The organism is Micromonospora sp. MH33, from assembly GCF_003013775.1.
Classification (GTDB): Bacteria; Actinomycetota; Actinomycetes; order Mycobacteriales; family Micromonosporaceae; genus Micromonospora; species Micromonospora fulviviridis.
Map to the genome: position 1 here is coordinate 1 of NZ_MUYZ01000020.1, position 46,162 is coordinate 46,162.

37 protein-coding genes and 2 pseudogenes are annotated in these 46,162 nt (G+C 70.4%); 32 read left to right on the forward strand and 7 right to left on the reverse strand.

Going from position 1 to position 46,162, the window contains the following annotated elements:
- The 3 genes from B0E53_RS05850 to B0E53_RS05860 all read right to left on the reverse strand — a co-directional run.
- On the reverse strand, positions 1-683 hold a 683-nt coding region (locus B0E53_RS05850), incomplete at its 3' end, for a hypothetical protein (RefSeq protein ID WP_146167598.1).
- 754 nt (positions 684-1,437) lie between these two features.
- Positions 1,438-1,917: a hypothetical protein gene (locus tag B0E53_RS05855; protein ID WP_210405946.1), complete on the reverse strand. Its 480-nt coding sequence runs from the start codon at positions 1,915-1,917 to the stop codon at positions 1,438-1,440.
- Between the two features lie 185 nt (positions 1,918-2,102).
- On the reverse strand, positions 2,103-2,333 hold the full coding sequence (locus B0E53_RS05860; protein ID WP_107075047.1) for a hypothetical protein: 231 nt from the start codon (positions 2,331-2,333) through the stop codon (positions 2,103-2,105).
- 368 nt (positions 2,334-2,701) lie between these two features.
- On the opposite strand from B0E53_RS05860, the gene B0E53_RS38540 reads away from it, so the two are divergent.
- On the forward strand, positions 2,702-3,058 hold the full coding sequence (locus B0E53_RS38540; RefSeq protein ID WP_210405947.1) for a hypothetical protein: 357 nt from the start codon (positions 2,702-2,704) through the stop codon (positions 3,056-3,058).
- A gap of 123 nt (positions 3,059-3,181) precedes the next feature.
- Here B0E53_RS38540 and B0E53_RS05870 read toward each other — a convergent pair whose 3' ends face one another.
- Positions 3,182-3,472 carry a tyrosine-type recombinase/integrase gene (locus B0E53_RS05870; protein WP_246835260.1) on the reverse strand — a complete coding sequence of 97 codons (291 nt, stop codon included), beginning with the start codon at positions 3,470-3,472 and terminating at the stop codon, positions 3,182-3,184.
- Positions 3,473-3,624: 152 nt separating this feature from the next.
- Between B0E53_RS05870 and B0E53_RS05875 the strand changes: the two genes are divergently transcribed.
- From B0E53_RS05875 to B0E53_RS05900, 7 genes are all read left to right on the forward strand, one after another.
- Positions 3,625-4,269: a hypothetical protein gene (locus B0E53_RS05875; protein WP_210405948.1), complete on the forward strand. Its 645-nt coding sequence runs from the start codon at positions 3,625-3,627 to the stop codon at positions 4,267-4,269.
- 52 nt (positions 4,270-4,321) lie between these two features.
- Positions 4,322-4,846 carry a PadR family transcriptional regulator gene (locus B0E53_RS05880; RefSeq protein ID WP_107075049.1) on the forward strand — a complete coding sequence of 175 codons (525 nt, stop codon included), beginning with the start codon at positions 4,322-4,324 and terminating at the stop codon, positions 4,844-4,846.
- A complete protein-coding gene (locus B0E53_RS05885; protein WP_107075050.1) occupies positions 4,843-5,514 on the forward strand; it encodes an ABC transporter ATP-binding protein in 672 nt (223 codons plus the stop codon). Before B0E53_RS05880 ends, B0E53_RS05885 begins: the two co-directional genes overlap by 4 nt.
- The gene (locus tag B0E53_RS05890) at positions 5,511-7,760 is read left to right on the forward strand and encodes an ABC transporter permease (RefSeq protein ID WP_107075051.1); all 2,250 of its coding nucleotides are present in this window, start codon (positions 5,511-5,513) and stop codon (positions 7,758-7,760) included. Before B0E53_RS05885 ends, B0E53_RS05890 begins: the two co-directional genes overlap by 4 nt.
- Positions 7,761-7,880: 120 nt before the next feature.
- On the forward strand, positions 7,881-10,868 hold the full coding sequence (locus B0E53_RS05895; RefSeq protein ID WP_246835261.1) for a LuxR family transcriptional regulator: 2,988 nt from the start codon (positions 7,881-7,883) through the stop codon (positions 10,866-10,868).
- A gap of 80 nt (positions 10,869-10,948) precedes the next feature.
- Positions 10,949-11,101 (forward strand): hypothetical protein, encoded by a 153-nt coding sequence (locus B0E53_RS37365; protein WP_168215237.1) that lies wholly within the window; start codon positions 10,949-10,951, stop codon positions 11,099-11,101.
- A 15-nt stretch (positions 11,102-11,116) separates the two neighbouring features.
- On the forward strand, positions 11,117-17,305 hold the full coding sequence (locus B0E53_RS05900; protein WP_107075053.1) for a S8 family serine peptidase: 6,189 nt from the start codon (positions 11,117-11,119) through the stop codon (positions 17,303-17,305).
- Positions 17,306-17,422: 117 nt separating this feature from the next.
- Here B0E53_RS05900 and B0E53_RS05905 read toward each other — a convergent pair whose 3' ends face one another.
- Entirely contained in the window at positions 17,423-17,776 is a 354-nt protein-coding gene (locus B0E53_RS05905) for a nitroreductase/quinone reductase family protein (RefSeq protein WP_107075054.1), read from the reverse strand.
- A 721-nt stretch (positions 17,777-18,497) separates the two neighbouring features.
- Here B0E53_RS05905 and B0E53_RS36910 point away from each other — a divergent pair.
- The 9 genes from B0E53_RS36910 (at position 18,498) to B0E53_RS05945 (ending at position 27,437) form a co-directional block, all read left to right on the forward strand.
- Complete coding sequence (locus B0E53_RS36910) at positions 18,498-18,761, forward strand: hypothetical protein (RefSeq protein WP_146167599.1); 264 nt, start codon at positions 18,498-18,500, stop codon at positions 18,759-18,761.
- A 172-nt stretch (positions 18,762-18,933) separates the two neighbouring features.
- Complete coding sequence (locus tag B0E53_RS37370) at positions 18,934-19,104, forward strand: hypothetical protein (RefSeq protein WP_168215238.1); 171 nt, start codon at positions 18,934-18,936, stop codon at positions 19,102-19,104.
- Complete coding sequence (locus tag B0E53_RS05915; protein WP_281492838.1) at positions 19,101-19,826, forward strand: L-histidine N(alpha)-methyltransferase; 726 nt, start codon at positions 19,101-19,103, stop codon at positions 19,824-19,826. The genes B0E53_RS37370 and B0E53_RS05915 overlap by 4 nt, the downstream gene beginning before the upstream one ends.
- Before the next feature lie 97 nt (positions 19,827-19,923).
- Complete coding sequence (gene tnpA / locus B0E53_RS05920; RefSeq protein WP_107075057.1) at positions 19,924-20,322, forward strand: IS200/IS605 family transposase; 399 nt, start codon at positions 19,924-19,926, stop codon at positions 20,320-20,322.
- Positions 20,323-21,540, forward strand: a complete 1,218-nt coding sequence (locus B0E53_RS05925) for an RNA-guided endonuclease TnpB family protein (protein WP_107075058.1) — start codon at positions 20,323-20,325, stop codon at positions 21,538-21,540.
- 87 nt (positions 21,541-21,627) lie between these two features.
- Entirely contained in the window at positions 21,628-21,888 is a 261-nt protein-coding gene (locus B0E53_RS05930; RefSeq protein ID WP_107075059.1) for a hypothetical protein, read from the forward strand.
- A 71-nt stretch (positions 21,889-21,959) separates the two neighbouring features.
- Positions 21,960-22,544: a hypothetical protein gene (locus tag B0E53_RS05935; RefSeq protein ID WP_107075060.1), complete on the forward strand. Its 585-nt coding sequence runs from the start codon at positions 21,960-21,962 to the stop codon at positions 22,542-22,544.
- 201 nt (positions 22,545-22,745) lie between these two features.
- The gene (locus tag B0E53_RS05940) at positions 22,746-24,848 is read left to right on the forward strand and encodes an MMPL family transporter (RefSeq protein ID WP_107075075.1); all 2,103 of its coding nucleotides are present in this window, start codon (positions 22,746-22,748) and stop codon (positions 24,846-24,848) included.
- 147 nt (positions 24,849-24,995) lie between these two features.
- Complete coding sequence (locus B0E53_RS05945) at positions 24,996-27,437, forward strand: M14 family zinc carboxypeptidase (protein WP_168215239.1); 2,442 nt, start codon at positions 24,996-24,998, stop codon at positions 27,435-27,437.
- 514 nt (positions 27,438-27,951) lie between these two features.
- Here B0E53_RS05945 and B0E53_RS05950 read toward each other — a convergent pair.
- Positions 27,952-28,953: a DUF2399 domain-containing protein gene (locus B0E53_RS05950; protein ID WP_246835262.1), complete on the reverse strand. Its 1,002-nt coding sequence runs from the start codon at positions 28,951-28,953 to the stop codon at positions 27,952-27,954.
- 151 nt (positions 28,954-29,104) lie between these two features.
- On the opposite strand from B0E53_RS05950, the pseudogene B0E53_RS05955 reads away from it, so the two are divergent.
- Positions 29,105-29,557, forward strand: a pseudogene (locus tag B0E53_RS05955) (transposase); the annotation flags it as partial.
- Positions 29,558-29,707: 150 nt separating this feature from the next.
- Here B0E53_RS05955 and B0E53_RS05960 read toward each other — a convergent pair.
- The gene (locus tag B0E53_RS05960) at positions 29,708-30,667 is read right to left on the reverse strand and encodes an AraC family transcriptional regulator (protein ID WP_107075062.1); all 960 of its coding nucleotides are present in this window, start codon (positions 30,665-30,667) and stop codon (positions 29,708-29,710) included.
- Between the two features lie 282 nt (positions 30,668-30,949).
- On the opposite strand from B0E53_RS05960, the gene B0E53_RS05965 reads away from it, so the two are divergent.
- The 14 genes and pseudogenes from B0E53_RS05965 (at position 30,950) to trpA (ending at position 45,981) form a co-directional block, all read left to right on the forward strand.
- A complete protein-coding gene (locus tag B0E53_RS05965) occupies positions 30,950-32,254 on the forward strand; it encodes an FAD-dependent monooxygenase (protein ID WP_107075063.1) in 1,305 nt (434 codons plus the stop codon).
- Between the two features lie 72 nt (positions 32,255-32,326).
- A complete protein-coding gene (locus B0E53_RS05970; RefSeq protein ID WP_107075064.1) occupies positions 32,327-33,802 on the forward strand; it encodes a 4-hydroxyphenylacetate 3-hydroxylase N-terminal domain-containing protein in 1,476 nt (491 codons plus the stop codon).
- A complete protein-coding gene (locus B0E53_RS05975; RefSeq protein WP_107075065.1) occupies positions 33,799-35,256 on the forward strand; it encodes an MFS transporter in 1,458 nt (485 codons plus the stop codon). The genes B0E53_RS05970 and B0E53_RS05975 overlap by 4 nt, the downstream gene beginning before the upstream one ends.
- Before the next feature lie 194 nt (positions 35,257-35,450).
- Positions 35,451-36,374, forward strand: a complete 924-nt coding sequence (locus tag B0E53_RS05980) for an NmrA family NAD(P)-binding protein (RefSeq protein WP_107075066.1) — start codon at positions 35,451-35,453, stop codon at positions 36,372-36,374.
- A 124-nt stretch (positions 36,375-36,498) separates the two neighbouring features.
- Positions 36,499-38,223 carry a polyketide synthase gene (locus tag B0E53_RS05985; protein WP_107075067.1) on the forward strand — a complete coding sequence of 575 codons (1,725 nt, stop codon included), beginning with the start codon at positions 36,499-36,501 and terminating at the stop codon, positions 38,221-38,223.
- A 124-nt stretch (positions 38,224-38,347) separates the two neighbouring features.
- The gene (locus B0E53_RS05990; RefSeq protein ID WP_107075068.1) at positions 38,348-39,517 is read left to right on the forward strand and encodes a monodechloroaminopyrrolnitrin synthase PrnB family protein; all 1,170 of its coding nucleotides are present in this window, start codon (positions 38,348-38,350) and stop codon (positions 39,515-39,517) included.
- A complete protein-coding gene (locus tag B0E53_RS05995; RefSeq protein WP_107075069.1) occupies positions 39,514-40,800 on the forward strand; it encodes a flavin-dependent oxidoreductase in 1,287 nt (428 codons plus the stop codon). Before B0E53_RS05990 ends, B0E53_RS05995 begins: the two co-directional genes overlap by 4 nt.
- Positions 40,797-41,426, forward strand: coding sequence for a DsbA family oxidoreductase (locus tag B0E53_RS06000; RefSeq protein ID WP_107075070.1), 630 nt, complete (start codon positions 40,797-40,799; stop codon positions 41,424-41,426). Before B0E53_RS05995 ends, B0E53_RS06000 begins: the two co-directional genes overlap by 4 nt.
- Positions 41,427-41,484: 58 nt before the next feature.
- A complete protein-coding gene (locus B0E53_RS38545) occupies positions 41,485-42,360 on the forward strand; it encodes an FAD-binding protein (RefSeq protein ID WP_210405950.1) in 876 nt (291 codons plus the stop codon).
- Entirely contained in the window at positions 42,333-42,677 is a 345-nt protein-coding gene (locus B0E53_RS38550; RefSeq protein WP_107075072.1) for a hypothetical protein, read from the forward strand. The genes B0E53_RS38545 and B0E53_RS38550 overlap by 28 nt, the downstream gene beginning before the upstream one ends.
- The gene (locus B0E53_RS38555; protein ID WP_107075073.1) at positions 42,671-43,057 is read left to right on the forward strand and encodes a BBE domain-containing protein; all 387 of its coding nucleotides are present in this window, start codon (positions 42,671-42,673) and stop codon (positions 43,055-43,057) included. Before B0E53_RS38550 ends, B0E53_RS38555 begins: the two co-directional genes overlap by 7 nt.
- 12 nt (positions 43,058-43,069) lie before the next feature.
- On the forward strand, positions 43,070-43,873 hold the full coding sequence (gene trpC, locus B0E53_RS06020; protein ID WP_107075074.1) for an indole-3-glycerol phosphate synthase TrpC: 804 nt from the start codon (positions 43,070-43,072) through the stop codon (positions 43,871-43,873).
- A 38-nt stretch (positions 43,874-43,911) separates the two neighbouring features.
- Positions 43,912-45,132 (forward strand): annotated as a pseudogene (gene trpB / locus B0E53_RS06025) (tryptophan synthase subunit beta); the annotation flags it as partial.
- 42 nt (positions 45,133-45,174) lie between these two features.
- Positions 45,175-45,981, forward strand: a complete 807-nt coding sequence (gene trpA / locus B0E53_RS39105) for a tryptophan synthase subunit alpha (RefSeq protein ID WP_246835263.1) — start codon at positions 45,175-45,177, stop codon at positions 45,979-45,981.
- Positions 45,982-46,162: the final 181 nt, after the last annotated feature.

Consider the following 46,162-nt stretch of genomic DNA (forward strand, 5'->3'; position numbering starts at 1 on the left):
GGCACTCGGCGATCTGGCGCACCGGGTCCACCGTGCTGATCAGGTGGTCCTTGAACTGGAGCACCGCCGGCACATTCTGGGCCAGGACATCCCCGTTGAACTCGATCCGTTGCCCGCTCATGACGCCGCCGGCCCGGTCCGCCGGTCGGCACCGCAGAACCCGGCATGAACAACATCTGCATAGCCGTGCCGCTCGCCGCCGACCGCACCAACGCCGAACGCAGGATCGCCTGAATGATCGTCCGCGTCTGGGCGATGTGCGCCGCCGCCCCCACCGGATTCCAGAACCACATCGCCGCGGCGACGGCGAACTCGGCAATCATGAAGTTGAACCTGGCCAACGCCGTACGCTTGCCGACCTCCGTCTCCAGGAAGAACTTCTTCTCCGCCTCGACCACGGCGAGCATCAGGTCGGCCGTCTCAGCCATCTTCCCCACGAACGGAGCCGTCTGCGCCACGAACCGGTCGAAGGCCTCACCCTCCCCCGCCTGCCGGACCGCCCTGATCGTCTGCTCCAGCAACGGACCCAGCACCGTACGCACCCGATACTCCAGCGTTTCCAGCGTGCCGATGTCATCCCGCAACAACGGCAGCTCCGCCCGGGAAACCCTCATCCCGGTGAACGCCTCCAAAGCCCGCAACCAGCTCTCACTGAGCTCAACGGTCGGACCGGCGGCGGCCAACGCGCAACGCTCCCTTCCCTGCCCCGGATCAGCCGCGCTGACCACCGCTCATATCCGGAACCACATCAGTGCCGGTCTCCTCCGTGGCGACCCCGACGGTGACGGAGGCCCTGCTCACCGCCCACAGGCCGACCGGCGAGATCGCCCACAAGGGCGTCAAAGCCCCGGTCCAGGCCACCCGGCGGTAGCACATCGAGCCCACGAACGCCCGACACGACGCCTTCAACCGGCTACAACACCGCTACGAACGCAAAGAAGACGTGGCCAGCGCTCACGTCAACCTCGCTGATGCCATCGTCACCATCCGCAGCCTCATCCGCCAGGCATGGTTCTTGTACCGGTGGGACACCCGCCCCACCCGCCGACCATGAAGGCAGCCCATCTGCGCGACCGCTCAGCCAGTTGACCGAAAACGCCGAACACGATGTTCCCCCAGCAACTCCACCCGCTGCGCCAGCCTCGTTGAAGGGCACCTTTTCACTCATGACGCCGCCCGCATCTCGGCCCGCAGTTCCTCGTCGCCCAACATGCTCAACCCGTTACCTCCTCTGCTATCTCACGGCCGGGCCGTAGCAGCGGGTTCACTCGGCGCAACAACGTTCAACGACCCCGGTACCGGCCGCGTTGGCAGCCGCGCCCCCTCGGTGGATGCGGGGATGAGGGCGCCGTCGCGGTTCTTCACCGCGACCATGTAGTAGTAACGGCCGAACGGATCCGGATCATCCGCCGCGGTCGGCTCGGCGCTGGTGTCGGTCTAGGTGGTGACCTGCGCATCCACCGGTGCGACCAGGTTGTCGGCCGACGGGGTGAAGTGCTGCTTCAGGCTGCGGTGCACCTGGTACTGGACGATGTCATCGTCCGGAGAGCCACTCGGGTCGATGTAGGCGCTCCAGCTCAGCTGCGCACCCGTGGAGTAGACCGTCGTCGGCGGGGCCAGGGTTACCCCGGGCCGACCACAGGTCAGCAGCAGCTTCGGGTGGTTGTCCTGCTGCCCCTTGGTCATGTACGCGTACTCGGCCGCCTCGTACCGCGGGCCGCCTCGCGCCAGCGGGGCCTCGTCGACGGCCTTGAGCATGAACCCGTGGTTGGTGGTCGGGTCGTTGAACCAGGACTGCACGGTGCCCTGCACACCGATGGTGTGGCACCTGCTGGAGACGTTCCGCAGCTTCGTGTCCACGGCGGTGCGGATCAGCCGTACCGAGTCGGCGACCACGGCCTTCGAGGAGTCCGACACGTCGCCCAGCACGATCTTCTGACCGGTGCCATGGTGATCTGACGGCTGGACAACGATGGGCGACGTGGGCTGTCGGCGATCAGCAACTCGCGGGTGATGATCCAGGTAAGACACCGCCAGCCTCCGATTGGCCTCGATAGCTCTGGCGAAGGCCCTCCCTTCGGAACGTCAGCAGGTGACAAGGTTCAGCAGTGCGATGTGGCGGCGCAGAGCCGGTGGGCGGCGCGGACGGTGAGGTCGCGCGCCCGCTGCGGATTGTCGTCGAGCTGCGTCAGCACGGCCACCAGGTCACCGACTCTCACGTACCCGCTCAGGTACGCGGAACGCTCCACCACCTCGCCGCTGCCGGCGCGGCGGAGGGTGAAAGCGTGCCGCACGATCATCGATCCCGACCCGGTGAAGTCGACGTCGAGCATGCTCCACTCGTGCGTCGCCTCGGCTTGACCACGGCCCCGTTCTCGGTGATCGGTCCGGCGGAGACGTATCTCGCGCAGGTGGTCACCACCAGGCGCACGTCGTCGAGGACCTGGGCGGCGGTCGCGTCGTCCGTGAGCCGGACGACCGACTCGTGCACCTCCGGGGCGACCTGTTCTGAGCGTCCGGCGGCGGTCGGTGGACGCTGCACGGTCTGCTCTCGGTAATACCGAGAGGGTCGTGGCGGCAGGTCAAGGCGCTGGTATGCGGGACACATCGCCTCGACCGGCAGGAACACCGACTTGGCCTGCATGGCGTTCGCGACGCTGCACGCACCGGCGCCGGGAAGGTCTGCCACGACAGCGGCTAGGTGTTCACCAACCGCCACGGTGCCGCCACTCTCGCCCACACCGCCGGCGCCGACCTCAAGACCATCCAACACCAGCTCGGCCACGCCACCATCCGGATCACCGCCGACACCTACACCACCAGCCTCCCCGCGACCGAGCACAAGGCCGCCGAAGCCACCGTCCGCCTCATTCTCAAGGCCGGCAAACCCGGGGCTGAGATGCGGCAGCCCGCCGGACGCCGCGACACCGCAGGGCGGCATCCGGCGACGGCCGAGACGAAGCCAGCCATCGACACCCGCGCCGCGCAAAGGCGGTCCAAGATGAAGAACCAGGCCGCTCCGAGGGGCAGAAGTTGGCGGGCACGCGAAAGCGAGTGACGATCTCGCCGCAGGCTGCCCGGAGAGACGGCGTGCCTCCCCGTCTCTCCGGGCAGCCCGACGGGTTCCGACGCCACCCAGCCGCACCTGCCCGCCCACCCCATGACTGCGCGGATGACCAGGTCAGGCCTGGGAGGCACCCTCCAGTGACATCCGGATCTTCACGTGCGACAGCAGCAGTTCGGCGCTCGCCCGCACTGCGGCCTTGGCCATCTTCTTGAACACGTAGATGTAGGTCTCCGCGGTGGTGACCGGGCTGGCGTGGCCCATGTCGTGCTGGATCATCTTCAGGTCCACCCCGGCCGCCGACGCCAGCCCCGCAGCCGCGTGCCGCAGATCGTGCAGCCGCACCGGCGGCAACCCCAACTGCTTGACCAGCTTCGCGAAACGGCGGGTCAACCAGTCCGGGCGCACCGAACGCCCATTCACGTGGACGAAGACCCGCCCTTCGGATCAACCCCGCCGCGCCGGCGCCGCTGCTTATGCCACAACTCCCACAACAGCTTCACCGTGGCCTCGTCGAGCGCCAACGTCCGCACCCCAGACACCGACTTCGGCGGCCCGAGGTGCTCCCGCCCGCGCCGCGCTGCTCGGCGCGGTGTCGGTGGTCGTCGGGGTGTGGGCGCTGGCCCGGCGGGCTCGTTCAGCTCGGCGGTGGGGTTCCCGCCGCACGAGCACTTCGCGCACGACGTCGGGCGTTCCAGCTCGGCATCGGGGCGACCCTGCTGCTGGCGCTCATCTGGGCCGACGCCCTGGCGGTCGCCCTGGCCGGCTACATCGTCGGCGCGGCGGCGCACACCGTGTCGCACGTGGTCGACGCCGACCTGGGCGGCAGCGCGGCCCAGATCTGGGCGGTGAGCGTCGCGGTGGCGGGGGAGCGGGCGTACGTGCGCAGCTTCGAGAAGGCGTGGAAGACCCGGCGGATCCGCAGCAACCCGCACGTGACGCTGGCCCCGTCGACGGCCCTCGGCAAGCCGACCGGGGAGGCGGTGGAGGCGGTGGCGCGGCGGTTGAGCGGGGCGGAGTACCGGGCGGCGAGCCGGGCGCTGGTCCGCAAGCATCCGCTGCTGCACGGGGTGCTGGTGCCGCTGACCCACCGGCTGGGCAGGACCAGGACCGGCCGCACGGGCCAGTTCGCGCTGAGCCCGTCGTCGGCGGCCGGACAGCCGGCGGCTGCCGGTGCCGGTGCCGACAGCGGGAGGGCGCGCTGACATACGCGCAAGATATGTATGCGAGGTATACCCTCGGGTTATAGTTTCGCCCATGAGCGTTCCCATGACCCTCCTTGGCCTGCTCGAACGGGAGCCCAGCCACGGCTACGACCTCAAGCGCGACTACGACGCCTTCTTCAACCGGGGAAAGCCGCTGCCCTTCGGCCAGGTCTACGCGACCCTGAGCCGGCTCGCCCGCGACGGCAAGATCGTGATCGGCGAGGTCGAGCCGGGCGTGGGCCCCGAGCGCAAGCGCTACGTCATCACCGAGCGGGGCGCGACGGAGGTCGAGTCGTGGCTGACCGAGCCGGTCCCGGCCGAGCCCAACCTGCAGACGGTCCTGTTCACCAAGGTCGTGCTGGCGCTGATGCTCGGCCGCCCCGCCGAGGACTACCTCGACCGCCAGCGCGCCGCCCACCTGGTGCGGATGAAGGAGCTCACCGACATCAAGCGCTCCGGCACCCTGGTCGACGCCATGCTCGCCGACCACGGCCTGTTCCACCTGGAGGCCGACCTGCACTGGATCGACACCACGGCCGCCCGGCTGGACGCCCTCGCGAAGGCGGTGCGGAAGTGAAGGCCATCGAGGCACGCGACGTCACGCTGTCCTTCGGCGAAACCCCGGCGCTGCGCGGCGCCAGCGTCCTGGTGGAACCGGGCGAGATCGTCGCCATCATGGGCCCGAGCGGCTCCGGGAAGACCACCCTGCTGCACTGCCTGGCCGGGATCCTGGTGCCCGACGCCGGCGAGATCCACTTCGACGGCCGCCGGATCGACACCCTCAGCGAGACCCAGCGCAGCGTCCTGCGCCGCGACCAGTTCGGGTTCGTGTTCCAGTTCGGGCAGCTCGTGCCGGAGCTGACCGCGGAGGAGAACGTGGCGCTGCCGCTGCTGCTCCGCGGCGTCAAGCGGGCCGCCGCGCTCAAGGAGGCGCGGCCCTGGTTCGAACGGCTCGGCCTGGACGGGCTCGAACGGCGCCGGTCCGGTGAACTCTCCGGCGGGCAGGCGCAGCGCGTCGCGCTGGCCCGCGGCCTGGTCGCCCGGCCCGGTGCGCTGTTCGCCGACGAGCCGACCGGCGCGCTCGACACGCTGACCGGCGAACAGGTCATGGACCTGCTGGTCTCCTCGGCCCGCGAACAGGGCACCACCGTCGTGCTCGTCACCCACGAGGCCCGCGTCGCCGCGTACGCCGACCGGCAGGTCATCGTGCGCGACGGCAAGGTGAACGCGCTGGTGTCCGCATGATCCGGTTCGCGGTCCGACTGTCCCTGGCCGGCGGGCGCGAGGCCGCCACCCGGCTCGCCGTCATCGCCACCGCCGTGGCGCTCGGTGTCGGCATGCTGCTCGCCACGCTCGCCGGCATGAACGCGGTCAACGCGCAGAACCAACGCTATGCCTGGCTGAACACCGCCGTGGCGCCGGCCGCCGCCGATTCATCGATCGACCCGCTGTGGTGGCTGATCCGGGAGGACTATTACCACGGCGACTCGATCGGCCGGGTCGAGGTCGCGGCGACCGGTCCGGACGCGCCCGTCCCCCCGGGCATCCCGCGCCTGCCCGGCCCCGGTGAGTACTACGTCTCGCCCGCCCTCGGCGAGCTGCTGCGGACCACCCCGGCCGCGCAACTCGGCGACCGGTTCCCCGGTCATCAGGTCGGCACCATCGGACGGGTGGCGCTGCCGTCCCCCGACTCGCTGCTCATCGTCATCGGCCGGACGCCCACCGACCTGGAGCACCTGGGGGCGGGCAAGGTCACGCAGATCATGGACACCTCGCCGAGCGGCTGCTCCAGGGGCTGCTACGTCGGCATCAACCACGACGGCATGGCCCTCGTGCTGTCCATCGTCGCGGTCGCGCTGCTCTTCCCGGTGCTCATCTTCATCGGCACCGCCACCCGGCTGGCCGCGACCCGCCGGGAGCAGCGCTTCGCCGCGATGCGGCTGATCGGCGCCACGCCCCGGCAGATCTCCGTCATCTCCGCCGTCGAGTCGGTGCTCGCGGCCGCGGTGGGCACGGCCGTGGGGTTCGGCCTGTTCCTCGCGCTCCGCCCGGGGCTCGCCGCGATACCGTTCACCGGCGAGCGCTTCTTCACCGCCGACCTGTCACTCGCCGTCGGCGACGTCCTGGCGGTCGCGCTCGGCATCCCGCTCGGCGCCGTCGTGGCCTCCTGGCTGGCCCTGCGCCGGGTGCAGATCTCCCCGCTGGGCGTCGCGCGCCGGGTCACCCCGAAACCGCCGCGCGCCTGGCGGCTGATCCCGCTGGTCGCCGGGCTCGCCGAGCTGACGTACTTCATCGGCCGGCGTCCCCCCACCACCAACGGCCAGCTCACCGCGTACCTCTCGGGGTTTCTCCTGATCCTGACCGGGCTGCTGCTGGCCGGGCCGTGGCTGACCATGCTCGGCGCCCGCCTGCTGGCCGGACGGGCCAGCCGGCCGGCCACCCTCATCGCCGGGCGACGCCTCGCGGACAATCCCAAGGCGGCCTTCCGGTCGGTCAGCGGGCTGATCGTGGCGCTCTTCGTGACCAGCGTCGCCACCGGCATCATCACCACCTACGTGGCCAACCGGGGCGAGCCGCGCACCGACTCGGTGGCCGCCACGTCCCTGTCGAAGTCGTTCGAGCCCGAGGAGGGCGGCCCCGCACCGACCGCGGACCAGATCCCGGCCGGGCTCGCGACGATCCCGGGGGTACGCAGCGTCACCCTGGTCCGGGCCAATCCCGTCGACACACCACCCCCGCTCGAGGTGAACGGGACGGAACCCCCGGCCTATCGATGGTGGTGGCCGGGCATCATCACCTGCGCTGAGCTGGACCGGCTGGCGGTGTTCGGCACCTGCCCCGCCGGCGCGCGGGCCGCGGCCGTGGCCGACGACCTGATCGGCGAGCGCGCGTGGGACCTCACCAATGACAGCTACGTCTGGCCCGCCGCCGACATGGACCCGGCGCAGGTCGACCGGCTGCCGATCCGGTCGGTGGTCGTCGACACCACCAGCCGGGCCGCCTTCGAGCAGGCCCGGACCATGCTGATCAACGCGTTCCCGACGGGGCGGGCCCCGCTCAGCACCGCCGAGTGGGAGTCGAACAGCGCCCGGCAGATGGTGCGGTTCCAGCAGTTGGCCAACGTGGTCATGCTGGCCAGCCTGCCGATCGCCGGGTGCAGCCTGTCGGTGAGCGTGGCCGGCGGGCTGAGCGACCGGAAGCGGCCGTTCAGCATGCTGCGGCTCAGCGGGGTGCAGCTACGGACGCTGCGGCGGGTGGTGGCGCTGGAGACGGTGGTGCCGCTGCTGGTCGTCGCGGCGGTGGCGACCGGGATGGGGTTCCTGGCGGCGCACCTGTTCCTGCGGGCGCAGCTCGGCTACACGCTGCTGGCTCCGGACGGGTCGTTCTACCTAATGGTTGCCGGTGGGCTGGCGGTGTCGCTGGGGATCGTCGCCTTGACGCTGCCGCTGCTGCGCCGGATCACCGGCCCGGAGACCGCCCGCAACGAGTGAGTGCGGTCGGGGAGGGCCGGGCGAGGCAGCCCGGCCCTCCGCTTCCGGCAGTACCTGGATCGCGCCACTATCGGTACTCCGGCAGAGGTTCCCGCAACGCGGGTCGCCGCGATGGTACTTGTGGCCGAGCAGCAAAAAGAGAGATCATCACGCATGCTCGACCCCTCGCCCGAGGACGACCGGACGTCACCGATGGTTTCCACGCCGCATTTCGTGGGTCGTGATCGGGAGCTGACGGCGCTTCGGGGCGCCTTGGCCCGGCCACCGGCGATCGTGCTGGTGGAGGGCGAGGCGGGGATCGGGAAGAGCCGACTGCTGCGGGAGTGGTTGGCCGCGCCGGACCAGCACACCGCCCTGGTCTCGGTGTGCCCACCGCTTCGCGAGTCGCTGACGTTGGGGCCGATCGTCGACGCGTTCCGTGGGATCGACCGCCCGGTGTCGCGATTGCGGCTCAGCGAGCTTGCGGGTGCGTTACGGCCCCTGTTCCCTGAATGGTCCTCGGACCTGCCGCCCGCACTGCCGCCCCTGGACGATGCGAAGGCGGCACGGCATCGCCTGTTCCGCGCCCTGGACGAGCTGCTGCGGGCTCTGCGTGTCGACGTTCTCGTGCTCGAGGACGCTCACTGGGCCGACGAGGTGACCTTGGAGTTCCTGCTGTTCGTCACCTCCCGACAGCAATCGGACGGGCCAAGCCTCGTGATCTCCTATCGGCCGGAGGAGGTGGACGTCGGGTCGCTGTTGCTGCGGCTGACGTCCCGGTTGCCCGCTGGCGTGACCCAGCTGAGGATCGCCCTGGCGCCGATGCGACCCGACGACACGGCGGCGCTGGTGTCCTCGATGCTGGACGGTAACCCGATATCGCAGGAGTTCGCGACGTTCATGCACGAGCGGACCGGCGGCGTTCCGCTGGCGCTGGAGGAGTCGGTTCGCCTCATGTGCGACCGTGCCGACCTCGTCTTCCGCGACGGGCAGTGGGTCCGGCTGAAGCTGCGTGAGCTGCAGGTGCCGCCAACGGTGCGCGACTCCACCCGGGAGCGGGTGGGCAGGCTGTCGCCGACGGCGCAGCAGGTGCTGCGAGCCGCGGCGACGTTGGCTGAATGGTCGTCGCTGGCCACGATCGCGATGACCGCCGGTCTGTCACCAACTGCGTGTCGAGGCGCTGTCGCGGAGGCTGCCGGCGCCGGCGTCCTGGACGGAGACGACCGCGGCCGGTGGCGGTTCCGGCACGTGCTGGCCGCCACGGCTGTCTACGAAGCGATCCCGTTGACCGACCGCAGGCACTTCCACCTGCTGGCCGGCCGGGCCTTGGAGGACGTCCATCCGCCGCCTGTCGCACGCCTTGCCCACCACTTCCGTGAGGCGGGTGAGACGCGGTCCTGGGCGGGGTACGCCGAGCAGGTTGCCGAGTTGGCCATGGCCTCGGGTGACCACACCAAGGCAGTCGACGTGCTGGTCGATCTGTTGTCGTGGGCGGTGTTGCCGCCGGGGGATCGGGCACGAGTCGCGCGCACCGCTGGCGTTGCCGCACTGGGCCGTCGCGAACCGGTCGACGAGGTCTACCACCGCGTGATCCGTACCTTGCGCTCGGTGCTGGAGACCCCTGGTCTGTCCGCCCGCCAGCAGGCCGAGATCCGTAATCCCCTGGGTCGGCTCCTGATCACCGGGGGTGAGGCGCAGGCCGCACTCGGCGAGCTTGAGCAGGCGGTGGCCAACCTCGACCATGATCCGGTCGAGGCGGCTCGGGCGATGACCTATCTGGGATGGGCCTATGCGGGGCCGTGGCCCGCGTCGACCCATCGGCGTTGGCTGGATCGCGCCGCCGAGCTCGCCGCCGAATTCGATTCGCCCGCGGAGCGGCTGAACCTGGCCGGCAACCGAGCCGCGGCGTTGCTCATGCTCGGCGAAGAGGAGGCCTGGGACGTCGTCGCCGGCCTGCCCGTCGACGGCGCGACCTCGGCGGAGCGTCTCGACGTGGCCCGCATCCACGCGAATGTCGGAACCGGCGCGCTGATCTGGGGTCGGTACGCCGACGCGGAACATCACCTCGCCGTGGCCATGGGCCTTGCCGAGGCCGAGCAGGCGTCCCGGTTGCAGCACAACGTCCGACTCGAAGAGGCCAACCTGGCGTGGTTCACCGGCCGGTGGGAGGGTCTCGCGGAGCGGAGCGCGGCACTCGCCGATGCCGACCGGGACCGGCCAGCGCACTACCTCGGCAGCATTCGCCTCGCGGCCCGGCTGGCAGCCGCGGCCGGACGGCGGCGCGCTGCGGAGGAGCAGTTCCGGCTCGTCCTCGAGGAGTCTGCCCGTCTCGGCGCAGCCGACGACACGATGGAGGCCGCCGCTGCGCTGGCCAGACTGTGGCTGGCGGACGGAAACAACGCCCGGGCGCTGCAGGTCACGAACGAGCCGATGGACACGGTCCGGAGAAAGGGCATCTGGGTCTGGGCGACGGACCTCGTCCCCGCCCGGATCGAGGCGTATCTCGCCGCGGGCGACCTGAAGGCCGCGACACGCCTGGGCGACCAGTTCGCCAGAGGACTGCGTGGCCGTACGGCGCCTGCGCCTCGCGCCGCGCTCACCGTATGCCGTGCGCTGCTGCTCGCGGCGGCCGGAGACCACGCCCGCGCGGCGACAGCCTACGGTCGGGCGGCGCGCGCCTGGGGCGCGTTGCCGCGTCCCTACGACGCCATGCTCGCCCGCGAGCGCCAAGCCGAGGCGCTCCTCGCGCACGGCCAGATCGAGCAAGGCCGAGAGCTGCTGGCCGCGCAGTACGAGCAACTGTTCAGGCTCGGAGCCCGCGGCGATGCGGACCGTGTCGCACAGCGGCTTCGCGAACACGGTGCCGAGGTTCCGCGACTGTGGCGCGGCGGCCGACGAGGGTACGGGGACCAGCTCTCACCTCGCGAGCTCGACGTGGTCCAACTGGTTGTCGCCGGCAAGACGAACCGGGAGATCAGCCGGATCCTGACCAAGTCGCCGGCCACGGTGGATCAACAGCTACGTGCGGCGATGCGCAAGCTGAAGGTGACCTCCCGGACCGCGCTCGCGGTCAAGGCTGTGGAGGCCGGAGTGTTCGCAGAAGAGGACTCCCTCGGCGACGCGTCGTGAAAATTGACGTATCCGCTGGATAGCGAGCGGTCACTCGTCCGCCGAGCATGACTGCATGATCCATAGCCGTAGGCCAATGCATGGCTGAGCGACCTGTCGCGCGTGACGACTCCGCCAGCGAGCACCCGCCACCTCTCGATCTGTCGCGCGAGCCGCGCGTCAGCGCCTCCGACGCCCGCGACGCCCACGACGCCGACGAGCACGAGAGCCACGACCCCTACCAACCCCTGTAGGCAGAAGGATCCCGCATGAGACTCACAGCCCTCGCGGCTTCGCTGGCCGCAGCGGTCGGCCTGAGCATGATCCAGCCATTACCGGCGTCGGCCGCCGAGCCGGATCCCGGCGCGGCCGCCGACAAGATCGCGTCGAACCTGAAGGATCGCTTCCGCACGCAGCCGGCCTCCGACTTCTGGATCACGTTCGACACCAGGGCCGATCTCGCCCCCGCCAAGAAGATCGCGAACTGGACCGAACGCGGTCAGTTCGTCTACGACGCGCTGCAAGCAGCAGCGAAGAGCTCCGCGGCGTCCGTCGCCGCCGAGCTCGACGCGGCGGGCGTGAAGTACACGTCCTACCCGCTCGTCAACGCCGTGCTCGTGAGGGGCGGCACGCAGAAGCTCGCGCTCGACGTCGCCTCGGTCGGGCAGGTCGCCGAGATCCACGCGACGCCGCAGGTCGCGCTGGTCGAGCCCGTCGAGGAGAAGGTCCCCGCCGACCAGGCTGCCCGCCCCGCCGCCCCGAAGGCCGCCGCCGGGGCAGGCACCACCACGTGGGGTCTGGACGCCATCCACGCCCCCCAGGCGTGGGCCATGGGCGCCACCGGTGCGGGCATCACCGTGTCCAACCTCGACTCGGGCGTCCAGTTCGACCACCCCGCCCTGATGCACCAGTACCGCGGCACGAAGCCGGACGGCACCGTCGACCACAACTACAACTGGATGGCCGCCCGGGGCACGTGCACGGGCGCGCCGTGCGACGACAACGGACACGGCACGCACACGATGGGCACCATGGTCGGCGACGACGGCACCGAGCACGTCGGCGTCGCCCCGGACGCGCAGTGGATCGCGACGAACGGCTGCTGCGACAGCAGCGGCGTCGAGTCGCTGCTCAAGTCCGGCTGGTGGCTGCTCGCCCCGACCGACGTCAACGGGAACAACCCTGACCCGTCCAAGCGCCCCCACGTCATCAACAACTCGTGGGGTCAAACCGTCGAGCACAACTTCGACGACTTCTTCCAGGCCATCGACGAGGCCTGGAGCGCCGCGGGCATCTTCAGCGTCTGGTCATCGGGCAACACCACGCCGTACGCGGCCTGCGACACCGTCTCCTCGCCCGGCTCCGCCGAGAGTGCCTACTCCGTAGGCGCGTACGACTCGGACGGCACGCTCGCGTCGTTCTCCCGCAAGGGTGAGGGTGAGGGTGGCCGGATCAAGCCCGAGATCTCCGCTCCGGGCGTCGCGGTCCGTTCGTCCTACCCGAACAACAGTTACGTCGAGATGGCCGGTACGTCGATGGCGGCTCCCCACGTCGCCGGCGCCGTCGCCGACCTGTGGAGCTACGACCCGACCCTCATCGGGCAGGTCGAGCAGACCCGCCGCCTGCTCGCCGACTCGGCCGTCGACGTCGACGACACCGAGTGCGGCGGCACCGCCGACGTCAACAACAAGTACGGCGAAGGCCGGCTCGACCTCGTCCGCCTGCTCGAGCTCGCGCCCCGGCAGGGCGGCACCCTCACCGGTGTCATCACCGCCAACGGCGCCCCGGTCCCCGCCGCCGACGTGACGATCAGCGGACCGTTCAGCCGGTCCGTCGGCACCGACAAGGAGGGCCGATTCACGATCAACCTTCCGGTCGGTGACTACCAGATCAGCACCAAGGTCTTCGGCTACCTGACCGCGACCGCCAACGTCACGATCTCCCTCGGCCAGGACACCTCCGTCACGCTGCCGCTCACGGCCGCCGCGCGCCACGACATCAGTGGCAAGGTCGTCGACGACAAGAAGCAGCCGGTACCGAACGCCGACGTCTCCGTCAAGGACACCCCGCTGAAGCCGGTACGTACGGACGCCAACGGCGCGTTCAGGATCGCCGGTGTGCCGGAGGGCCAGTACGGGCTCGCCGTCACGCCCAACGCCTGCCTCTCGCCGACGTCCCTCCCGCTGACCGTCGGCACCGAGAACACGTCGCTGGAGATCCCGGTCGGGCTCGTCGTCGACAAGGGCGGCTACAGATGCGCCGTCTCCGAAGGCGAGTACCTGCGCGGCACCGACCCGGTCGCGTTCACCAGCGGCGTGTGGGCGACGGTGAAACTGCCGTTCCCGATCGCGCTCTACAACGGCAGCCACGACACCCTCGGTATCAGCCTGCGCGGCGTCATCTCCCCGGACACCAGCACCGGACCCGGCAGCGGCGGTGCGGGCGTCTTCCCGTTCTGGGTCCAGACCCCCGTCGAGTTCGCCCCCGGCGGGGGCGTCTTCACGTCGGCCACCAAGGTCGACGGCGAGGACGCGTTCGTCGTCGAGTTCCGCAACGCCAAGATCTGGGCCTACCCGATCCGGTCGGAGTACACGGAGCCGGTCAGCTACTCGGCCACGCTCACCCGCTCGGGCAAGGTGATCTTCGGGTACGGCGACGGCATCGGCACCGACGACCCGGTGACCGGCGGCGCCAAGACCATCACCGGCATCCAGGGCTGGGCCGGCGTCGACGGCATCCGGTTCTCCGACAACGCCCCGGTGCTGCACGACGGGATGATCGTCACCTACGACCTTCCCGACTGGGGCTACCTCGACGCGACCGTCGTCGACAAGAACGACGGGCTGCCGGTGGCCGGGGCCAAGGTCTCCTTCACGAACAAGAACGGCCTCGTCGAAACGGTCACGACCAACGGGACGGGCATCGTGCACCGCCAGCTCCCGGTCGGCGACTACACCATGACGGTCGACGCGCCGAACTACACGACCGCGGCGTACCCCTTCTCCCTCGACAAGCTCTACGCGAATGCCAAGATCGACGCGCGTCTGACGACGGGTGTCGCCGGCCTGAAGGCCGACGGCCTCGAGGCGCTGTTGGGTACCGACCAGAGCGGCGTGGGCTCGCTGACGCTGACCAACAACGGCTCCGCGCCACTGACGTACGACCTGGGCGAGGCCGCGCGCCACCCCGAGCTTGACGCCGCCGGCGCCACCGCGCGCACCGGGACGGGTGCGGCCAGCACGATCGACCTCACCGCGTGGAAGACCGGTGCGAGCGGCATGAAGCCGTCGAACGTCGACGGCAAGGCGACGACGTCCAGCGCCGCGGAAGCGCAGGCGGCTGCCAAGGTCGGCCCGACCTCCGGCGGCGACGTCATCACCCGGATCCCCATCCCGGGCACGATCCAGGAGAAGGAGCCCTCCGGCATCGGGTACGACGGCGACGTCTGGGTCCACGACTACATCGCGCGGACCAACACCGCCTACACGGTGACGGGCAAGCGGACCGGAAAGGTCTTCGACGCGTCGTGGAACCCCGCCTACCGGGCGTTCGACATGGCGCTCGACACCAAGACCGGTGACATGTGCCAGATGGAGGACAGCCCGGCCAGCTACATCCACTGCTTCGACCGGGAGACCGGGAAGGAGACCCGGCAGATCAAGGGTGACTGGTCCACGCTGCAGCTGACCGGCCTCGCCTACAACCCGACGGAGGACGTGTTCTACGTCGGCGGCCGGGCGAACGGCATGATCGGCACCGTCGCCGGGACGTCGCACGACAACGCGGGCGCGCTGCTGTCCTTCTGCGCCCCGCCGCTGCCCGAGGTGATGGGCCTGGCCTACAACCAGGCGTCCGACACCATCTGGTACACCGACCTCACCTCGAACAGGCCCACCCGCCTGCTGCAGGTCGACCCCGACGACTGCTCGCTGGTCAACGCGTGGTGGTTCCCGGGCCGGAAGGCGGGCCAGGGCGGCGGCCTCGAGACCGACTCGACCGGGGCGCTGTGGGCGGCCGACCAGATCGCCGACGACGTCGTGCTGGTCGACGTCGAGGACGACCTGCTCACCGACCTGCCGTGGCTGTCGCTGTCCTCGACCGGCGGCACCCTCGCCCCGGGTCAGTCGACGACCGTCAAGGTCTCGATCTCCTCGAAGGACGCCAAGCCAGGGGTCCTCGGCGCGAACATCGTGGTGCGGTCCGACTCCGGACGCCAGTCCAAGACCTACGTCCCGGTGACGCTCACGACCACGAAGTACCAGGTCGGCGTCAACGCCGGCGGCGCGAAGTTCACCGACGGCTCCGGCTACACCTGGTCCGGGGACCAGGCCGCCAGCAAGGGGGCGTGGGGCTACGAGGGGAAGACAAAGGTCGCCTCCACGCAGTCAGGGATCGAACGTACGACGGACGACGCCCTGTTCCAGTCGCAGCGCACCACGGCGGACAAGCAGTTGTTCTACCGCTTCCCCGACGCGCCCAAGGGCACCTACGCGATCGACCTCGGGTTCGCCGAGATCGAGAAGGTGGCCAAGGGCAAGCGGGTGTTCGACGTCCTCGTGGACGGAACGCTGACGGACTACGCGTACGACGCGGCCGCGGCCGTGGGGCCGAACGCCGCCGACTGGCGCACCGCCGTCGTGAAGCACGAGGGCGGTCCGCTGACCGTGGAGCTCCGGGGCTCGAAGGGCCTGAAGGCCCCGACCATCGCCGCGCTGCGTGTGACGCTCGACCCGCGCGCGGACGCGGCGGAGCCGGAGCCCCAGCCCGAGCAGCCGGAGCCAGGCCCCGTGCCGGTGGCCCCCGCCGGTCGCTCGTACTCGATGAAGGTGACCGACGGGCTCTACCGCCAGGGTACGGAGGAGTCCGGGTGGCACGGCGATGACGTCTGCGGCGTGCTGTGGTTCGACTCCAGCTTCCTGTTCCCGTTCTACGACACGGCCTGGGACGGCGTGTGCGTGACGACGAACGGCACGCTGACCTTCGACCGCGCCAGCACGTCGGGGAGCAACACGGCACTGCCGTCCCCCTACCCGATCGACGCGATCTATCCGCTCTGGGACGACCTCGTCGTCGACGACGAGGCGGGCATCTACTTCGGCAGGACCGAGGTGGACGGCCTGGCCGCTGAGGTCATCGAGTGGCGCAATGCAGCCTTCTACAACGACCGGACGGCTCGCGTGAGCTTCTCGGTCACCCTGATCGCCGACGGACGGATCCAGATCGGGTACGGCGACGGCGTCGGCGGTGACAACCCCCTCACCCGGGGGTCGTCGGCGACGGTCGGTGTGGAGAGTCTGACGCGCAATCCCGCGGGCCAGTACTCCGTGAACCAGCCCGTCCTGAAGGCCGGCCTAGGGCTGGAGTACACCCTCCCGGCCGCGGGCACGATCGAGGGCACGGTCACCGACAAGAACGACGGCAAGCCGATCGAGGGTGCGATCGTCACCCTCAAGGGGCCGGCCGGTGAGCGGGTCATCACGGCCGACGCGAAGGGCCGGTGGAAGGCTCAGGCGCTGGTCGGCGAGAACACCGTGCAGGTGTCGGCGCCGAACTACGTCACCGCCAGCCACCCGGTGACCATCGCCAGGAAGGACCAGGCCGAGGTGCTCGACACGGCGTTGACCACGGGCATCGCCACCGTCACCGGAGGCGACTTCGACTGGCTGCTCGACAAGGGCCAGAAGGCGACGGCCGACGTGACCGTGACCAACACCGGCTCCGCCCCGCTCGAGGTGCGGCTCAGCGAGCAGAAGCGCACCAGCGGCGGCGGGCACGAGGCCGCCGACCTTCCGTGGCTGGCCCTCGCGGGCCCGGCCGCAACCGGCACGGTCAAGCTCGCGGCCGGGGAGTCCACCACGGTCACGGCGACGGCCGACAACGCCGGCGTCGAGCCCGGTGTGCTCGTCGGGGACGTGCTCGTGGCGTCGAACGCCGGCAAGGGCGAGGACCAGCTCAAGCCGGTCCGCCTGGCGACCTCGGCCTACTGGCAGGGCGTCGACGTGGGCGGATCCGGGTACGTCGGTGCCGACGGCTTCGTCTGGTCGCCGGACCAGGAGCTCGGCTCGCGGCCGTGGGGCCACGTCGGCGGCAAGGTGCGTGCCACCAAGGCCGACATCGCCGGCACGGACGACGACGCGCTGTTCCGCACCCAGCGGACCGGCGAGACGTTCAGCTACGTGTTCAAGAACGCCCCCGCCGGGACGTACCGGATCGGCCTCGACTTCGCGGAGATCGAGAAGGTCAAGGCCGGCAGGCGTGCCTTCGATGTTCTCGTCGACGGCAAGGTCGTGCTCTACGACCACGACGTGCAGGCGAAGGTGGGTGCGCTGACCGCGGACATGAACACGGTCACCGTCGAGCACGCCGGTGGCGATCTGAAGATCGAGCTCCGCGGCGAGACCGGCGAGAGCGACCCGATCCTCAACGCCCTGAAGGTCCAGGAGGACCCGCGCCTGTGAGATAGCCGAACCGGTCCGCCAGCAGTGGTCAGAGCCTCCTCGGAAAGGATCGCCGAGGAGGCTCTGCCGCGCCTACCGCGTTGGCAGCTTTGGCCCGTACTCGCGCACTTGGCTCGCCTATCCCAGCGGGACCTGGACCGCCACGTCGTGCCTCGGGTAGTAGCTCTCCACCGTGTCGGCGCCGTACTTGGCCTTGAACAGCCCCACCACGTGCTCGACCCGGCCGGCCTCGGTGATCGGGGTGGCGCTCGAACTCAACGCGGTGCCGTTCGCCGACACCTCGATCATCGGGGTCTGCCGGACGTTCTTGTACCACTGGCTGTCCGAGCCGGTCACCGGCACCAGGAACACGCTGTCCTCGTCCAGCACGAACCAGACGGGGTGGGTGATCTGCCGGCCGGTCTTCCGGCCGGTCACGGTGATCTCCACCTCGCGGACGCCATCCAGCGCGTCCCAGACCGCGTTCGCCACGATGCCCCCCTTACGCCTCCCCGTCAGGCTAGGCACTCGCGCGCCGGGCCGCCGCCGATTCCGCGAGCTTGTCACCGGTACGGGCGCGTGCAAGACCGCCTTCCTGGGTACGCGAGGAGTGAGCGATGCAGGTCCGAAGAGGAGGATGTGGACGATGTCCGGGGCTGGGCGACGGGATTACACCCCGCGCCATGCCGCCTCGACACCGCGGGAGGCCGCTCCCGTGACGGTCGCCGACCGGCGGCCGCGGCCCCCGGCTCCGGCGATCGCCACGCCGGCACCGCGCCGCCTCGCGATACTGGCGGCCGCCGCCGCGCTCACCGCCCTGTCCGCGTACGCCATGACTGCCGACCGGGCGGGACCCGAGGGCACCTTCGGTGGCGGCGCACCGGTCACCCCGGGTCCCCTGCCCGATGCGACAGGGCCGAGCGCCGCTCCTTCGGGCCCCGGGCCGACCGCTTCCCGCACCGCGGACCCCGATGTCCCTGGCGAGGGCGCGGCTCCCTCGGCGCCCGGCACGACTGGTTCCCGCACGAGGGCCCCCGACGCCGCAGGCGAACCTTCGGGTCCCCTGGCTCCCCGCCCGACCGCTGCCCGGCGGGCGGCTCCCGATGCCGGCAGCGGCGGACCGACTCGCGGTCCGGTCGGCTCCGGTGCTCCTCAGTCCGCCCCGACGCCGGGACCCGTCGACCCGGCACCCGGCCCCAGCGGCTCTCCCGGCGTGCCGCCGCCGGCAGCCCCCGAGCGGTGTGGGGCGCCGGAGATCCCCTACGGCTACAACTACTGCGGCGGCGTGCTGGTCCACGAGCCGGCTCCCGATGTCTGCCGCTGGTTCGTCTGCGTGCCCGGGTTCTGGGCGGGCCGGGGTTACCTGACCGTCTGCCCGGACGGCAGGGTCGGCATGGTCGGCGGCCCGGGCGGCAGATGTCCGGAGCGCGCCGGCAGGAAAGCGCCCGTGTACGCCTATCGGCCGGCCGCAGGCTGACTGCGTACTCCTCGTGTGGTCGGCTTCTGCATAGCCGCAATTGCCGCTAAAGGGTCCGGTGTCGCCGGCCCTGGGTCACATCGAAGTGGGTACCTTCGACGACTTTGCCGCTGTTAAGGTTGGCGAGCGGAACATGGGACGGTCGGCCCTCACCCCCGGGGGATGGCACAACATGGAGCAGCAGGCCAGGGAGCAGTTGAAGCTGCTGCGCCGACTCGAGAAAGTCATTTCGGAAACCGAGTTCTCCTGGTCGCTGTGCCTCGTGGAGGAGGACCAGTCCCGAAAGCTCAACGAGCTGGCCGCCGAGCTGCAGCGGCCCTTCTCGTCCACAGGTGACAGGTGACGAGAAGCGGATCGTCTCCGGCTATTCGTATTGGGGAATTTGAACCGGCGGTCAACTGGCAGCGGGCCTGCACCGACCCCAACTATCCCGTCATGAGAGACGGGATCGAGACCTTCAGCCGGCGCTGGCGAAGCCTGCACTCCCGGCACAACGGCCGGCCCTACCACTACATCAGCCTTGGTCCGGACACCGGGGAGAAGGACGCCGCGGTTCTGGCCGATCTCCAGCCGATCAACCCGGAAATGTATTACGTGCCCGTCGACATGAGCGCGGAGTTGCTGCGGCTCGGGCTCAAGCCGATACAGTCCCTGCCCTTCTTCCGGCAGTTCCGGAATCAGCTGCTCCCGGTGCAACTCGACTTCTCGGTCGAAGAGAACGTGGCCGAGCTGAACGAACTGCGTGACCGGCTGATGGGGGACGAGCCCGTGCTGTTTTCGCTGCTCGGCAACACGATGGCCAACTTCGACGAGGACGTCGACCTGGTCGAGCGGCTGAGCAAGCAACTGCTACGCCCCCAGGACCGGCTCCTGGTGGAGGTCGCCACGGCGTCCCACCTCGACGAGAGGATGGCGCAGCAGGCGGCCCGGGAGTACGAGACCAGCTGGGTGTTCCGCGAGTTCGTCATCAGCGCCCTGCGCCAGAACACCGACCTCTCGGTGAACATGAACTACGTCCGCTTGAAGGAGTGGTCGAGGAGGGTCGGTCGCTGGTCATCAAGGTGATCGAAGTGCGTAGCGCGCAGACCCCCGGCTTTAGCCGTGGGCCGTGCGTGTCAATTTCGGACGGACAGTAGATAGCACGAGACTGTATATTGCACGGGTGTCCGTTGCCCTTCGGTCGAACAGCGACGTCGTGTTCCAGTGCGCGTTCCACGTCGTGTGGTGCCCGAAGTATCGGCGTCGGGTGCTGTCCGGCGGGATCGAGGAGCGGTTGGAGCACCTCATTGGTGAGGTGGTAGAGGAGAAGGGGGCGTGGCTGGTGGCGTTGGAGGTCATGCCTGACTATGTTCATCTGCTGGTAGAGGTGGACCCGCAGTTCGGTGTCCACAAGCTCGTCAAGGCGATTAAGGCACGGACGTCTCGGGTGCTGCGTGAGGAGTTCCCGTCGCTGCGGTCCCGGCTGCCGACTTTATGGACGAACTCGTATTTCGTGGCGACCACCGGCGGTGCCCCACTGGCCGCGGTCAAGGAGTATGTCGAGCAGCAGAAGGGCCGCTGAATGTTGACCGGCCGCCGCTATCTGCTCGCCTTGACCGACGAGCAGGCCGGCTACGCCGAACAGGTCGGTGCGGTGTGTCGGGCGGTGTGGAACACGGCGTTGGAGCAGCGCCGTGAGTACCGCCGTCGCGGCGGGTTCATCGGCTACAACGAGCAGGCCGGGCAGATGGCCGAGGCGAAGAAGGACCCGGACTGCGCGTGGCTGGCCGACGCGCCGTCGCACACGTTGCAGCAGACCCTGCGGGACCTGGACCGGGCGTGCAAGAGGCATGGCACGTGGAAGGTGCGCTGGCGGTCCAAGGCCCGTACGGCCCCGTCGTTCCGGTTTCCCGACCCCAAGCACATCGCGGTGCGGCGGCTGAACCGCAGGTGGGGTGAGGTGCGGCTGCCGAAGTTCGGGCCGGTCAGGTTTCGGTGGACCAGGGCGTTGGGTGGCGCCATCCGCAACGCCACCGTCTCGCGTGACGGCGGACGCTGGTACATCTCGTTCTGCGTCGAGGACGGCGTGACCGAGGTTGCCCCGAACGGTAAGCCGCCGGTCGGTGTGGACCGGGGTGTGGCCGTGGCTGTGGCCGCCTCTGACGGGGGGCTGGACGAGCGGGAGTTCGTCACCGCGGGTGAGGCGGCCCGGCTCAAGCGGTTGCAGCAGCGCCTATCGCGGTCGCTGCGGGTCCATGGCCGCAACCGCGGATCGAAACGTCGCGACGCTACCCGCGCGCAACTCGGCCGGCTCAACGCCCGTATCCGGGCCCGCAGAGCTGACTTCGCCGCGCAGACCGCCGTGCGCCTGGTCCGCGAGCACGGCATGGTCGCTGTCGAGGGCCTGCGGATCAAGAACATGACGGCCAGCGCGAAGGGCACCGTTGAGCAGCCCGGCCGTAACGTCCGCCAGAAGGCTGCCCTGAACCGGGCCATCCTCGCCAAAGGGTGGGGCGGATTCCTGCTCAAGCTGGAACACGCCGCCCGCTACCACGGGGCAAAGATCGAGAAGGTCAACCCGGCGTACACGTCGCAGACCTGCAACGCCTGCAAGCATGTCGCCTCGGAGTCCCGCGAGAGCCAAGCGGTCTTCCAGTGCGTCGCCTGCGGGCATCAGGACCACGCCGACGTGAACGCGGCCAAGAACATCCTCGCCGCCGGGCTGGCGGTAACAGGGCGTGGAGACCTAGCCGCAGGGCTGTCTGTGAAACGCCAACCACCCGAACGGCTCGCGGCGTGAACGCGCCTCAGCCACGGGAATCCCCCGCCCTTCAGGCACGGGGAGGAAGTCAACTACTGCAACCGCTCGGCCGAGGACCTGAAGATCGTGCTGCCGAACCGCAGCGAGGTCCACTTCCCGAGCGGCGACACCATCCGCCTCCTCATCACCCGCAAATACCAGCTCAAGGCCCTGGCCGCCGCGCTGGCCAAGGCCGGCCTCTTCGTGGAGAGCGAGGCCTTCACGCAGTTCCAGGCGTACGAGCGGGTCCGCCGGTTCGGCATGGACCTCATGCTGCTGTCCAGCAGCGACGCCGGCGCCGGTCCCGACACGGCCGCCCGGGACGTCTTCCGCCGCCCCGGCACATGACGAACAGACCTGGGCGGTGGCCACGCCCGGCGCCCCTGCCGTCGTGGGTGACGGCACCCCGTACCTGGATCATGCTGGTCACCGCCGGCAGCCTGGCGGTGGCCTTCGTCGTCAGTGCCGTCTGGTGGACCCGGTCATCCGGCCTGTCGAGCTTCGAGCCGACGGTGCAGGTCCTCGGCCTGCTCGGCGGCATCACCGGCATCGTCGCCGAACGCTGGGCGGCAGGCCGCGAGAGGCGCGCGGAGGCACTCCAGGCCATCGGCGAGGAATTGCGGGACAACCGAAGGATCCTGGCCGCTCCGCCGTTCGCCGTGGACACCACGCAGCCGGCTCGCCGGCAGGTCTACCCCCGCTTGAGCCTGTCGGCCGTGAACGCCGCGCTGTCCTCGGCCGTGCTGTCCCCCCGGCGCGACGAAGCGCTCGTCGGCATGCTGCATGACTGGCGGAACGAGGCGGAGATCTTCAACCACCAGCTGTCCCTGGCCGAGATATTGGCCTTCACCAACGGATCCGACGAGGTGCTCCGCGACCTTCACCAGGGACTGCACAGCGCGGACGGGCCACTGGAACGCATGCAGGAACAACTCGCCGCCCTGCTGGCCGCGCCCCCGCTCGCCAGGCCGGGCGACGCCAGGACAGTGGGCCGCGCCCGATAGCCGCCTGCTTGCCTGCCGCTCCGCGCCGCGAGCCGTCCGAAAAGGATTGGCGGTTGCCGGTAGCATCCACAGACGGTAGTGGAGGCTGCCGCCAGAGTGACGGACAGGCGCTCGGGCGGTCCGGTCCAGACATCGGTTGTGCCGAACACACGGGGGAAACATGTTCGAGCGGCTGGGCAGATTCGTCGTCACCAGGGCGTGGTGGGTGATCGGCTCGCGGCCGCCGCCATTATCCTCACCACGCCGTCGCTGAGCGACATCACCTCCGCCGACCAGGAGAGCTTCCTGCCTCACTCGTACGAGTCGGTGCAGGCCACCGAACTCGGGCAGAAGGCGTTCCCCCAGCAGGCCACGGCCACGGCGACCATCGTGGTCAAGCGCGCCGACGGGAAGCCGCTCACCCCGGCGGACGAGGCGAGGGTGGGCCAGTTCGCCCAGTCGCTCAAGGCCAGGAACATCCCGAGCACGTCCGGCTACCAGACCGGCCCGCCGGCCGTGGCGCCGGACAAGTCGGTGCAGGTGGTCAACGTCGGGCTCGACGCCACCACCCCGGACGACCCGGCGCTGCTCAACTCCGTACGCGATCTGCGGTCGGCCATCGGCCCGGACCTGGCCGGCAGCGGGCTCACCGCCGGCGTGGCCGGCGACGTGGCGAGCTTCGTCGACAACGAGGACACCTTCAACAAGGCCTTCGCCGTGGTCGGCGTCGCGACGATCATCCTGATCATCGGACTGATCCTGATCATCTTCCGCAGCCCCATCGCCGCGCTGCTGCCCGTCGTGGTCGTCAGCGCCGTCCTGACCATCACGACCGGACTCGTCGCCGCAGCGGGTAAGGCGTTCGACCTGAACGTTAGCCAGGACCTGCAGACGATCCTGCTGATCGTGCTGTTCGGCATCGGCACCGACTACATCCTGTTCCTGCTCTTCCGCTACCGCGAACGGCTGCGCGCCGGCGACGACAAGCGCACCGCGATGATCGTCTCCGTTCAGCGGGTCGGCGAGGTCATCACCTCGGCCGCCGGAGCCGTCATCGTCGCGTTCCTCGTGCTGCTCCTCGCCTCGCTGGGCTTCTTCGGCTCGCTCGGCCCCGCGCTCGCCATCGCCGTCGCCGCCATGCTGGTCACCTCGCTCACCCTCATCCCGGCGGTCGTCTCGCTGCTCGGCCGGTACGTCTTCTGGCCGTCGAAGGCGTGGCAGCGTACGCCCAAGGCGACCCTGTCGCGGCGCCTCGGCACGGCCGTCGGCCGCCGGCCGGCCCTCGTGGCGGCGGCATCCGGCGCCCTGCTGGTCGCGCTCGCCGCGGGCGTGCTCAGCTACAAGGCGGACTACGACTTCAGCGCCGGCTTCCCCCAGGACACCGAGTCGGCGAAGGCCGCCAAGGACCTCCAGCGCGGGTTCGCCGCCGGTGCCCTGGCCCCCACCGAGGTCTACCTCACCACCGGCAACGGGACGCCGCTGACCGAGCAGCAGGTCACCGACTTCGCGGCGGCCGCCGCGAAGGCCCCGGGAGTGGGCCGGGTGCAGCCGCCGGAGCGGAGCAGCGACCCGAGCGTGGCCCGGGTCAACCTGTTGCTGAACGAGAACCCGGTCTCCAACGAGGCCATCACACTCGTCCGGGACGACCTGCGCGACGCCGTGCACGCGGCGGCGCCGCCCGGCACGAAGGCGCTGGTCGGCGGGACCACGGCGATCTTCGCGGACATCAACTCGGCGAACAACCGGGACCTGTCGGTGATCCTGCCGGTGGCGGCGGGGCTGATCGCGCTCATCCTCGCGCTGCTGCTGCGCAGCCTCGTCGCGCCCATCTACCTGGTGATCGCGGTGCTGCTCAACTTCGCCGCGACGCTGGGTGCGACGGTCTACCTCTTCCAGGGGCTCCAGGGCAAGCCGGGGGTGACCTTTCAGCTGCCGATCATCCTCTATCTCTTCGTGGTGGCGATCGGGACGGACTACAACATCCTGATGATCGCTCGGCTGCGGGAGGAGGCTCGGGAGGGGAACGAGCCGCATGAGGCGGCGGCCATCGGCGTGGAGCATGCCGGGCCCACGGTCGCCGCTGCCGGGCTGATCCTGGCCGGGACGTTCGGGGTGCTGATGCTGGCGCCGATCTCGTTCCTGCAGCAGATGGGGTTCGCGGTGGCGATCGGGATCGTGTTGTCGGCGTTTGTCATGTCGATGTTCCTGGTGCCGGCGTTGACGGCGCTGATCGGGCACAAGGCGTGGTGGCCGGGGCATGGGGACCAGCGGCCGGCCAGGGGGCGGCACGCGTCCCCCGAGCCGGCAAGCGTGGTGGAGGCGTAGCGGGCGGTGCATCGCCCGCCCCGGCCCCATCGATCTTGACTGATGGTGAGGCGGGCGTCACACTTTGCGCAGCTGCGGCAGCCGGGGGGACCTACCCCGACGCCTCGACTGCGCGGCCTTCTGGATCGCCTCGCCGGAAGGACTCTCATGAGGAGTACGCAAAGATCCAACGGACCGCGCCGATTCCTGGCCCTGATCGCCCTACCGCTGGCGCTCGCCGTCAGCGCACCCGGCCTCGCCAGTCCGACGACGGACAACGCCGCGGCCCCCGACCGGTCGTCGACGGGCGAACAGAACGGCGTCGGCCTGATGCGCATCGTCGTCGCCGACAAGTCGGGCATCGACCGCCTCAACCAACTCGGCGTCGACCTCGCCGAGTACGTCAAGCCGGTCGACAACGGCATCGAGGTGCACGCGATCCTCAGCCCGGAGGAGAGCCAGGCGCTGCGGGACAAGGGCTTCGACGTCCAGGACGCCATCTCCGACCAGAGCGACTACGCGCAGAACATGGCCGAACGGTCCGCCGCCATCCGCGCCGCGACGGTGGCGACCGCCAGCACCGACACCCTGACCGTGCTGCGAGCCGAATGGTTCACCAGCCTCGACCACCAGCTCTTCCTCAACGTCGAGGTGAAGTCGAGCGCCGGCACCGACTCGACGACCGTGCTGACCGCGAGCTGGGACAGCGGACCCGGCACGGAGATCGGCTCCGGCGGCACCGCCACCATGTCCCGGTTCACCGACGCCGGCCAGTACATGTACCACCGGTTCAGCAACCCGGTCCCCATCACCGCCGCACCGGCCAGGGCCACCATCACCAGCAACAAGGGCGGCTCGGCCACGGTCGACGTCTCGAAGTGGCTGGGCAGCCCGCGCAAGGACCCCGGCAAGCACCCGTACGTGTCGGACTTCGTCGACCACTACATGGACCCGACGGAGGTCACCGCGCGGTTCACCGGCCTGGCCGCAGAGTTCCCGAGGCTGACCGAGCTGATCGACCTGCCGTACAAGACGAACGGCTACCGGCGCAACGCGCAGGCGCAGTTCGGCACCGCCGCCGCGAGCACCGTCTACGTCACCTCCAAGGCGTACGGCTCCGAGGGCGGCAACGACATCACCATGGCGCTGGTCGACCCGAGCACGGCCAACGCCCCGCTGACGGTGAGCGTGTCCGGCAAGGCCGTCACCGTACGCCTGGCCACCAACGGCTCCGGCGCGATCACCAGCACGGCGGCGCAGGTCGTCGCCGCGGTCAACGGCAACGCCGACGCGGCCAAGCTGCTCACGGCCAGCACGTACCGGGGCAACGCCGGCACCGGCGTGATGGCCGCCGCTCCGGTGACCCCGCTGACCGACAATCTGAAGGCGCCGGCGAGCGTGTCCCGCGAGCCGTTCCAGATGAAGGTGCTGCGCATCGGCAAGCACCGCGACGGCTCGAAGGTCGGCGTCTTCCTCTACTGCCAGGAACACGCCCGCGAGTGGGTGACCCCGCTGGTCTGCGTGGAGTCCGCCGAGCGGCTGCTGCGCAACTACGCCAGGGACCCGAACACCCGCAAGATCGTCGACGACCTGGACATCTTCATCCTGCCGGTCGTCAACCCCGACGGCGCGCACTACAGCATGTACGACTACAACATGCAGCGGCGGAACATGACCAACTACTGCCCGGCGTCCAACGCGGACCCCGGCCGCCGCAACGCCTGGGGCGTCGACATCAACCGGAACTTCTCGGTCGGCTCCGTCTTCGACGGCTACGTCGGCGCATCGGCGACCAACTGCGTCAGCGACACGTTCGCCGGGCCGAGCGAGCTGTCCGAGCCGGAGGCGCACAACGAGGTCTGGCTGGTCGACCACTTCCCGAACATCAAGCTCTCGATGAACACCCACTCCTACGGCGGGTACTTCATGTGGCCGCCGGGGGCGTACAAGGCCGAGGGACGGGAGGTGCTGCCGCGGGTGGACCAGGGCACCGAGGCGTACTTCTGGACCTCCTCGGACTACATCCTCTCCCGGGTCCAGGAATATCGAGGTACCGCGATCTGGCCGGGCCGCACCGGACCCGTGACGGACGTGCTCTACTCGGCGGCCGGCAACAGCGCTGACGAGCACTGGTACAACCGGGGCATCATCGGCTGGGACTTCGAGGTCGGCGCGGACATCTACAACCCGACGACCGGGCGGTTCAGCGCGGTCGGCTTCCAGCCGCCGTTCGCCGAGGGGCACGAGGAGGCGATGGAGTTCGCCAACGGCAACATCGCCATCCTTGAGGTGGCCCGGGCCTACGCGACGGACAAGATCCAGCCGAAGACTGCGCTGAAGATCGTCAAGCAGGAGGCGGGGGCTACGGCGTTCACGTTCAGCACGAGTGAACCGGCGAACGTGTACTACACGCTCGATGGGAGTCGGCCGACGTACAACTCGCCCAAGCTGGCCCTGGCCGGGATGCGCGAGGGGGTCCAGAGCATCACGGTGAACAGCGATACGACCGTGAATTGGTTCTCGATCGACATCGCCGGGAACGTGGAGAGCAATTACAAGCCGGACGGTGAGGGCAACAACTACAACAAGCAGTCGGTAGCCGTCCATTAGCGAATTGACCACTTGCACACTGTTGGCCGTCGACTACGGGTCGGCGGCCACCAGCCTGTGGAAGGCCGGCCGGTACTGAGTGGCTCGGCGTATCACCAGAACGAGACCGGCACAGGACACCAGATTCGGATCGTCGAACGTCGCCCGCACCACCGGCGCGTCATGGCGTAATCTCACCTGCGAGGTGCCCTCTCAAACCGGCGGAATAGAAGCGTCGCAACTCCTATCCTTCCAGTTCAGAGGGCATCTTCTATCTTCGGGGCCCCGCCGATCCGACAGTCATCGATGGATCGAGGCTTAGAAACAACGCGCGTGTCGGCCAGGGTGGCGTCGACCTGCGCGGCGGCGCGGCGTGGAATCAGGTGCGGTGTGGGCACATGCCGTGATAACCGGCGCGGTTTCGATCTGCGCGGAGGACCGCATTCGATCTGCGGCGCAACCATGTTCGGTATACGGACCCGTGACGTACGATTTGCGGCGTCGAGTGGATCGACGACGAACGCCGGTGGGACCATCATTTGGCTCCGGCCGTGCGCAGGTCGGCGATGAGCCGGTCGAGCAGGCGTTCCTCCATCACCGCTCGGCCGGTCCGCCGCATCGACTCGCCCAGCGACTCGTCCCACGGGGTCTCAGCTGGTGTACCGAGCAGGGCCGTGCCGGTGTCCGCCGCCGGCAGGTAGTCGGCAGTTGCCATCCGCCACGCGACCGCATTCGGGTATCGCTGGAGAGCCGCCGCCGTCAGTCGTACGCCGGTCCAGTCGAAGTCGTTGCGCCACCGGATCACTGCCCCGCGAGCGGCGCGCATCAGCGTGTGAACGGCGACCGACGATACTCCTTCGGTGCAGATCAGCGGCGGAGCCTGAGCCCCGAGTATGGCGGTGGCCGCGCGGAGCACGGCGGGGTTCTCGCAGACGTAGAACTCGTCGCAGGTCATGCTCAGCGGTGCCAAACGTAGTTGGTGCAGGGTGACCCGCATCGGCACGCCTGCCTGGGCGGCCTCGGTCAGCCACCGCCCGACCAGGCCGCCGGTGGCCGGCATGTTGAGTACCAGTACCTGGCTGGCGAGGTCGTCCGGGACCAGCCCGACCGATTCCCACAACGCCCGTTCCTGCTCGCCGTCGACCGGTAGCGCCGTCTGGTGCCACGCGGCGACGGCACGGAGGACGAGCCCGCGCAGCGGCCCTTTGGTAAGGGCCTTCGCGTCGTCCAGCACCCGGTCGGCGAAGACCGGCATCGGTTCGTCGGCCGCGGGCAGCGCATCCAGTACGCGGACCACGTCGTCGAACGGCAGTCCGTTTCGGACGATACGGGTCACTGTGCCGTCGCGGCGCAGGCTGTCGAGCCATTCGGCGTACCAGGCGGCGCTAGCGTGCCGACCGCCGTGGGCCACGGCGAGGACGGCGTCGCGGGCGATCGCCTCGCGTTTCAGGTCGGCCGGCCGGTTGCGCAGCGGGGCCACCGCGGTGAGCACGTCGGACAAGCCGACTCCGTGTGCCGCCCGCAGGTGCTCGTCCACCTCGGTGAGTCGGACGCTGAGTCGGGACGCTGAGTCGGGACGCTGCGGCGGAGCGGTGGGTGCCGGTAATGCCGATGATCACGAGACGTTCGTCGTCGGTGGGGGCGGCCAGCGTTATGGTGGCGTCGAGCCGGCCGCCGGCGCCGCCTGAACCGAATTCGGCAGCAGAGTCATCGTGGGACGCAAACGCAGCGTAGTCACCGACACCCTGGGACTTCTCTTGGCGGTCATCGTCATAGCCGCGTCCGTGACGGAGAACCGCGCCGGAATCCAAGTACTGGACCAGGCCAAAGCCGCCTCTCCGACCATCACCCAAACCTGGGTGGACGCCGGCTTCAAGAACCAGTTCGTCGAACACGCCGCCACGTTGGGTATCGACGCCGAGGTCGTACCGCGCAACACCGAGACCCGAGGCTTCCACGTGGTCAAACGGCGCTGGGTCGTGGAGCGGACCCGGGGCTGGCTGATGCTGCATCGCAGACTCGCCCGCGACTACGAAACCCTGCCTACCAGTTCCGAGGCCATGATCCACATCGCGATGATCGACAACGTCAGCCGACGCATAACGGACGAAGTCACACCCACCTGGCGAGGCACATACTAGTAGATCAAGAACAAATCGAACGCCCTTTGACATCGATGCGCCCTCAATCGCCTCTCTGGCCTCCACGTGCCCGACGCATCCGGCAGACTCCCTTGGTCAGATCCGCCTCTCGGACTATGCGATCGTCCAAGGAGGGGTCGGCCCGTGGCCTCATGATTCGTCGGTGCACGGTTGACAGCCCGTCAATCCATGATTCGCCCGGTATCGGCCCGGCGTATCATTCAGGATTTTACGAAATGCGAGATGGAATCCTACCGAGCTTTTGTATCCCACCATCTCGGGTATCGAACTGAGCGGAGTCTTGGTGTATTTCAGCAGTTCGACCGCCTCCCGAACCCGGCGTCGGGTGAGATGCAGCGCCGGCCCTTCCCCGACGAGTTCCCGAAACGTTTTGGCGAAACTCGACCGGGACATGCCGGCCCGCTGTGCCAGCAGGTCCAGTGTCCACGGCTGCTGGAACTCCCCGTAAATAGCCGATAGAGCACGGCTGACGCCGGGATGACTCAGCGCCCGCAGGGCCGGTGAGTCGACCGTCAGCTTCCGCAGTGCCACGCGAAGAGCGAGAACGAAAACCATTTCGAACGCCCGCAGCGTGACCAGCGGGCTGCCCGGCTCGCGCCGCTCGGTCTCTGGGACCAGGGACTCCAGCGTCCGGAGCAGGAGCGGCTCGTTCGCGAGCTCGGGCTTGCCCAGCACGAAGACCGGCGGGAGCGACCGGTACAGCGGGGGTTCGCCGCCCGGGTCGTAGTTGAGGCTGGCGCACATCAGCTCGGTGAGAGCGCCTTTGTCGCCAATCCGCACAATTGCGGACTCGCCGAGCCGGCGCTCGGGGAGCACACTGCGCAACGGCCGGGCGGGGCCAGCTGATCCGTCTCCTAATGTGTGGGGCGTGCCGTAGGGGAAGATCGCCAAGTCGCCGGGCCGCAGCAGAATGGGCGGTTGACCGGAAATCTTGACGTAACAACTGTTACCTAGGGTGTAGTGAAGTACCGCACAGTGATCCGCGTCACCCTGGACGATCCATGGTCCGCGCACGATCCAGCGGCTGTGGAAAACGCTGACTAGGCGTATCGTTTTGAGCAGCTCAGCCAGCACGTCAAGATCATTCATGGACTATCCTTAACTGAAAGCGGAGAGTTCTTAATTGATCGTACCTAGGTCTTCCGTGAATATTGCGAGGGACAGCGGGCCGCTTGGCCGAGACGAGCGGTATACCACTTGCGTATCGCAAGAGAAGCTCTGCGCACGGGGGCCTTCCTAGCGTCGCGTTGAGATTTGCGGGCTGTGCTCCGGGCTCCGGTCCCACCGTTGGTTAAAGCGGCCGGTGCCACCCGCGATGACGAGCGCGTCGCTGGCTGGCGATCTGGCGCGGGACGAACATGGGGGACGTCGATGCGGATACTCATTGCCGGGGCAGGTGTAGCCGGCCTGACCACGGCCCTGAGCCTGCACGCGGCCGGTCTCGACGACATCCGACTGGTCGACGCCGCACCGGAGATCCGGCCCCTCGGCGCCGGGATCAACCTCCTGCCCAACGCCGTCCGGGAGTTGGCCGACCTCGGCCTCGACGCGGCCGTGAGCGCGTCGGCCGTCTCGACCACCGAACTTGTCTACTTCAGCCGGCACGGCGACGTGATCTGGCGCGAGCCGCGGGGCCGGGCGGCCGGTCACCGGTGGCCGCAGCTCTCGGTGCACCGCGGGCGCTTGCAGATGGTGCTGCTCGCTGCCGTGCAGGAACGACTCGGTGGGCGGTGTGTCCGGGCCGACGCCCGGGTCACCGACTTCCAGGTGCTCCCCACCGGTCGCGTGCGGGTCACCCTCGTCCACCGGACCGGCGGCACCACCACGACCGAGGCTGACGCCCTGGTCGGCGCGGATGGCATCCGGTCCGGCGTCCGCCGGGTGCTCTTTCCCGACGAAGGGCCGCCGGTGTGGCAACGGCAGGTGGTCTGGCGGGGCATCGCCAGGATCCCTCCCTTCGCGGACGGTCGCTCGATGGTCGTCGGAGGCGACAGCACCTGGAAGGTGGTCGCCTACCCGATAGCGCCCCAGCCGGACGCCGCCGGGCTGGTCGAGACGAACTGGGCGGTGTCCCGCACCTTCGTACCGGGTGAGGATGTCGACCGGGCCGGCTGGGACCGGGTGGCGGACCCGGCGAAGCTGCTGGCCGCGCTCGACGGCTGGGTCTTCGGCTCCCTGGACGTCAGCGCCCTCATCACCGCCGCCAAGGCCCCCTTCGAGCAGGCCATGGTTGACCGTGATCCGCTGCCCCGCTGGACCTTCGGGCCGGTGACGCTCGTCGGTGACGCCGCGCACGCGATGTGCCCGATGGGGTCCAACGGCACCACCCAGGCGATCGTCGATGCCCGTGCCCTGGCCAGCGCCGTGGCCGGCCATCCGGACGTCTGCACCGCCTTCACGGCCTACGAACGGGACCGGCGCGACCGGATGACGCTGCTCCAGACCTGCAACCGGGCCCTGGGCCCGGAGGTGGTCGTCGCGATGGCGGACCGCTCCCGATCGGTCACCCGTCCCTGCCCGTCGGCGAGCGACCCCGACCATGAACTGGCCGAGGTCTCCCGCCGCTACGCGGAGCTGGGCGGGTTCGACGTGGCGACGGCCAACGCGGCCTCCCGCTACTCGGTCCGGCGCCGCCCGCGTTCCACCCGACCCGCCGGGCAGCAGGCGGCGTCCTGATCGTCCCCCGGGCCACCGACGGTCCGCACCCACCAGCAACCACCTGCCTGTCCGTAACCAAGGAGATGAAGCATGACGCGAACCGGTGAGCAGTACCTTGACGCCTTGCGTGACGGCCGGGAGATCTGGCTGGACGGCGAGCCGGTCAAGGACATGACCCGGCACCGCGCGTTCCGTAACACGGCTCGGTCGATCGGCCACCTCTACGACCTCACCCACCAGGCGGAGTACACCCCGACGTTGACGGTCGAGTCCCCGTCGGGCGACCGCATCCACCGGGCGTTCCACATTGCACGCGACTACGCGGACCTGGTCGCCCGGCGGAAGGCACACAAGATCTGGTCCGAGGCGACCTTCGGGTTCCTCGGCCGCTCACCCGACTACATGGCCTCCGGCCTCGCCGGGTTCGCCGCCCTGCCGGAGGTCTTCGCCGGCGCGGAGTTCGACGGTCGGGAGAACGTCGCGTCGCACTACCGGCGGATGTCCACCGGCGATCTCTACCAGGCGTTCACCATCACCAATCCGCAGATCGACCGCACTAAGGCCGCGTCCGAGCAGGAGGAGGACGACCTCTACCTGCGGGTGGTCAAGGAGACCGACGGCGGCATCGTAGTCCGTGGCGCGAAGATGATCGGCACGGCCGCAGCCTTCGGTGACGAGGTGGTGGTGGGCACGATCGAGCCCCTGGCCCCGCAGGACGTGGAGTACGCGCTCAGCTTCTCCATCTCCCTCGACACCCGGGGGCTGAAGTTCGTCTCGCGTACCTCGTACGAGGCCAGCGCCCGCAGCGTCTTCGACAACCCGCTCTCCTCCCGGTTCGACGAGAACGACTCGCTGCTGGTGTGTGACGACGTCTTCGTGCCGTGGGAGCGGGTGCTGGTCTACCGCGACGTGGACGCCAGCCTGCGCCAGTGGTGGGCGACGCCGGCGTACAACAACTTCGTCCACCAGTCGGCCACCCGCTTCTGGACGAAGCTGGAGTTCCTCACCGGCCTGGCCATCCTTATCGCGAAGGCGAACAACACCTACCGCCTGCCCCCGGTGCAGATCCAGATCGGTCGCCTGATGAGCTGGGTGAACATCGCCCGGTCGATGTTGATCGCGGCCGAGACGGAGTTCGTTCCCGTCCCGGGCGGCGAGGGCGTCATGATCAACCCGGAGATAGCCTCCGCGCACCGGGCCATGGCCGGCGACATCTACCCGAAGGCGGTGGCCGAGGTCAAGCTGCTCGCCGGCGGCGGTCTGATCCAGCTGCCCGCCTCCGGGTACGACCTGCTCCACCCCGAGCTGGGACCGGTGCTCGCCAAGTACGTCCGTTCACCCGGGCACCCGGCCAAGGCGCGGATCAAGCTGCTCAAGCTCGCCTGGGACGCGCTGGGCTCGGAGTTCGCCTCGCGGCACGAGCAGTACGAGCGCTTCTACCACGGCGCCCCGCACATCTACCTGCCGGCGGTGGTGCGCGACGGTCGTCCCGACCTCTGCGAGCGGCTCGCCCAGTCCTGCCTGGACGGTTACGAGCTGGACGACTCGATGTACGGCGCCTCATGACCGATCCGAACGGCTCCTCGCCCGCCGCCGGAGCGCCGCATCGGTGGCGCGCGTTGGCAGTGCTCGCCTTCACCCAGTTCCTGCTGATCCTCGACACGGCGATCATCAACGTCGCGGTGCCCTCGATCGGCGCGGACCTGCACATCTCGCCGACCGGGCTCTCCTGGGTGGCCAACGCGTACCTGATCACCTTCGGTGGTCTCCTCCTGCTCGGTGGCCGTAGCGCCGATCACGTGGGCCGCCGCCGGATCTTCGTGATCGGCCTGGTCGTCCTTGTGGTCGGCTCGGCGGTGGGCGCGGTCGCGAACTCGGCCGGCCTGCTGATCGCCGGTCGGGCGATCCAGGGCCTGGCCGCCGCGTTGGCCGCCGCCGCCGCGCTGGCCCTGGTGCTGGGCATCTTCCCGGAAGGGCCGGAACGGCATCGGGCCCTCGGCATCTTCGCCGCCATGGCCGGCGCCGGAGGCGCCGTGGGCACGGTCCTCGGTGGGGTGCTGACCGACTCGTTCGGCTGGCGTTCGACGTTCCTGCTGAACGTCGTCGCCGGCGCCGTACTGGTCGTCTTCGCCCTCCGGCTGGTGCCCGACGTGCGCGCGCCCCGGGACCGCCGGGCCTTCGACGCGCTCGGCGCCGTGACCGTGACCGCCGGTCTGGGCCTGCTGGCGTATGCGTTGGTGTCCACCGGAGACATCGGCTGGCTCGCTGGCCGGACCGTCGGCGCGGCCGCGCTGGCGGTGCTGTGCCTGGTGGCGTTCGTGTTCGTCGAGCGGGGCAGCAGCCACCCGCTGGTGCCGTTGGGCATCTTCCGGCGACGCCGGCTCCGCACCGCCAACATCCTCGGTGGGCTGGCCCAGCTCGTCCTGTTCCCGACGTTCTTCTTCGTCAGCATCTACCTCCAGGACGTGCTCGGCTACTCCCCGCTGGGCGGCGGGCTCGGTTTGCTGCCGATGTCACTCATGGTGATCGCGGTAGCCCCGACGTGCGAGCGGCTGATCGCCCGGTTCGGCCTGGAGGTCGTGATGACGACCGGCTTCGTCCTCGTCGGGGTGGGCATGCTCTGGCTGTCCCGCCTCTCCGCCGACGGTGACTTCGTCTCCGAGGTGCTCGGCCCGACCGTCATCCTCGGCGTCGGGTTGCCGCTGGCGACCGTGACCACGAACGTCGCGGCGACGGCGGAGGCGGCCGACAACGAGGTCGGTCTCGCCTCCGGGCTGATCAACACGAGCCAGCAGATCGGCGCGGTCGTCGGTTTGGCGGTCATGGCCGGTGTGGCCGCCGCCCGGACCAGCCAGGTCACCGGTGACGACCCGGTCCGCCTGGAGACGGCGACCACCGCCGGCTTCCAGACGGCGTTCCTGGTGGGCGCGGTGGTCTCGCTCGTCGCGGCCGTGGCGGCCGTCCGGCTACGTCAGGGCCGGCCGGCGCCCGTCGATCAGGCGACCGTCTCCGGTCGGTAGCCGTCGGGGGTGCCGCGCCCGCCGGCTACCGACCGGAAGCCACCGCCCGAGTGGACCCGGAGCATCCGCGGTCCGCTCACCCGGTCAGGACCCGAACGGTCCTGACCGGCAACGAGGACCCGTGCGACGGGTCCTGCACCAAGCGCCGTGTCCCCGGGGCGGGGCGTTCTCACCGAGCATTAAGGAACTGAGGAATGACCACAGAGCAGGGCAGGCAGTATCTGGTGTTCGGCGCTAGCGGCGCCCAGGGTGGCGCGGTCGCCCGGAACCTCGTCGAGCGGGGCCATCCGGTGCGCGGTTTCGCCCACCAAGGCACCGAGTCGGCCGACCCGGCGGTCAGCCTGGTCACCGGGGACCTGGCTGATCCGGACGCCGTGCGCGAGGCGTTCGCGGGCGTCACCCACGCCGCGGTGACCCTGCCCCTGGTGTACGACGCGGACACGGTCGCCGGCTACGCCCGCAACATCGCCGACGCCGCCCGTCAGGCGGGTGTGCAGCAGATCGTGTACAACAGCAACACCTGCATCCCGGACGACATCACGCCGTACCCGGCGTACGAGACCCGGCGGGCCGCGGAGGCGATCCTGGCGGAGAGCGGCGTTCCGTTTGTCGTCCTCCGCCCCCCGGTCTACCTGGAGAACCTCTTCAACCCGGGGGTGGGCGGCGCGCTGGTCAACCAGAACGTGCTGGCCTATCCGCTGCCCGCGGACCGGCGGGTCGCCTGGGTGTCCCACGACGACCTGGCGGCGGCGATGGTGGCGGCGCTGGACCGTCCGGACCTGGTCGGCAGGTCGGTGCAGTTCGGCGGCGGCGAGGTCCTGACCGGCCCCGAACTGGCCGCGATCTTCTCCGACGTGCTCGGCAGACCGATCAGCTACCTGCAGTTGGAGGTCGACGCTTTCCAGGAGGGGCTGGCCTTCGCGCTGGGCGCCGAGGCGGCCGCCGGCGTCTCCGGCATCTACCGGTGGGTCGGCCAGGAGGCCGGCCGTGACCTGTTCGACCTGGACCCGGCGACGTTGCCGAAGGTTCTGAACGTGACTCCGACGCCGGTCGCCGACTGGGTCGCGGCGCGGCCGTGGCAGCAGTTCTCTCAGGGAGAACAGTCCGGGCGTTCCTGAGGACGCACCCCGGGCGCCCGGCAGGCCGACAGCGGCGTGCCGGCCGGGCGCCCGGGCGGTGCCGGCCACCGCTCACGACTGCACGCCGGATCCACCGCACGACCTTCGGGGAGGAATTCGTCACATGCGGTCAGCACGACGGCAGGCGGGGGAGGCGATCGCGGTGATCGGCGTAGGCTGCCGTCTTCCCGGCGCACCCGACGCGACACAGCTCTGGCGACACCTGCTCGACGGCCGGGACCTGATCACGGAGGTCCCAGCGGACCGGTTCCGGGTCGACGACTACGTCGCGCCGTTTCCACCGCCGCCCGGTCGGACGACCAGTCGCTGGGGTGGCTTCGTGGACGGCGTCGCCGAGTTCGACGGCGGGTTCTTCGGCATCGACGACGACGAGGCGGCGAGTCTGGACCCACAACAGCGGCTGTTGCTGATGAGCGCGTGGGAGGCGCTGGAGGACGCCGGTCAGCTGCCCGAATACCTCGCGGGCAGCCGTACGTCGGTGTTCGTGGGGCAGAGCCAGGCCGACTACTGGGATCTCCAGAGCCCGCGACTGGACCGGCTCGGGTTGGCCTCCGTCCTCGGCGGCCAGCAGCGCGGCATGGCGGCCGGCCGGCTCTCGTACGCCTTCGACCTGCGCGGACCCAGCCTGACCGTCGACGCCGCCCAGGCGTCCTCGGGGGTGGCGGTCCACCTGGCGGCGCAGAGCCTCCGCTCGGGCGAGAGCACGATGGCGGTCGTCGCCGGGGTCAACCTGGTGCTGACGCCCACCCCTGCGGTGATGTTCGGGCAGGCGGGGGTGCTGGCCGCCGACGGACGGTGCAAGTTCGGCGACAGCTCCGCGGACGGCTTCGTCCGTAGCGACGGCGTCGTGGTGGTGGTCCTCAAGCCGCTGACCGCCGCCCTCGCCGACCGTGACCGGGTGCGCGCCGTGCTGCTGGGCAGCGCGGTGAGCAACGACGGTCGGGCCAAGCCCGAGCTGACCGCGCCCTCGGTCACCGGTCAGACCGCCGCGATGCGGGCCGCATACGCGGCTGCCGGTGTCTCCCCGGCGGATGTCGACTACGTCGAGGCGCACGGGACCGGGACCCGGATCGACGCGGCCGAACTCGCCGCGCTGATCCGGGTGCTCGCCGAGGGACGGCCCGCCGGACGGCCCTGCCTGGTGGGGTCGGTCAAGACGAACATCGGCCACACCGAGGCCGCTGCCGGCCTGGCCGGCCTGCTCAAGGCGGTGCTCTGCCTGGAGCACGGACTCGTGCCGCCGAGCCTGCACTGCGTGCGCCCCCGGGTGGACGTCGACTGGGACCGGGTACCCCTGGTCGTGCCGGACGTCGTGACCCCGCTGCCCGACCATGGTCGACCGACGATCGTGGCGGTGAACGGGCAGAGCATGTCCGGCGCCAACGTCCACCTGGTGCTCGCCCAGGCCGCGGACCGGGCCGGGACGTGCCGGCCGACCGGAGCGCCCGGAGCGGCCGGCGACCGCTGTTCGCTGGTCCTCAGCGCCCGCACACCGGACGGGCTGACCGAGCTGATCCAGCGCTACCTGGCCTTCCTCGCGCCCGGTGGCGCGGGCGCGGCGCTCGACCTGCGGGACATCTGCTACAGCACCAATGTTCGGCGTCGGCGCTACCCCCACCAGGTGATCGTGCAGGGCTGTTCCCACGACGACATGATCCGGGACCTGCGCGCGGTGCTGTCGGGCGGGCCGGGGGAGACCGCCGAGACGCCGGGCGACGTCGGGCCGGCCGGCCGTCTGGTGTCCCTGCCGCCACGCCCCTGGCAGACCACCCGGCACTGGCTGGACCAGGCGGCTCCGCCGAGCCCACTCACCCCGGTCGGTAACTGAGCGACAACGGCCCCGTCGCGCCGACCCACCTCGCCACCCCCTCCGTTCCCGCGCACGTCGTGCCCGCCACGACGCGCGTCCTCCTGCGACCCACTCTCCGTCCCCTCTGACTAGGAAGTGAGAAATGCCAAACGCGACGATCACCGACCTGTCCAGCCTGGCCCGGATCGAGAACGTCCGGCTCCTCGACCCGCTCAACGCCGATCCGGCCTGCTTCCGGCTGCGCGCGATGAACGCGCAGGCGGACGTGCCGGCGATATCCGGCGCCCTGCGCGCCCTGATACCCGGCCTGGACGAGGTCGCCACCTACTCGGTAGACGAGTGCCTCGCGGCCATGCGCGACCTGGGCATGTTCCTGGGCTCCCTCAAGCGGCACGGTGTCGAGCCGCTGCCGGTCGTGCCGGAAGTCACCGTGGTGCTGGAGGAGATCGGCCGGCGTACCGACATGGTGCCCCGCGACACCGTGCACCACTACACCACCTGGAACCCGGTGGGGCACCGCCAGCGGATGTACACCGGCGACCCGCAGGAGGGGTTCCTCCAGGAGTCGGTGCGGATGGTCTTCCCCGACCTGCGGACCGGCCTCAACACCTGCGACGCCCTGGCCGACACCGAGCCGACGGACCCGGAGTTCGCGCCGCTGCTGGACGAGCTGAACGTCCGGCTCACGTCGATGGTGGACTCGATCGACATGGTGCTGCGACACGTCAGCCCGGTCTTCTTCGCCCGGGTGCTCCGTCCGTACTTTGAGGAGATCACCGTTGAGGGCCGGGAACTGCTCGGCCCGGCCGCCGCGCAGGTGCCCCTCTGGCTCGTGGACCAGGTCATCTGGGCGACGGACCGCAGCGATCCCGGGTACGAGGAGTTCATCCGCCACTCGGTGCCCTACAGCCTGCCGCGCTGGCGGAACTATTACACCCGCTGGACCGAGCGACGGTCGGTGGTGAGCCGGCTCATCGACGCCTTCGGCGGGGTCGACGGCGCGCTAACCGGCGGCGGGTCCCCGGTGCTGCGCCGCGGCGCGGAGGCGCTGGCCCGGGTGCTGCGGACCGTGGTGGTGTTCCGGGGTCGTCACCTCGGCATCGCCCGCCAGGCGTACCAGGCCGACCTGCGGCTCTACCCGGTGGGCAGTGGCGGCGCCAGCGTCGACCTGCTCCGGCAGATCATCGATCTGACCCGGCAGAACGCCAACCTGGTCCAGGCGCGGCGGTCCGACCCGTCGACCGAGGAGCGCCGGGCCCAACCGAACCGCACGATTCCTCAGCAGCGTTGGCGGGGCGGGGTGGCGCTGTGAGGGTCCTGGTCGCGGGCGCCGGCATCGGTGGCCTCACGCTGGCGCTGAGCCTGCACGCGGCGGGCATCGACGACGTCCGGGTGCTGGAGGCGGCCCCGGAGATCCGGCCGCTCGGGGTCGGCCTGAACATCCTGCCCAACGCGGTCCGCGTACTCGCCGAACTGGGTCTGCTGGACGACCTGACGACGGTCGCGGTGTGCACCGGGGAGCTGTCCTACTACAACCGGTTCGGCTCGTTGATCTGGAACGAACCGCGCGGCCGGTCCGCTGGTTACCGCTGGCCGCAGCTGTCGATCCACCGGGGTCGGTTGCAGATGGTCCTCCTCGACGAGGTACGCCGACGGCTCGGCGACGCGGCGGTGGTCACCGACGCGCGGGTACGGGACTTCGACGTCCGGGCGGACGACTCGGTGCGGACCGTCGTGGACCATCCGGCCGCCGGAGGCGTCAGCGAGTTCGACGCGGACGTCATGGTCGGCGCGGACGGTATCAACTCGGCGGTCCGTTCGGCGCTCTATCCCGGCGAGGGTGAGCCGCCGTGGAACGGGCTGCTTGTGTGGCGGGGCTCCGCCTGGCTGCCGCCCATGCTCAACGGGCGGACGATGATCATTGCCGGGGACGAACGCCGTCGGGCCGTGGTGTACCCGATGTCCCTACCGGCCGCCCCCGGGGCGCCGGTGCTGATGAACTGGGCGCTGGCCCGGCCGGCCGCCGAGCAGGAGCGGCCGGCCCGGGCGGACTGGAACCGGGTGGTCGAGCCGGATTCCTTCCTGGCCGACTTCGCCGACCTGCGCTTCGACTGGTTGGACGTGCCGGAGCTGGTCCGGGCCGGCGGGGAGGCGTTCCTCTATCCCATGGTGGACCGGGATTCGTTGCCCCGGTGGACCTTCGGGCCGGTGACGCTGCTCGGCGACGCCGCGCACGCCATGTACCCGATGGGCTCCAACGGCGCCACCCAGTCCATCGTGGACGCCCGGGTGCTGGCGTACTGCCTGGCCCGGCAGGCCGACCCGGTCGCCGCCCTGACCGAGTACGAGCAGCAGCGGCGGCCGGTCGCCACGGACCTGCAGGAGCGTAACCGGCAGCTCGGGCCGGAACTCGTCATCAGCCTGGCGGCTCGGCGGGCCCCGGACGGCTTCACCGACGTGCACGACGTGATCCCGGCCGCCGAGCTGGCCGAGATCTCCGAGCGGTACGCCCGCCTGGGCGGGTTCGACGTCGCCACGGTCAACGACCGACCGTCCTACGACGTGCCGGTCGCCGTCCCGGGGGTGCAGCCGTGAGGGTCGACAGCTATCTCGACATCTCCTGCCCGTGGTGCTATGTCACCAAGTGCCACCTCGACGCGGCCGTACGGGAGTCCGGCGATCCCACGGTGCGGATCGTGCGACACCCGTACCAGATCGACGGCGAACATCCCGCCACGCCGATGCCCATGCTCACCTGGCTGGCCGGCAAGTACGGCGAGGCCAAGGCGGCCCGGATGAACAGCGAGGTTACCGAGTACGGCCTCGGCATTGGTATCGCCTTCGCGAACGAGTCCGGTTACGCGGTCAACACCCTGGCCGCGCATCGGCTGCTCTGGCTGGCCGGGCGGGAGTACGGCGAGGAGGTCCAGGGACGGCTCGAAGAGCTGCTCTTCGCGGGCTACTTCGTCGATGCCGTCGACGTGTCCGCCGCCGAGGTGCTGGTCGAACGGGCCGGTCGGGCGGGAATGGCGCCCGAGCGGGTGGCCCGCTTCCTCGACGGCGACACCGGTGTGGACGAGGTCCGGGACCTGATCCGACGGGCCCGGCGGGAGACCGCCGCAGTGCCCCTGATCGTTTTCGACGACCGGCTCCGGCTCGACGGCGTGCAAGAACGCGACCGCCTGTTGGTGGCGTTGCGACAGACCGCAGAAGGAAGGTGACTCGGGTGGAACTGACCCGTCGTGGAGTGCAGGTGGTTCGGCGGTGCTGGGTGGCGCGGTGACCGCCGTGCTCGTCGGCGGCGTACCCGCGCCGGCGGCCGGACCGGCGTCGGTGGGCGGACCGGCCTCGGTGGGCGGCGCCGCGCCGCCGACCGTACGGCCCGGCGACCCGCAGTACGCCGACCTGGTACGCGGGGTCAATCAGCGTTGGGTGGGCCGACCCGGGCAGGTGGTGGTGGCCACCTCCACCGCCGACGTGGTGCAGGCGGTCCAGCAGGCCGCGCGTTCGGGGCGGCGGCTGTCGGTCCGCAGCGGCGGCCACTGTTTCGAGAACTTCGTCAGCGACCCGGCCGTCGAGGTGCTGGTGGACCTGTCCGGGCTCGACCAGATCGGCTTCGACCCGACCCGCCGGGCCTTCGTGGTCGGCGTCGGCGCCCGGTTGGAGGAGGTCAACCGCCGGCTCTTCACCGGCTGGGGAGTCGCGCTGCCGGCCGGCTCGTGCCCGAGCGTCGGCGTCGGTGGGCACATCGCCGGTGGCGGGTACGGCCCGCTCAGCCGCCTGTTCGGGCTGACCGTCGACCACCTCTACGCCGTCGAGGTGGTGGTGGCTGACCGGTCCGGTCTGGCCCGGGCGGTGGTCACCACCCGCGACGCCGACGATCCGCACCGGGAGTTGTGGTGGGGGCACACCGGGGGTGGCGGCGGTAACTTCGGCGTGGTGACCCGGTACTGGTTCCGGTCGCCCGGGGTGGCCAGCCCGGCCCCCCGCCGGCTGCTGCCCCGGGCCCCGGCGGAGCTGCTGGTCAGCACCGTGATCTGGCCCTGGGCTGCGATGGACCGGGCGGCGTTCACCCGGCTGCTGCTCAACTACAGCCGCTGTACGCCGCGCGCAACCGGCCGGGTCTGGTGGAGAACCACCTCTACAGCCATCTGATCACGTTCCACCGCTCCGGTGGCGCCGTCGTCCTCAACACCCAGGTGTCGACGCAGGCGCCGGACCCCGACGGGCTGCTCGACGAGTTCTCGAGGGAGATCGGGGACGGGGTGGGCGTGCCCGGGCAGAGCACCGTCCGGCGGCGGCTGCCCTGGCTGCTCGGCACCCAGTGGTCCGGCTTCGCCGACCGGCCGGTCGGACGCCGGATCAAGGGCAAGTCGGCGCTGCACCGGACCGCGTTCACCGAGGCGCAGGCGGCGGCCATCCACCGCGCGCTGACCGCCACCGACTACGCCACCCGGGCAGTGCGGTGCTGATCGCCCCGTACGGCGGTCAGGTCACCGCCGTCGCCGAGTCGGCGACCGCGAGTTCGCACCGCGACGCCGCGCTGATGCTGATGTACATCAGCGAGTGGGACGACGAGGCCGAGGACGCGACGCACATCCGCTGCCTGCGCGAGTTCTACCGGGACGTCTACGTCGGCACCGGCGGCGTGCCGGTACGCAACCGCGACACCGGAGGGGCGTACATCAACTATCCCGACGTCGACCTGCGCGACCCGGCATGGAACCGGTCGGGCAGTTCGTGGCAGGAGCTGTACTACGGCGCGAACTACCCCCGGTTGCGGCGGGTCAAGAGCCAGTGGGACCCGCTGCGCCTGTTCCACCACCAGCTCTCGATCGAGCCGAGCAAGTGAGGGGGTGTCCCGATGAGCGTGTTGCAGGAGATCGTGCAGGACGTACGCGTGGATCTGGCGGCCCGGGAAATGCTCGTCGACCTGGCCGCCCTGGAGGCGGCGGTTGCCACGACGGCCCCGCCGCTGGACGCGGTGGCCGCCCTGCGCGGCGACACGGTACGGGTCATCGCCGAGATCAAGCGGCGTAGCCCGGCCAAGGGTCCGCTGGCCGCGATCGACGACCCGGCCGGCCTCGCCGAGGCGTACGTGGCCGGGGGCGCCGCCGCGGTCAGCGTGCTCACCGAGCCGCGCCGGTTCGATGGTTCCCTGGCCGACCTGACCGCAGTCCGTGCCGCCGTACGGGTGCCGGTGCTGCGCAAGGACTTCATCGTCTCGCCGTACCAGCTCTGGGAGGCCCGCGCCTTCGGTGCCGACCTGGTGCTGTTGATCGTCGCGGCGCTCGGCCAGGCTGAGCTGGAGGCGCTGCTGCGGGAGGCGACCGAGTTGGGCATGACCACCCTCATCGAGGCGCACGACGCCGAGGAGGTCCGCCGGGCGGTCGACGCCGGCGCGCGGGTGGTCGGCATCAACGCCCGGAACCTCAACACCCTGGAGGTCGACCCGGGGGTGTTCGCGACGTTGGCCGCCCTGGTGCCCGACGACGTGGTCCGGGTCGCCGAGTCGGGGGTACGGGTTCCCGCGGACGTCAGCGCCTACCGGGACGCTGGCGCAGCCGCCGTGCTGGTCGGCGAGACGCTGGTGACCAGCGCGGATCCACGAGCGACGGTGACCGCGCTGGTGGCGGCGGGCCGGCGGCCGGCGGGGGTGGCCCGATGACCCCGCCGTGGGCGGCGCCGCCGAAGGCGTACGTGGCGTTGGTGGCCGAGGCGCTCGACGGTGCCGAGCTGCCCGAGGGCTGGGACGGCCACTTCGGCCCGTTCGGTGGGCGGTTCATGCCGGAGGCGCTGATGGCGGCGCTGGCCGAGGTGACCGAGGCGTACCACCTGGCCCGCGAGGACCCGGAGTTCCATGCCGAGATCGCCGCGCTGCTTACCGGTTTCGCGGGGCGGCCGAGTCCGCTTACCGAGGCGCCCCGGTTCGCCGAGGGCGCCGGCGCGCGGATCCTGCTCAAGCGCGAGGATCTCAACCACACCGGCTCGCACAAGATCAACAATGTGCTGGGTCAGGCGTTGCTGACCCGCCGGATGGGCAAGCGCCGGGTCATCGCCGAGACCGGGGCCGGCCAGCACGGCGTCGCGACCGCCACCGCGGCGGCACTGCTCGGCCTCGAATGCGTCGTCTACATGGGCGAGGAGGACATCCGCCGGCAGGTGCTCAACGTGGCCCGGATGCGGGTGCTCGGCGCACAGGTCGTTCCGGTGTCGGTGGGTAGCCGGACGCTCAAGGACACCCTGAACGAGGCCATCCGGGACTGGGTGACCAACGTGGACACCACGCACTACGTGCTGGGCACGGCGGCCGGGCCGCACCCGTTCCCGGCCCTGGTCCGCGACTTCCACCGGGTGATCGGGCTGGAGGCGGGCGCCCAGGTGGCCGCCCTCGGCCTGCCGGCCCCGACGGCGGTGGCGGCCTGCGTCGGCGGTGGCTCGAACGCCATCGGATTGTTCCACCCGTTCGTGCCCGACAGCCGGGTGCGCCTGTACGGCTTTGAGGCCGGCGGTCACGGCGTGGCGACCGACCGGCACGCCGCCTCGATCACCGGGGGCTCGGTGGGCGTGCTGCACGGCGCCCGCACCTACCTGCTCCAGGACCGGTACGGCCAGACCCGGGAGAGCCACTCGATCTCGGCGGGGCTGGACTACCCAGCGGTCGGTCCGGAACACGCCTGGCTGCACAACACCGGCCGGGTGCGGTACGAGCCGGTGGACGACGACGAGGCGATGTGGGCCTTCGCCCGGCTGAGCCGTACCGAGGGAACCGTCCCGGCGATCGAGTCGGCGCACGCGCTGGCCGGGGCGCTGCGGATCGCGCCGACCCTGCCCACCGGGCCGGAGGGCGCCCCACCGGTGATCGTCGTCTGCCTCTCCGGACGGGGTGACAAGGACATGCACACCGCCATCGAGCACCTGGGGCTGAAGGGGACGACTGTGGGTGACGCGGGCGCGTCGGAGACCGGGCTGAGCCGGACCCTGCGGAGGGTACGGGCGGACGACCGGGCGGCGCTGATCGGCTACCTCCCGGTCGGCTTCCCCACCGCGGCCGACTCGATCGCGGCCATGGAGGCGATGGTCGCGGCCGGCGTCGACGTGATCGAGGTCGGTCTGCCCTACAGCGACCCCGCCATAGACGGGCCGGTCATCCAACATGCGGTGGACGTCGCGCTGGCCGGCGGGACCGTCACGCCGCACGTCTTCGAGGCGGTCGAGGCGGTCACCGTCGCCGGGGCCGCCGCGGTCTGCATGACCTACTGGAACCCGGTCGAGTGCTACGGCGTCGAGCGGTTCGCAGAGGAACTGGCCACCGCCGGCGGATGCGGGCTGATCATCCCGGATCTCATCCCCGAGGAGGCGGACCAGAGCGGGTGGACTGCGGCCAGCGACGCCCACCAGCTCGACCGGATCTACCTGGTCGCCCCGTCGTCGACCACCGAGCGGCTCACCCGCACGGCCGCGGCCAGCCGGGGCTTCGTCTACGCGGCGGCGTCGATGGGGGTCACCGGCACCGGCGACGCCTCGGCGGACGCGGCGCGGAACCTCGTCGGCCGGGTACGGGCGGTCACCGACGTGCCCGTCTGTGTCGGGCTGGGGGTGTCCACCGGCACGCAGGCGGCCGGGATCGCCGCGTACGCCGACGGGGTGATCGTTGGTGCCGGTTTCGTCCGCCGGCTGATCGACAACGGGGACCCGGCCGCCCGGCTCGACGCGGTCCGGGATTTCGCCACCCAGCTGGCCGACAGCGTCCGGGACGCCCGTGTGCCGGTCTGACCTGCCGGGAGGACCGACCGTCGAGGTACGGCGGTCGGTCCTCCCACCGGATCCGGTCGGCGTCGGCAGCCGGCCGGGCCGGCTGCCCGGCCGGGACCGCCCGGCCGCCGGCCGGCCCCGGCGCCCGGGCGGTCCCGCGGGCCTACCGGGCGGCGACGGTGCTGTCCGGAACCCGCACGGC

Excerpts from the sequence above, each read along its gene's own strand:
- B0E53_RS05860 (WP_107075047.1), bottom strand. The coding sequence starts at position 2,333 with ATGCTCGACGTCGACTTCACCGGGTCGGGATCGATGATCGTGCGGCAC.
- B0E53_RS05880 (WP_107075049.1), top strand. The coding sequence starts at position 4,322 with ATGAGCGTTCCCATGACCCTCCTTGGCCTGCTCGAACGGGAGCCCAGC.
- B0E53_RS05890 (WP_107075051.1), top strand. The coding sequence starts at position 5,511 with ATGATCCGGTTCGCGGTCCGACTGTCCCTGGCCGGCGGGCGCGAGGCC.
- B0E53_RS37365 (WP_168215237.1), top strand. The coding sequence starts at position 10,949 with ATGGCTGAGCGACCTGTCGCGCGTGACGACTCCGCCAGCGAGCACCCG.
- B0E53_RS05900 (WP_107075053.1), top strand. The coding sequence starts at position 11,117 with ATGAGACTCACAGCCCTCGCGGCTTCGCTGGCCGCAGCGGTCGGCCTG.
- B0E53_RS37370 (WP_168215238.1), top strand. The coding sequence starts at position 18,934 with ATGGAGCAGCAGGCCAGGGAGCAGTTGAAGCTGCTGCGCCGACTCGAG.
- B0E53_RS05925 (WP_107075058.1), top strand. The coding sequence starts at position 20,323 with ATGTTGACCGGCCGCCGCTATCTGCTCGCCTTGACCGACGAGCAGGCC.
- B0E53_RS05935 (WP_107075060.1), top strand. The coding sequence starts at position 21,960 with ATGCTGGTCACCGCCGGCAGCCTGGCGGTGGCCTTCGTCGTCAGTGCC.
- B0E53_RS05945 (WP_168215239.1), top strand. The coding sequence starts at position 24,996 with ATGAGGAGTACGCAAAGATCCAACGGACCGCGCCGATTCCTGGCCCTG.
- B0E53_RS05960 (WP_107075062.1), bottom strand. The coding sequence starts at position 30,667 with ATGAATGATCTTGACGTGCTGGCTGAGCTGCTCAAAACGATACGCCTA.
- B0E53_RS05965 (WP_107075063.1), top strand. The coding sequence starts at position 30,950 with ATGCGGATACTCATTGCCGGGGCAGGTGTAGCCGGCCTGACCACGGCC.
- B0E53_RS05970 (WP_107075064.1), top strand. The coding sequence starts at position 32,327 with ATGACGCGAACCGGTGAGCAGTACCTTGACGCCTTGCGTGACGGCCGG.
- B0E53_RS05975 (WP_107075065.1), top strand. The coding sequence starts at position 33,799 with ATGACCGATCCGAACGGCTCCTCGCCCGCCGCCGGAGCGCCGCATCGG.
- B0E53_RS05980 (WP_107075066.1), top strand. The coding sequence starts at position 35,451 with ATGACCACAGAGCAGGGCAGGCAGTATCTGGTGTTCGGCGCTAGCGGC.
- B0E53_RS05985 (WP_107075067.1), top strand. The coding sequence starts at position 36,499 with ATGCGGTCAGCACGACGGCAGGCGGGGGAGGCGATCGCGGTGATCGGC.
- B0E53_RS05990 (WP_107075068.1), top strand. The coding sequence starts at position 38,348 with ATGCCAAACGCGACGATCACCGACCTGTCCAGCCTGGCCCGGATCGAG.
- trpC (WP_107075074.1), top strand. The coding sequence starts at position 43,070 with ATGAGCGTGTTGCAGGAGATCGTGCAGGACGTACGCGTGGATCTGGCG.